The 55,883-nt window shown below is 72.9% G+C and carries 50 protein-coding genes, 2 tRNA genes and 1 pseudogene (1 of these 53 cut by a window edge); 21 read left to right on the forward strand and 32 right to left on the reverse strand.

Translation table 11 applies throughout. From position 1 onward, the window contains the following. Positions 1 to 322: 322 nt before the first annotated feature. Positions 323 to 1,558, forward strand: a complete 1,236-nt coding sequence (locus CP980_RS21335; RefSeq protein ID WP_099892121.1) for a M6 family metalloprotease domain-containing protein — start codon at positions 323 to 325, stop codon at positions 1,556 to 1,558. Between the two features lie 59 nt (positions 1,559 to 1,617). Here CP980_RS21335 and CP980_RS21340 read toward each other — a convergent pair. From CP980_RS21340 to CP980_RS21370, 7 genes and pseudogenes are all read right to left on the reverse strand, one after another. After that, a tRNA-Lys gene (locus CP980_RS21340) sits at positions 1,618 to 1,691 on the reverse strand. Continuing rightward, positions 1,682 to 2,261 (reverse strand): annotated as a pseudogene (locus CP980_RS21345) (bifunctional DNA primase/polymerase). Before CP980_RS21345 ends, CP980_RS21340 begins: the two are co-directional and overlap by 10 nt. 119 nt (positions 2,262 to 2,380) lie before the next feature. Continuing rightward, positions 2,381 to 2,731 carry a hypothetical protein gene (locus tag CP980_RS21350; RefSeq protein ID WP_132754976.1) on the reverse strand — a complete coding sequence of 117 codons (351 nt, stop codon included), beginning with the start codon at positions 2,729 to 2,731 and terminating at the stop codon, positions 2,381 to 2,383. 131 nt (positions 2,732 to 2,862) lie between these two features. Next, positions 2,863 to 4,209, reverse strand: coding sequence for an AAA domain-containing protein (locus CP980_RS21355; protein ID WP_150528836.1), 1,347 nt, complete (start codon positions 4,207 to 4,209; stop codon positions 2,863 to 2,865). Then, the gene (locus CP980_RS21360; RefSeq protein ID WP_150528837.1) at positions 4,206 to 5,768 is read right to left on the reverse strand and encodes a hypothetical protein; all 1,563 of its coding nucleotides are present in this window, start codon (positions 5,766 to 5,768) and stop codon (positions 4,206 to 4,208) included. Before CP980_RS21360 ends, CP980_RS21355 begins: the two co-directional genes overlap by 4 nt. Next, on the reverse strand, positions 5,756 to 6,901 hold the full coding sequence (locus CP980_RS21365; RefSeq protein WP_150528838.1) for a hypothetical protein: 1,146 nt from the start codon (positions 6,899 to 6,901) through the stop codon (positions 5,756 to 5,758). Before CP980_RS21365 ends, CP980_RS21360 begins: the two co-directional genes overlap by 13 nt. After that, positions 6,840 to 7,724: a phosphatase PAP2 family protein gene (locus tag CP980_RS21370; RefSeq protein ID WP_132754984.1), complete on the reverse strand. Its 885-nt coding sequence runs from the start codon at positions 7,722 to 7,724 to the stop codon at positions 6,840 to 6,842. The genes CP980_RS21365 and CP980_RS21370 overlap by 62 nt, the downstream gene beginning before the upstream one ends. A 116-nt stretch (positions 7,725 to 7,840) precedes the next feature. On the opposite strand from CP980_RS21370, the gene CP980_RS21375 reads away from it, so the two are divergent. Beyond that, positions 7,841 to 8,437 (forward strand): histidine phosphatase family protein, encoded by a 597-nt coding sequence (locus tag CP980_RS21375; protein ID WP_150528839.1) that lies wholly within the window; start codon positions 7,841 to 7,843, stop codon positions 8,435 to 8,437. Positions 8,438 to 8,589: 152 nt separating this feature from the next. Here CP980_RS21375 and CP980_RS21380 read toward each other — a convergent pair whose 3' ends face one another. Then, the gene (locus tag CP980_RS21380) at positions 8,590 to 9,885 is read right to left on the reverse strand and encodes an NsdA family TPR-like regulatory protein (RefSeq protein WP_150528840.1); all 1,296 of its coding nucleotides are present in this window, start codon (positions 9,883 to 9,885) and stop codon (positions 8,590 to 8,592) included. 274 nt (positions 9,886 to 10,159) lie between these two features. Between CP980_RS21380 and CP980_RS21385 the strand changes: the two genes are divergently transcribed. Both CP980_RS21385 and CP980_RS21390 read left to right on the forward strand, forming a co-directional pair. After that, the gene (locus CP980_RS21385; protein WP_373312891.1) at positions 10,160 to 10,660 is read left to right on the forward strand and encodes a hypothetical protein; all 501 of its coding nucleotides are present in this window, start codon (positions 10,160 to 10,162) and stop codon (positions 10,658 to 10,660) included. 69 nt (positions 10,661 to 10,729) lie between these two features. Continuing rightward, entirely contained in the window at positions 10,730 to 11,614 is an 885-nt protein-coding gene (locus tag CP980_RS21390; protein WP_150528841.1) for a spermidine synthase, read from the forward strand. Between the two features lie 6 nt (positions 11,615 to 11,620). On the opposite strand, the gene CP980_RS21395 is transcribed toward CP980_RS21390, so the two are convergent. After that, entirely contained in the window at positions 11,621 to 12,172 is a 552-nt protein-coding gene (locus CP980_RS21395; RefSeq protein WP_132754990.1) for a hypothetical protein, read from the reverse strand. Between the two features lie 79 nt (positions 12,173 to 12,251). On the opposite strand from CP980_RS21395, the gene CP980_RS21400 reads away from it, so the two are divergent. From CP980_RS21400 to CP980_RS21415, 4 genes are all read left to right on the forward strand, one after another. Beyond that, positions 12,252 to 12,941 (forward strand): response regulator transcription factor, encoded by a 690-nt coding sequence (locus CP980_RS21400; RefSeq protein WP_132754992.1) that lies wholly within the window; start codon positions 12,252 to 12,254, stop codon positions 12,939 to 12,941. Positions 12,942 to 12,966: 25 nt separating this feature from the next. Then, the gene (locus CP980_RS21405) at positions 12,967 to 14,358 is read left to right on the forward strand and encodes a sensor histidine kinase (RefSeq protein WP_150528842.1); all 1,392 of its coding nucleotides are present in this window, start codon (positions 12,967 to 12,969) and stop codon (positions 14,356 to 14,358) included. Positions 14,359 to 14,426: 68 nt separating this feature from the next. After that, entirely contained in the window at positions 14,427 to 15,101 is a 675-nt protein-coding gene (locus tag CP980_RS21410; RefSeq protein WP_150528843.1) for an NADPH-dependent F420 reductase, read from the forward strand. 102 nt (positions 15,102 to 15,203) lie between these two features. Further along, positions 15,204 to 15,500 (forward strand): DUF3303 family protein, encoded by a 297-nt coding sequence (locus CP980_RS21415; protein WP_150528844.1) that lies wholly within the window; start codon positions 15,204 to 15,206, stop codon positions 15,498 to 15,500. Between the two features lie 188 nt (positions 15,501 to 15,688). On the opposite strand, the gene CP980_RS21420 is transcribed toward CP980_RS21415, so the two are convergent. Beyond that, the gene (locus tag CP980_RS21420; RefSeq protein WP_132755000.1) at positions 15,689 to 16,195 is read right to left on the reverse strand and encodes a MarR family winged helix-turn-helix transcriptional regulator; all 507 of its coding nucleotides are present in this window, start codon (positions 16,193 to 16,195) and stop codon (positions 15,689 to 15,691) included. A gap of 118 nt (positions 16,196 to 16,313) precedes the next feature. Here CP980_RS21420 and CP980_RS21425 point away from each other — a divergent pair, with 118 nt between their 5' ends. Continuing rightward, on the forward strand, positions 16,314 to 17,153 hold the full coding sequence (locus CP980_RS21425; RefSeq protein ID WP_150528845.1) for an NAD(P)H-binding protein: 840 nt from the start codon (positions 16,314 to 16,316) through the stop codon (positions 17,151 to 17,153). A gap of 215 nt (positions 17,154 to 17,368) precedes the next feature. Beyond that, the gene (locus CP980_RS21430) at positions 17,369 to 18,394 is read left to right on the forward strand and encodes a LacI family DNA-binding transcriptional regulator (protein ID WP_150528846.1); all 1,026 of its coding nucleotides are present in this window, start codon (positions 17,369 to 17,371) and stop codon (positions 18,392 to 18,394) included. Positions 18,395 to 18,471: 77 nt separating this feature from the next. Here the strand turns inward: CP980_RS21430 and CP980_RS21435 are convergent. The 4 genes from CP980_RS21435 to CP980_RS21450 all read right to left on the reverse strand — a co-directional run bounded on the left by CP980_RS21435 (position 18,472) and on the right by CP980_RS21450 (position 21,214). After that, positions 18,472 to 18,544, reverse strand: a tRNA-His gene (locus tag CP980_RS21435). 106 nt (positions 18,545 to 18,650) lie between these two features. Continuing rightward, entirely contained in the window at positions 18,651 to 19,253 is a 603-nt protein-coding gene (gene orn / locus CP980_RS21440; protein ID WP_099892157.1) for an oligoribonuclease, read from the reverse strand. 93 nt (positions 19,254 to 19,346) lie between these two features. Continuing rightward, positions 19,347 to 20,519, reverse strand: coding sequence for a helix-turn-helix domain-containing protein (locus tag CP980_RS21445; protein WP_099892159.1), 1,173 nt, complete (start codon positions 20,517 to 20,519; stop codon positions 19,347 to 19,349). A gap of 374 nt (positions 20,520 to 20,893) precedes the next feature. After that, a complete protein-coding gene (locus CP980_RS21450) occupies positions 20,894 to 21,214 on the reverse strand; it encodes a hypothetical protein (RefSeq protein ID WP_165937235.1) in 321 nt (106 codons plus the stop codon). 498 nt (positions 21,215 to 21,712) lie between these two features. Between CP980_RS21450 and CP980_RS21455 the strand changes: the two genes are divergently transcribed. Continuing rightward, positions 21,713 to 22,243 carry a universal stress protein gene (locus CP980_RS21455; RefSeq protein ID WP_099892163.1) on the forward strand — a complete coding sequence of 177 codons (531 nt, stop codon included), beginning with the start codon at positions 21,713 to 21,715 and terminating at the stop codon, positions 22,241 to 22,243. A gap of 99 nt (positions 22,244 to 22,342) precedes the next feature. Beyond that, positions 22,343 to 22,912 (forward strand): GPR1/FUN34/YaaH family transporter, encoded by a 570-nt coding sequence (locus tag CP980_RS21460; RefSeq protein WP_150528847.1) that lies wholly within the window; start codon positions 22,343 to 22,345, stop codon positions 22,910 to 22,912. Between the two features lie 83 nt (positions 22,913 to 22,995). On the opposite strand, the gene glmS is transcribed toward CP980_RS21460, so the two are convergent. The 3 genes from glmS to CP980_RS21475 all read right to left on the reverse strand — a co-directional run bounded on the left by glmS (position 22,996) and on the right by CP980_RS21475 (position 26,191). Next, positions 22,996 to 24,813, reverse strand: coding sequence for a glutamine--fructose-6-phosphate transaminase (isomerizing) (gene glmS / locus CP980_RS21465; RefSeq protein ID WP_132755010.1), 1,818 nt, complete (start codon positions 24,811 to 24,813; stop codon positions 22,996 to 22,998). Positions 24,814 to 24,889: 76 nt separating this feature from the next. Beyond that, on the reverse strand, positions 24,890 to 25,165 hold the full coding sequence (locus CP980_RS21470; RefSeq protein WP_099892169.1) for a hypothetical protein: 276 nt from the start codon (positions 25,163 to 25,165) through the stop codon (positions 24,890 to 24,892). A gap of 120 nt (positions 25,166 to 25,285) precedes the next feature. Further along, entirely contained in the window at positions 25,286 to 26,191 is a 906-nt protein-coding gene (locus tag CP980_RS21475) for a DUF4429 domain-containing protein (protein ID WP_132755012.1), read from the reverse strand. 51 nt (positions 26,192 to 26,242) lie between these two features. On the opposite strand from CP980_RS21475, the gene CP980_RS21480 reads away from it, so the two are divergent. Beyond that, positions 26,243 to 27,823 (forward strand): beta-N-acetylhexosaminidase, encoded by a 1,581-nt coding sequence (locus CP980_RS21480; RefSeq protein WP_150528848.1) that lies wholly within the window; start codon positions 26,243 to 26,245, stop codon positions 27,821 to 27,823. Between the two features lie 82 nt (positions 27,824 to 27,905). On the opposite strand, the gene CP980_RS21485 is transcribed toward CP980_RS21480, so the two are convergent. The 6 genes from CP980_RS21485 to CP980_RS21510 form a co-directional block, all read right to left on the reverse strand. Further along, on the reverse strand, positions 27,906 to 29,696 hold the full coding sequence (locus CP980_RS21485) for an IucA/IucC family protein (RefSeq protein WP_150528849.1): 1,791 nt from the start codon (positions 29,694 to 29,696) through the stop codon (positions 27,906 to 27,908). Beyond that, entirely contained in the window at positions 29,693 to 30,280 is a 588-nt protein-coding gene (locus CP980_RS21490; RefSeq protein WP_150528850.1) for a GNAT family N-acetyltransferase, read from the reverse strand. Before CP980_RS21490 ends, CP980_RS21485 begins: the two co-directional genes overlap by 4 nt. After that, positions 30,277 to 31,578 carry a lysine N(6)-hydroxylase/L-ornithine N(5)-oxygenase family protein gene (locus CP980_RS21495; RefSeq protein WP_150528851.1) on the reverse strand — a complete coding sequence of 434 codons (1,302 nt, stop codon included), beginning with the start codon at positions 31,576 to 31,578 and terminating at the stop codon, positions 30,277 to 30,279. The genes CP980_RS21490 and CP980_RS21495 overlap by 4 nt, the downstream gene beginning before the upstream one ends. Continuing rightward, complete coding sequence (locus CP980_RS21500) at positions 31,562 to 33,043, reverse strand: pyridoxal phosphate-dependent decarboxylase family protein (protein ID WP_150528852.1); 1,482 nt, start codon at positions 33,041 to 33,043, stop codon at positions 31,562 to 31,564. The genes CP980_RS21495 and CP980_RS21500 overlap by 17 nt, the downstream gene beginning before the upstream one ends. A gap of 145 nt (positions 33,044 to 33,188) precedes the next feature. Continuing rightward, the gene (locus CP980_RS21505; protein ID WP_150528853.1) at positions 33,189 to 34,121 is read right to left on the reverse strand and encodes a siderophore-interacting protein; all 933 of its coding nucleotides are present in this window, start codon (positions 34,119 to 34,121) and stop codon (positions 33,189 to 33,191) included. A gap of 72 nt (positions 34,122 to 34,193) precedes the next feature. Then, a complete protein-coding gene (locus CP980_RS21510) occupies positions 34,194 to 35,234 on the reverse strand; it encodes an ABC transporter substrate-binding protein (protein WP_150528854.1) in 1,041 nt (346 codons plus the stop codon). A gap of 244 nt (positions 35,235 to 35,478) precedes the next feature. Between CP980_RS21510 and CP980_RS21515 the strand changes: the two genes are divergently transcribed. Both CP980_RS21515 and CP980_RS21520 read left to right on the forward strand, forming a co-directional pair. Further along, complete coding sequence (locus CP980_RS21515; RefSeq protein WP_167535864.1) at positions 35,479 to 37,266, forward strand: P-loop NTPase family protein; 1,788 nt, start codon at positions 35,479 to 35,481, stop codon at positions 37,264 to 37,266. Beyond that, the gene (locus CP980_RS21520; RefSeq protein ID WP_150528856.1) at positions 37,266 to 39,338 is read left to right on the forward strand and encodes a dynamin family protein; all 2,073 of its coding nucleotides are present in this window, start codon (positions 37,266 to 37,268) and stop codon (positions 39,336 to 39,338) included. Before CP980_RS21515 ends, CP980_RS21520 begins: the two co-directional genes overlap by 1 nt. A gap of 84 nt (positions 39,339 to 39,422) precedes the next feature. Here the strand turns inward: CP980_RS21520 and CP980_RS21525 are convergent, their stop codons facing one another. The 4 genes from CP980_RS21525 to CP980_RS21540 are packed head-to-tail and all read right to left on the reverse strand — an operon-like array spanning position 39,423 to position 45,193. Continuing rightward, on the reverse strand, positions 39,423 to 40,583 hold the full coding sequence (locus tag CP980_RS21525) for an acyl-CoA dehydrogenase family protein (RefSeq protein WP_053690426.1): 1,161 nt from the start codon (positions 40,581 to 40,583) through the stop codon (positions 39,423 to 39,425). An 8-nt stretch (positions 40,584 to 40,591) separates the two neighbouring features. Further along, positions 40,592 to 41,512: a hydroxymethylglutaryl-CoA lyase gene (locus CP980_RS21530; protein WP_132756045.1), complete on the reverse strand. Its 921-nt coding sequence runs from the start codon at positions 41,510 to 41,512 to the stop codon at positions 40,592 to 40,594. Between the two features lie 11 nt (positions 41,513 to 41,523). Beyond that, positions 41,524 to 43,560, reverse strand: a complete 2,037-nt coding sequence (locus CP980_RS21535) for an acetyl/propionyl/methylcrotonyl-CoA carboxylase subunit alpha (RefSeq protein ID WP_150528857.1) — start codon at positions 43,558 to 43,560, stop codon at positions 41,524 to 41,526. Positions 43,561 to 43,576: 16 nt separating this feature from the next. Continuing rightward, entirely contained in the window at positions 43,577 to 45,193 is a 1,617-nt protein-coding gene (locus CP980_RS21540) for a carboxyl transferase domain-containing protein (RefSeq protein ID WP_132755036.1), read from the reverse strand. Positions 45,194 to 45,292: 99 nt separating this feature from the next. Between CP980_RS21540 and CP980_RS21545 the strand changes: the two genes are divergently transcribed. Both CP980_RS21545 and CP980_RS21550 read left to right on the forward strand, forming a co-directional pair. Next, positions 45,293 to 45,871, forward strand: coding sequence for an SACE_7040 family transcriptional regulator (locus tag CP980_RS21545; RefSeq protein ID WP_030161614.1), 579 nt, complete (start codon positions 45,293 to 45,295; stop codon positions 45,869 to 45,871). Positions 45,872 to 45,927: 56 nt separating this feature from the next. After that, positions 45,928 to 46,734 carry a phosphatase gene (locus tag CP980_RS21550; RefSeq protein WP_132755038.1) on the forward strand — a complete coding sequence of 269 codons (807 nt, stop codon included), beginning with the start codon at positions 45,928 to 45,930 and terminating at the stop codon, positions 46,732 to 46,734. A 65-nt stretch (positions 46,735 to 46,799) separates the two neighbouring features. On the opposite strand, the gene CP980_RS21555 is transcribed toward CP980_RS21550, so the two are convergent. Beyond that, a complete protein-coding gene (locus CP980_RS21555; RefSeq protein ID WP_132755040.1) occupies positions 46,800 to 47,660 on the reverse strand; it encodes an SDR family NAD(P)-dependent oxidoreductase in 861 nt (286 codons plus the stop codon). A 77-nt stretch (positions 47,661 to 47,737) separates the two neighbouring features. Here CP980_RS21555 and CP980_RS21560 point away from each other — a divergent pair, with 77 nt between their 5' ends. Together CP980_RS21560 and CP980_RS21565 are read left to right on the forward strand one after the other, a co-directional pair. Continuing rightward, complete coding sequence (locus CP980_RS21560) at positions 47,738 to 48,199, forward strand: MarR family winged helix-turn-helix transcriptional regulator (RefSeq protein WP_132755042.1); 462 nt, start codon at positions 47,738 to 47,740, stop codon at positions 48,197 to 48,199. 66 nt (positions 48,200 to 48,265) lie between these two features. Continuing rightward, positions 48,266 to 49,132: a DUF4253 domain-containing protein gene (locus tag CP980_RS21565; RefSeq protein ID WP_229907064.1), complete on the forward strand. Its 867-nt coding sequence runs from the start codon at positions 48,266 to 48,268 to the stop codon at positions 49,130 to 49,132. An 11-nt stretch (positions 49,133 to 49,143) separates the two neighbouring features. Here CP980_RS21565 and tesB read toward each other — a convergent pair whose 3' ends face one another. The 4 genes from tesB to CP980_RS21585 all read right to left on the reverse strand — a co-directional run bounded on the left by tesB (position 49,144) and on the right by CP980_RS21585 (position 53,430). Beyond that, on the reverse strand, positions 49,144 to 50,022 hold the full coding sequence (gene tesB / locus CP980_RS21570; RefSeq protein WP_132755044.1) for an acyl-CoA thioesterase II: 879 nt from the start codon (positions 50,020 to 50,022) through the stop codon (positions 49,144 to 49,146). 18 nt (positions 50,023 to 50,040) lie between these two features. Beyond that, positions 50,041 to 51,198 (reverse strand): acyl-CoA dehydrogenase family protein, encoded by a 1,158-nt coding sequence (locus tag CP980_RS21575; protein WP_099892208.1) that lies wholly within the window; start codon positions 51,196 to 51,198, stop codon positions 50,041 to 50,043. 167 nt (positions 51,199 to 51,365) lie between these two features. After that, on the reverse strand, positions 51,366 to 51,689 hold the full coding sequence (locus tag CP980_RS21580) for a hypothetical protein (RefSeq protein WP_150528858.1): 324 nt from the start codon (positions 51,687 to 51,689) through the stop codon (positions 51,366 to 51,368). A gap of 133 nt (positions 51,690 to 51,822) precedes the next feature. After that, the gene (locus CP980_RS21585) at positions 51,823 to 53,430 is read right to left on the reverse strand and encodes a PucR family transcriptional regulator (RefSeq protein ID WP_150528859.1); all 1,608 of its coding nucleotides are present in this window, start codon (positions 53,428 to 53,430) and stop codon (positions 51,823 to 51,825) included. Positions 53,431 to 53,544: 114 nt separating this feature from the next. Here CP980_RS21585 and speB point away from each other — a divergent pair, with 114 nt between their 5' ends. Further along, on the forward strand, positions 53,545 to 54,513 hold the full coding sequence (gene speB, locus CP980_RS21590) for an agmatinase (protein ID WP_099892214.1): 969 nt from the start codon (positions 53,545 to 53,547) through the stop codon (positions 54,511 to 54,513). Between the two features lie 29 nt (positions 54,514 to 54,542). Next, positions 54,543 to 55,883: the 5' portion of a thiamine pyrophosphate-binding protein gene (locus CP980_RS21595; RefSeq protein WP_150528860.1), read on the forward strand. 345 nt of this gene lie beyond the right edge of the window; only the first 1,341 of its 1,686 coding nucleotides appear in the window; its start codon is at positions 54,543 to 54,545; its stop codon lies beyond the right edge, outside the window.

The raw sequence follows: 55,883 nt of genomic DNA on the forward strand, positions 1-55,883 counted from the left end.
GTGTCCGTGCAGGAAAGTGTGCCGATCATAGAGGCACCGTACGGCCCTATCCAGCGGCGTCGCCGTGCGGGGCACGGGACTTCGGCGTGCTGACGCCTCTTCGGGCAGATCCCGGGCGATCGTTTCTGCACAGCTCTGAGCAGCGGAAGTTCCCCGATGATCTCCGGTGATCGGTCGTGACGTTCTGTAGGCATGTGGGTGAACCCCCCGGGTCACCGGCTTGCCGTAGTGCTCACTCGTGTGGGGCAGCGGAACAGGGCATTAGTAAGACAATCCCCCCAAGGTGGAGCGAGATGGTACGAATCCACCACCGGAGGTCGATGTGCCGCGACAGCAGACACCCGGGGGAGTGGAACGCTCCCGCATGAGAAGCACGGCGGCGGCGCTCACCTCCTTGACGGCGCTCGCCGCCATGTCGCTCGTCGCAGGTCCCGCGGTCGCCGATCCGGGGGCGGGGCCGTGCGCCCTGACCCGCACCTCGGCGCACCACTCCCTGGGTCTCGACACCTGGAACCGCGCCTACCCCAAGCCGGAGCGCACCCTCCACGCGGTCATGGTCTTCCTCTCCTTCCCCGACCACCGGACCACCCTGACGACCGAGCAGCTGACGGGCGACTACTTCCCCGCGACCAGCGATTTCTTCGAGCGCGCCTCCTACGGGAGGTTCCGTCTGGAGCCGCACCCGCAGCAGCGGTGGATCCCGATGCCCAAGCCGTCGACGGCGTACGGGATACAGCGTGACTGGGCGGCCCAGGACCGGGCGGCCTACCTGCGGGACGCGGTCGCGGCCGCCGACCGCGAGGTGGACTTCTCGCAGTACGACGTCGTGTACTTCGTCGCCGACCCGGACGCGCCCGGGGTGGACTCGGACGCCACCAAGGTCGTCAACTTCGACCGGCCGATCCGGGCGGACGGGACGGACCTGCGGCGGATCGTGACCGTCTTCGAGCGGCACCCGCCGGACCGCAACGTCCTCGCGCACGAGACCGGGCACGTCTTCGACCTGCCCGACCTCTACCACCGGCCGAGCGACGGCAAGGGCGACTGGGACACGTACGTCGGCGACTGGGACGTCATGGGCAGCCAGTTCGGGATGGCGCCGGACCTCTTCGCCTGGAACAAGTGGAAGCTGGGCTGGCTGGACTCCTCCCAGGTGGACTGCGTGCAGTCCGGCTCCTCTCTGCACACCCTGCTGCCGCTGGCCCAGGCCCCGGCGCCGGGCGCCTCGGGCGGGACCCGGCTCGCGGTGATCCGTACGGGTACGGGCAGCGCGATCGCGGTCGAGGCGCGGGGCTCCGCCGGCAACGACGGGGACACCTGCACGGAGGGGGTCCTGGTCTACCGGGTGCGCAACGAGGCGGCGTCGGGCGGCGGGCCCATCGAGGTGCTCGACGGGCATCCGGACTCGGAGGCGTGCTGGGACCGCTCGGTGTACCCGCCGCTGGCGGACGCACCGCTGGAGGTGGGCGAGGCGTTCACGGTGCCGGGGGAGCGGATCAGGATCGAGGTGGCGGATCGCACCCCGTCGGGCGCGTACACGGTCAAGATCACGACGTAGTGCCGCGGCAGGGGAACACGAAGAAGGCCCCCACTCGCGTGGGGGCCTTCTTCCGTCTGTGCGCCGCCAGGGACTCGAACCCCGGACCCGCTGATTAAGAGTCAGCTGCTCTAACCAACTGAGCTAGCGGCGCTTGCTGACGAGGAAGACATTAGCAGGGAGATGGCCGGAAGGAAAAATCGATATCCGCAGCTCGGGCGGCGCGCAGGTACGCCCACAGGAGTGCCTCGGGTCCGGGCAGCCACGGGGAGCGGGTGTCGGGGGCGACGACCCAGCGGGAGGGCCCGGGGGTGGCGTCGAGCGGGGGCACGGTGACGGCGTCGCCGCGGCCGTGGCACAGCGGCGCGGGTACGGAGGCGCCCCATTCCTCCCAGGCGAGGAGCGCGGGGAGGCGGTGCGCGGTCCCGGTGGCGGCGAAGAGCAGCATCCGCCCGCGGTGCACGGCGACGGGCCCGGAGCCGGGGCCCTCGGCCCAGAGCAGGTCGAGCATGCGGCGGCCGACGACGAGCGGGACGTTGACGACGTCGAAGGCGGTCCCGCAGGGCAGCACGGCGGGGGCGGTGGCCCGGGCCTCCCAGCGCGCGAGGGTGCTGTGCGGGTGCGCCGACGCGGAGGCGAGCCAGGCGGCGCCTTGGGGGGTGACGTGGGTGGCGGTGCGTGCGTGCGGGGCGGGGCAGGCGGGGGCCGTCGTCAGCGTCGTCATACGTTCCGGTGTACCGGGGGTAGCGAGTTGGTTTCCAGGAGTTACGGAAAACCCGGACAGGACGGGGGATGGTGGGCTATGTTGCGCCCCGCATATGCCAGATGCGGCCCCGCAGGTTCCTACCGGGCGTCCGGGCCCGCTTCGCGCTGGAGGGACTCGCCGAACTCGATCATCTTGAGCGCGTAGTCCTCGGTCCAGTCCGCCTGCGCGGCGATCTCCGCCGGCGGCAGCCGGTCGAACCGGCGCGGATCGGCGAGCTGTGCGGCGGCCAGGGCCTGGAACTCCACCGCCCGCTCCTGCGCCGCCCGGAAGGCGAGCGTCAGCTCGGTGGCGCGGGTCAGCAGCTCCCGCGGGTCCTCGATCGACTCCAGGTCGAAGAAGTGCTCCGGGTCCGTGGCGGCCTCCGAGGGCTCGAAGAGCAGCGGCGCGGGCCGCGGCTTCCGCTCGGTCGTCCGCTCGGGCTCTGCCATGCGTGTCCTCCTGCTGCGCGTTCGGGATCCTTCCGGGCCACCCTCCATTGTCCAACGCCGCGCAAGAGCGCCGCCCCGGGCCTCGTCAGGGCTTCCAGGGCACGCGGTGTTCCGCGCCGCCCCGGGCCCCGTCAGGGCTTCCAGGGCACGCGGTGTTCCGCCAGGTGGGCCAGGACCGAGTGGTTGGCCTCCCAGCCGTCCGGGAACTTCACCGTCACGCCCAACTGGACCGGTTCCGTGGAGGGGTGTTCGTCCAGCAGCTCCGCTATCCCCGCCCGGGCCACCACCACGCAGGCGTGCCGGTGCCGCGAGGCCAGGACGCACAGACGGCCCGTCTCCAGGTGGAAGGCCGTCGCGTCCGGGCGGCCCGACAGCGGGTGCAGCACCACCGTGAGGTCGTACTCCCGCCCCTGGAGCCGGTTCGCGGTGTCCACCGTGACCCCGGTGACGCCCAGCTCCGCCAACGCGGCGCGGACCGCCGCCGCCTGGTCCCGGTGCGCCGTGCCGACCGCGATCCGGCCGGCGGTCAGCGCCGTGGGCACCTCGGACTGCTCGTCCGCCGTCACCGCGCCCCGGTCCAGCGCCCGCCGGACCACCAGGGCCACCGCCCGTACGGCCTCCGGGTCGGTCCGCGGCGTGTGCCGCGCGGGCAGCTCCAGCAGGCCCCAGCCCGACTCGGCGGCCTCGTCCAGCACCCGGTCCGGGCCCGAGCCGTCGCCGGCCACCCCGTACGACAGCCGCCGCTCGCCCGGGCCCGTACCGCTGCGGAACTGCGTGTACGGGTAGAACGCCCGCGACACCAGCGGCGCGGCCGAAGCCGGGAGCCGCCAGGACACCGGCAGCCGGTGCTGCGGCAGCTGCGGGTTGTGCGCCAGCAGGGTGCTGACGGCACTCGCCGAAGGGTCGTACGACAGCCCGGCCCACTGCTCGGCGCCGACCACGCTGAACGGGTCCAGCTGCCCCGGGTCGCCCACGAACAGCGCCCGGTCGAACAGCCCGGCCACGGCCAGCAGCGCGTCGGAGCGCATCTGGTACGCCTCGTCGACGATGGCGTGTTCCCAGGGCTCGGCGTCCTTCACGTACGCCCACTTCGCCGCCGTCGAGATGGTGACCGGCAGCTCCGCGAGGTCCTGCGGCTTGGCGGAGAGGGTGACCGAGGGCAGCTCGCGCAGCGCCGGATCGTAGGCGTCGCCCTCGCTGCTGTGCAGCCGGCCGACCTTCAGCTCCGGGTCCTTGTCGGCGAGGCGCAGCACCAGGTCGTCGACCTGCGCGTTGGTCTGCGCGACCACCATCAGCCGGCGCCCGGCCGCGGCCAGCTCCCGGGCGGCCCGCACCACGAGCGTGGACTTGCCGGCCCCGGGCGGCGAGTCGACGACCACGCCGCGCTCACTGCCGTGCAGGGTGTCGCGCAGGATGGCGGCGGTCGCCTCGGCGGCCGCGGCCCCCGGGTCGAATCGCTGCTTGGATGCGGTGCTCACAGGATGTCCTCGTCCGTCACGGCGTCGGGCAGGGGAGGGGCGGTCGCGGATCCGGGCGGGCCGCCGTGCGTCCACGGGGTCTTCTCCGGGTCCGGCAGCTTCGGGCCGCCGCGCGCGTCGTGCTCGAACAGCGTCCAGCAGACCCGGTCGCCCTTCTCCGGCACCGAGCCCGGCTCCGGCTCCCTGCCCCGGCCCATCTTGTCCAGCAGCCGCAGCACGAGCCGCCCGTCCTCCTCGAAGCGGACGAACTGCGCCGCCTGCGGGCGGCCCTCCAGCGAGCGGAACACCTTGCCGCCGCCCTCCGCGAGCTGGGGACGGTCCTCCGTGGCCACCGTCACCAGCGGGCGCGGACTCGGCCGCTTCGACTCCGTCCACTCCATCACGACTTCGGTGACCTCGCCCGCGAAGGCCTCGCCCGCCAGCCTCCGGCCCGCCATCACCAGCGGATCGTCCAGCGCCTCCTGGGCGTCGAGCCGCACCTGCTCGGTCTCGCGCGTCGCCAGCTTCTGCGCCGCCGTCACCGCGTCGTCGCGGCGCGGCTGCGGGGGCTCGCCCGCCCGGACCCGGTCGCGGTGGCCGGTGTACGACCAGCGGTCGCGGGTCCAGCGCTCCTCGGCCCGCTCCCCGGCCGGCAGCGCGCGCAGCAGCTCCAGCGACTGCCACACGGCCCGCCACGTGGGCCGCATCTGCTCCGCGACGAGCTCGCGGACGGCCGCCTCGGCGCGGCCCACGGCCTTCGGATCGCCCCCGGCGCGCGCCGCGTCGTAGCGGGCCATCGCCGGGGCCAGCAGCTTGTTGTCGAAGGCCGGGTCCGTGGCGGGCCCGGCGGGCGGCACCAGCAGCTGCCCTTCGCGGTCGCGGGCCAGCTCGGCGCGCAGGGCGGCCTCCGCGCCCGATTCGCCCTCCGGCGGGGCTATCCACGACAGCAGGGCGCCCAGGTGCTGGTCCTCCAGGTTGCTCTGGCCGGTGGCCCAGTGGCGGGCGAGCAGCTCCGTCGCCGACAGCAGCATCGAGGCCCCGGGGACGCGGGAGCGCTCGCCGAGGTGCGTGAACCAGCGGCCCAGCAGCGGTACCCGGGTGGGCGCCGGATACGGGTTCTCCGGATCCTCCTCGGCCGTCCGCCGGAACCGCATCGACCGCCCCAGCAGCCGTACGTACTCGATCCCGGCCCGGCTCGGCACGATCAGCTGCGGCGCGTCCAGGCAGAGCTCGGCGGCGACCTTGGTCTTGGCGCCGGTGTCCGGATCGGTCTCGGTCCGCTCCACGTACTCGACGTCGTCCGCGTATCCGTCCAGGTACGGCAGGATCACGTCGGCGAGGTCCGCCAGGAACGTCCAGCGCAGGTCCCGGTCGCGCGGCTGCGGGACGACCAGCAGCCGCGGCTCCGCGGGGTCCGTGCCGACCAGCGCCCCCAGCGGGGCCCCGGCCTCTCCCGCCGTGGTCAGGGGCACGAGGACCATCGGGCGCTCGCTCAGGTGCCGGTGGCGTACGGTCGCCAGCGGCCGGGCCCGGCCCGCCCGGACGGCCTCCAGTCGCGCGAGGGTGGTCAGCAGGGACATCCGGCCGCCTCCAGGGCCTCGGCGCGCAGCCGGGCGGCGTGGTGCAGCGAGGCCGCCGTCGGATCGTCGGGACCGCCGGAGCCGGCGGCGGCCGCGAGGGCTTCCCCGACGGTGGTGAGCGCGCCGAGCTCCCCCCGTACGGAGCGGCCCAGGGCGGTCACCGCGCCGGCGGCGCGGGCCCGCTCCCGGCAGTGGAAGGCCAGCTCGCAGGCGGCCAGGCATTCGGGGGCGTAGGCGGCGGAGACGGCCGCGACCGCCTCGGTGAGCTCCTCGGCGGTGCGCTCCGGATCGAAGCTGAGCCCCTCGGGCAGGGCCGCGGCCAGCTCCTCGACCCGGGTCAGCCGCTCCAGCTGGCGCCGGGTCACGGCCCGCTCCCGGCGGATGTCGACGGGCGCGGCGGCGGGCATGTTGGAGAAGTCCTTCGGGCAGACGAGGAGCGCGGTGTGCCCGACCACGGCGGAGGCCAGCTTCCCTGCGGTCTTCTCCAGGGCCAGCACGTACACGGCGGCCTGCCGCGCGGCGGCGCCCACCTTCGCGGCGTCGGCGGCCCCGTCGATCATCGGGAACGACTTGATCTCCACGACGGTCCAGCGGCCGTCGGGGTGCACCACGACGGCGTCGGGCTCCAGGTAGGCGGGGGAGCCCGCCACCTCCAGGGCCAGCATCGGATGGTCCAGCAGGGTCCACGTACCGGACGCGGCCGCGGCGGCGGTCGCCTCGCGCAGGGCGAGCGCGGTGCGGGCGGCGCGGCCTTCGGGGCCGGCGGCCGTCAGGTCGGGGACGTGCGCGCCCGGGCCGGGGGGCTCGGATCCGGCGCCGAGGTGCTCGTGCACGAGCCGCAGGAGTTCGGCGCCGCCGTCTCCCTTGACCCTCGCCTCGAAGGAGTTCCCGCGGATGATGGCGAACTGCGACTGGCCGAAGGCGGCGGGCGAGCCGAGGGCCGCGGCCAGGGCGGTCTTGTCCACTCCGGCGCCGTCGAGCAGGGCCCGTCTGCCGCATCCGGGGTTGGCGGCGAGCGCCGCCAACGCGCGGGCGTCGAGCGGGCGGGGCGGCACGGCGGGGCCGCGCAGGTCAGCGAGCCGCTGCCGCAGTGTCGTCGTCGGAGGCGGGCCGCTGGGCGGGTAGGAGCTCACGGGCGGAAGTGTCCCATCCGCCACTGACAATCGGGGCGGTACCGGGGAAACCGGCTGCCCGGGCTGCCGTCCGGGCCGCCCGCCGGGGCGCCCAGGGGGCCGCTCGCGGCGTGGACAGCCGGCGAGTGATCGCGTACCCGGCGGCCATCACGGCCGCCCCGGCGGCCGCGTCCAGGAAGTAGTGGTTGGCGGTGCCCATGACCACGAGCGCGGTGACGGCGGGATAGGCGACGCCGAGCGCGCGCAGCAGCGGGTGGCGCCCGTGCCGCCAGAGCAGCACCCCGCACCACAGGGCCCATCCGACGTGCAGGCTCGGCATGGCCGCGTACTGGTTGGTCAGGCCCCCGAGCCCGCGCGGGGCGCTGGCCTCGGCGCCCCACCAGCCGTAGGCGCTGTACTGGGCCATCGTGTCGCTGAACCCGTGCGCGGCGTCGAGCAGGCGCGGCGGGCAGGTGGGCATCAGGGTGAAGCCGACGAGTCCGAGGAGGGTGGAGACCACGAGCCAGGTGCGGGCGGAGCGGTAGTGCCGCGGCCGGCGCAGGTACAGCCAGACCAGCACGGCCGGGGTGACGAGGTAGTGCAGGGAGGCGTACATGAAGGCGGCGGGTATGCCGAGCAGCCCCTGCCGCGAGAACAGCCGGTTGAGCGGCCGTTCGAAATCGAGGCCCAGCAGTTCCTCGGTCCGCAGGAGGGAGAGGCCGTGGCCGACGGCGAGGTGCACGTCGCCCCGGGCGAGGAGTCTGCCACCGGTGTACGCGCCGTAGACGAGCCCCAGGAGCAGCAGTTCGGCCCACCACCGGGTGGGCTTCTGCCGATCAGTCATACGGGATAGGACGCTTGTGCGACTGGGTGGGTTGCCTGGTGTTCATGTGATGGATGATGGATGGACGACGCAACCGCCCAAAGTCGTACGAACCACTACTTACCGGGAGAGTTCCTATGGCCCCCCGCATCCTCCTGGCCCGGCACGGCCAGACGGCGTGGTCCCAGCTCGGCAAGCACACCGGACGCACGGACGTGCCGATGCTGGAGGAGGGCAGGCGCGGCGCGAAACTGCTCGGCGAGCGCCTCGCCCGCGCCCCCTGGAACGGCCTGCCCGGCGTGGAGGTCCGCACGAGCCCGCTGGTGCGCGCGAGCGAGAGCTGCGACCTGGCGGGCTTCGGCGCCCAGGCGGACCCGTGGCACGCGCTGATGGAGTGGGACTACGGCGACTACGAGGGCATGACCCCGGCCGAGATCCAGGCGATCCGTCCGGGCTGGCTGATCTGGCGCGACGGCGTGCCGGGCGGCGAGTCCGTGGCCGACGTCGCGGCCCGCGCGGACGAGGTCGTCACCTGGGCCCGTTCGGCGGAGCGCGACGTACTCGTCTTCGCCCACGGGCACATCCTGCGCACCCTGGCCGCCCGCTGGCTCGGCCTGGAGGCCTCCTTCGGCGCCCGCATCCGCCTGGAGCCCACGTCGCTGTCGGTCCTGGGCTGGGCGTACGGGGCCCCCGCCCTGGAGCGCTGGAACGACACGGGCCACCTGGACCTCTGACGCCCTCCGGGGCCGCGCCGAAGTCCCTTGTCGGGCCGGATGGTTGGGGGGGGATCGGCGCGGCTGCGGGGGCGACGGCACCCGGACCGCGCGGTCTTCGGGTACGTCGACGGCCGAAGCGGCCGAAGCGGCCGGACGCGGCGGCCGGGCGGTCAGACCGCGGCGTGGCGGGTCAGGAAGGCGTCCACGCGGGGGCTGCGCTGGTGCGGGACCAGGGCGCGGGCCGTGCCCGAGAGCATGGACCGGATCCGGGTGGACTGGACCTCGGCGAGCAGGTCCAGGACCCGGCCGCCCGCCCAGGCCGCCTCGTCGGGTGCGCCCGCGCGGGCCAGGTCGTCGGCCAGCTCGGCCGTGTAGAGGGCGACGTTGCGGGCGAAGTGCGGATCCTGGAGGTCGGCCGCGCGGCGGGCGTGCCGGGCCGCGCGGGCGTGCTCCCCGAGCGCCGCCCAGCACCGCGACTCCAGGGACTCCAGTTCGGCCTCGCCGAAGAAGGACATCCACTCCGGGTCGGCGGCCGCCGTACCCCGCGAGAACTCCGTGTGCGCCCGGGTCAGCGCCTCCTCGCAGGCCTTGCGGTCGGCCAGCCCCGCCCAGCCGCCCGCCTCGCGCAGGGCGAGCAGCGCCAGCAGCCGCGGGGAACCGAGGGAGCGGGCGGCGCGGCGGCCCGCCTGGGCCGCCCGTACGGACTCCCGCGGACGCCCGCAGTCCCGCGCCAGGAAGGCCATGTTGCTGAAGGCGTGCGCCTCCAGGCCGGCGTCCCCGGCGACCCGGGCCGTCGCGAGGGCCTCGGCGTAGTGCGAGCGGGCGTCGTCGAAGCGGCCCGAGTCGTGCGCCAGCCAGCCCACGGAGATGGCCAGTTCCCCGGCGCCCGCGTGCAGCCGGTCCTCGGTGGACTGCCGGGAGGCCCCCGCGTCCAGCAGCGCGTAGGCGGTGCGCAGGGGCTCGGCGGCCTTGCGGTACAGGGCGTCGGCCCCGTGCCGGTCGTCCAGCAGCCGGATCTGGCGTACGGCCTCCTCGACCGCGGCCGCCTCGGACTCCCCGGCCCGTGAGGGCAGCCGGCGGGCGTCGCCGAGCAGGGTGAGGCCCAGCGTCGCGGCCGCCACGGTAGCGGAGCCGCCCGCCATGAACGCGCGACGCAGCACGTCGCTCTCCTTGGGGGTGAAAGGTACGGAGCGCTGCGCGGACCGGCCGCGGACCGCCTCGCGCGGGGAGAAGCCGAGGTCGGCCAGGGTGCGGCCGGGGAACATGTGCAGGAAGACCCGCTCGTACGCGTAGTTGGGACAGCGGATCTCGCCGGATTCGACGCGCCCGATGTAGCGGGCGTCGCAGGAAACCGTTTCTCCGATCTCCTTCGCGGCCCGGCGCACCATGGCCGCGAACTCGGCCGGGGAGTTGCGGTCGCGCAGTCGCCGGAACGTCTGATTGGGTGAGTGGGGGAACGCCGCCATGGACGTGGCCTCTCTGGCAAGGGACGCACCGCCGGTTCCGCGGGATGGGGCAGGTCCGGCGCGCATGAACGTACCGCCAGAGGCGGGCGGCTGACGCGGTGTTTGGCTACAAAAGGGATATCTCACCCGCGATCCGCCATGAACTGCCATCCTTTGCAGCGTCTTGCCACCGCACCCGTTGACGTTTTCGCGCGTTGAGCCCGTGCGGGGTGTGAGGTGACTCCCGCCCCGCTCGTACGCGGATCGAGGAGGGGTTCCCTTGGTGGAGGGCGGCATGGAGAACACTGGAATGAACACCGCGCCCGTGTCTTCGGGCGCGACCCCCGTCCCGACCGCGACCGCCGTGGCGGTGGCGGTGGCCCCGGTCGCCCCGATGGTTCCGGCGGTCCCGGCGGCCCCGGTCGCCCCGCAGGCTCCGGCCGAGGCGCCGGACCTGGTGACCGTGCCCACCCGGCAGGGCCTGGAGGCCGTGGACATCATCCGCCGCGCCGCCAGCCGGGCCGGCGGGGTCGGCCCGGTGCTGCACGACGGGTCCGGCGACACCCTCGGCTTCCTCGTCCCGCCCGGCACCGCCGACGCCTGGGACATGCCGGGCAGCGCGTGCACCCAGACCAACGGACGCGGCATGCGCTTCGGCGACGCCTCGCCGACCGCCGGGGACACCGGCTGGCTGCTCCCCCCGGAAGCGGTCGGTCCGGTCACCGACCCGGAGGTGTTGCGCGCCGCGCTCGGCGAGGCCGCCCGCCTGATCGAAGCGGCGGACAACTGTCGCTGACGGCTGCCGCCGACCGCTGCCGCTGACCACTGCTGCTGACGACTGCCGCGGACCGGCGACAATGGGGTCGTGGCAGGCAAGGGCAGAGGCAGCGGCGGTGGCAGGCAGCGCGGGAGCGCGGGCTCCGGGGCGGTCGTCGGGCAGGTGGACGGCGGCACGGCGGAGCTGGCTCCCGACCGGGAGCGCGCGCGGGCCTGGACCCTGCTCATCGACGGAGCCCCGCAGTCACATGTGGACCTGGCCGATCCGGGGTACCTGGACTTCGCCTACCAGCGGCGCATCGGCCACCTCATCGACCTCGTCGCCCCCGCCCGCCAGCCCCTGAACGTGGTGCACCTGGGCGGCGGCGCCTTCACCCTCGCGCGCTACACGGCCGCCGCCCGGCCCCGCTCCACCCAGCAGGTCGTGGAGATCGACGCCGCGCTGGTGGCCTTCGTACGGGAACACCTGCCGCTGGACCCGCAGGCGCGGGTCCGGGTCCGGGCGGTGGACGCGCGGGCGGGCCTGGCCAAGGTCCCGGACGGGTGGGCCGACCTGGTGATCGCGGACGTGTTCAGCGGTGCGCGCACCCCGGCGCACCTGACGAGCGCCGAGTTCCTGGACGACGTACGCCGGGCCCTGGCGCCCGGGGGGTGGTACGTGGCCAACCTCGCGGACGGCCCACCGCTCGCGCACCTGAAGGGTCAGATCGCGACGGCCGCCTCGCGCTTCGGACACCTGGCGCTGGCCGCCGATCCGGTGGTGTGGCGGGCGAAGCGGTTCGGCAACGCGGTGCTGGTGGCCGCCGACCGGGAGTTGCCGGTCGCCGAGTTCACCCGCCGGGTCGCGAGCGATCCGCATCCCGGCCGGGTCGAGCACGGCCGCGCCCTCGCCGATTTCGCGGGCGGCGCGGCCCCGGTCGCGGACGCGTCGGCGGTGGCCTCCCCGGAGCCCCCGCCGTCGGTCTTCCGCTGAGACCCCCTAGCCCTCGTACGTCTCCACCATCGGCGGGTGGCCGTTCCAGGTGCAGAACACCGACATCTCCCGGCCCGCCTTCGTGAAGGTGACCCGGATCCAGTACGGCTGCTTCCACACCTGCATCTGCCAGCCGGCGTCCGGCGTCGCCGAAACCAGCTCGGCCGAGGACGTGCCGAGGTCGAAGACCACCCGGCCACCGGTGACGGGGTAGGCCTTCACCGTGCCCGGATCCCCGCCGCCGCCCCGCTGCCCGTCCGGGTCCGGGCTCGGCGGGGCCGCCTTCTGCGGGGGCTTCGCGGCGGAGGCGGCGGGCGAGGGCGAGGCCGAGGGGGAGGGGGACGCGGCGGACGGGGACGGGGCGTCCGCGGCCGGTCCGGTGGAGGGCGCCGCCGCGCGGTGCGTCGAGGAGGACAGCGGCTGCGTGGTGAGCGGCACCGCGAGCGGCGGATCGTAGGCCGTTCCGGACATGACCGTGTGCACGCCCCACCAGGACAGCGTCACCGCCGCCCCGGTCGCCAGCGTCCAGGCGAGTGCGTGAACAAGTCCTCGGTGCATCAGGGCACATACTGCACCACCCGCCCCGCAGGTGGTCCGACACCCCGCGGGGTCCCCCGAATGGACTACGGTGCGGGCCATGGCAAGTGTGCTCGTGGTCGAGGACGACCAGTTCGTACGTTCGGCGCTGATCAGGCACCTGACCGAGGCCTCGCACACCGTGCGCAGCGTCGGTACGGCCCTGGAGGCACTGCGCGAGGTCGCCCACCACCGGTTCGACGTGGTCATCCTCGACCTCGGTCTGCCCGACCTCGACGGGTCGGAGGCGCTGAAGATGCTGCGCGGCATCACCGACGTACCGGTGATCATCGCCACCGCGCGCGACGACGAGGCGGAGATCGTCCGGCTCCTCAACGACGGCGCCGACGACTACCTGACCAAGCCCTTCTCCGTGGAGCACCTCTCCGCCCGGATGTCCGCCGTCCTGCGCCGCGCCCGCGCGGCCTCCGGGGCCGAACCGCCCTCGCGCGTGCTGCGGGTGGGCGGGCTGGCCATCGACCCGCTGCGGCGCCAGGCCGAGCTGGACGGGGCCGTACTGGACCTCACGCGGCGGGAGTTCGACCTGCTGGCCTTCCTCGCCGGGCGGCCCGGGGTGGTCGTGGCCCGGCGCGAGCTGCTCGCCGAGGTCTGGCAGCAGTCCTACGGGGACGACCAGACCATCGACGTGCACCTGTCCTGGCTGCGCCGCAAACTGGGCGAAACGGCCGCGCGCCCGCGGTACCTGCACACCCTGCGGGGGGTCGGCGTCAAGCTGGAGCCGCCGCTGTGAGCGCGCCGGGCACGGTGAGCGCGCGATGAGGTGGGCGCTGGTCAAGGTGTGCCTTGCGGTCACGGCCATGGTGGTCGTGGCCTTCGCGGTACCGCTCGGGCTCGTCGTCCAGGAGATGGCCAGCGACCGGGCCTTCTCCAACGCCGAGCGCCAGGCCGCCACCATCGGGCCGACCCTCTCCATCACCACCGAGCCCGGGCAGCTGAGCAAGGCCGTGGAGTCGACGCAGATGGGCGCGGCCCGGCGGATGGCGGTCCACGTGCCCCCGGTCGGCGGCAGCGCGCCGGTGGAGATCGGTACCACGCGGGCCGGGGTGCACGCCGTGGAGGAGACCCGGCGGCTGGGGCGGGCGATGACGGTCCGGCTGGCCGGGGGCGGCTCGGCGCTGCTCCAGCCGACCGCCCTGGGGTCGGGGGACATCGCGGTCGTGGAGGTCTTCGTACCGGAGAGCGAGGTCAGCAACGGCGTCGCGACGGCCTGGGTCGTCCTCGCGGGCGTCGGCCTGGCGCTGATCGTGGGTTCGGTGGCGGTCGCCGACCGGCTCGGAGCCCGGCTGGTGCGCCCCGCCGAGCGGCTCGCGGACGCGGCGCACCAGCTGGGCGAGGGCCGGCTGGGGGCGCGGGTGCCGGAGGACGGGCCGAAGGAACTCCGCTCGGCGGCCGTCGCGTTCAACTCGATGGCGGACCAGGTGGTGGAACTCCTCGCCAACGAGCGGGAGCTGGCCGCCGACCTCTCGCACCGGCTGCGGACGCCGCTGACGGTGCTGCGGCTGAACGCGGCCTCGCTGGGCGACGGGCCGGCCGCGGAGCAGACCCGGGCGGCGGTGGAGCAGCTGGAGCGGGAGGTCGACACGATCATCCGTACCGCCCGCGAGCAGCGCGCCCCGGCGTCCGGCGCGGCCGGCGGCGGGGGCGGAGCGGGCTGCGACGCCTCGGAGGTGATCCGCGACCGGATGGCTTTCTGGTCGGCGCTGGCGGAGGACGAGGGCCGCGAGGTGCGGCTCGCGGGCGTCGACCGTACGGTACGGCTCCCGGTGGCCCGGCCGGAGCTCGCGGCCGCCCTCGACGCCCTGCTCGGCAACGTGTTCCGGCACACCCCGGAGGGCACGCCGTTCGCGGTGGACGTCCACGACGCGGGGGACGCGGTCATCGTGCTCGTCTCGGACGCGGGCCCGGGCATCGCCGATCCGGACGCGGCGCTGCGGCGCGGCAACGACGGCGGGCGGGACGGTTCGACGGGGCTCGGGCTGGACATCGTGCGCCGGGTCGCGGAATCGACGGGCGGCGACGTGCGGATCGGGCGCTCGATGCTCGGAGGGACCGAGGTCAGGGTGTGGATCGCCCTGGACGACCGGGCGCGGGGTGGGGCGGGGGGCGTACGGACGCGTCGGGTGAGCCGGCGCAAGCGGCGCGGCTGACGCGTACCGTACCGGGTTGTTGGTTGTTGGTCGTCCCTTCTCCCTTCCCCAACGGAATGGAACCGGTCATGCGTTACGCAGTCCTCGGCACCGGCATCGTCGGCCGTACGGTGGCCGCCCGCCTCGTCTCCCTCGGCCACGAGGTGGTCATCGGCACCCGGGATCCCGGGGCCACCTCGGCCCGTACCGAGTACGCCGAATGGCAGCAGGCCCACCCGCAGGTCGCCCTCGCCCCCTTCGCCGACGCCGCCCGGCACGGCGAGGTCCTGGTCAACGCCACCGGGGGGCAGGTCAGCGTCGCCGCCCTGACGGAGGCGGACGCCGAGCACCTGGACGGCAAGGTGCTGATCGACATCGCCAACCCCCTGGACTTCTCACGGGGGTTCCCGCCCACCCTCGACCCGGTGGACGACGACAGCCTGGGGGAGCTGCTCCAGCGGACGTTCCCGGCGCTGCGCGTGGTCAAGACGCTGAACACGATGAACTGCCAGGTCATGGTCGAACCGGCGCGGGTGCCGGGCGAGCACTCCGTGTTCCTGTCGGGGGAGGACGCCGACGCCAAGAAGTCCGTGCGCGAACTGCTGTACTCCTTCGGCTGGCCGGAGGCGAGCGTCCTCGACCTCGGCGGGATCGAGTCGGCCCGCGGTACGGAGATGCTCCTGCCCATCTGGCTCCGGCTGATGGGCACGCTCGGCCACACGGACTTCAACTTCCACATCCAGGGCGCGTCGGCGGGCGACTGAGGGCCCTGCGGGGGGCGCGGCCGGGTCGGGGCCGGATGGGCGAGGCGATGTTGCCGGTCCCGGCGGCCCGGCCGAGCGTGGGCCTGACGGAAGGAGTCAGGCATGAGAGTCATGCTCCGGGCCCATATCGACACGCAGGCCGCCAATGAGGCCACCAGGGCCGGCGTCCTGCCCCAGGCCATGAAGAAGCTCATGGACAAGGTCAAGCCGGAAGCCGCGTACTTCGGCCCCTCCGAGGGCGTCCGGAGCTGCTGGATCGTCTTCGACATGCAGGACAGCTGGGAGATGCCGGCGCTGCTCGAAGGACTCTTCACGGAGCTGAACGCCGAGATCGAGATCAGTCCGGTCATGAACGCGGAGGACCTGGCGAGGGGGCTCTCGCAGATGCAGGGCGGGTAGCGGCCGGAACGCGGTGCGCGCCCGGCGTGTGCGCGCACCCGTGTCCGTGCGCGTACCCGTGTCTGTGCCCGTGTCTGTGCCCGCACGTCCGCTCTGTGTCCGTGCGTCCGCGGCCGCACGGGCGCGGGCCTGGGCGGCGGCCGCCACCGCGAGCGTGCGGGGGCGGCCGCCGGCGTCTGTACGGGGGCTCAGCCGCCGGAGTTGAGGCGCTGGGCCTGGGCCCGGCCGACCTCGGCGGCGCGGTGCAGGTAGTCGGCGATGACGGCGAGTTCGGAGTCGGAGTAGCTCTCCAGGACCGCGCCGAAGGCCCGGCCGGGGGTGTCCCAGGCCTCGCCGATCCGCCGGCGGGCCTCGGGGGCGAGGGCGACGAGGGAGCGGCGCCGGTCGTGGGGGTCGGCGAGCCGCTCGACGATACCGGCCTTGACCAGCCGGTCGACGAGGCGGGTGGCGGAGCCGGAGGTCAGGCCGGTGAGGCGGGCGATGTCACCGGTGCTGACGGGCCCGGGCTCCATGTCGAGGAGTCCGACGCACTGCATGTCGGTGGGGTGCAGGCCGACGTGGTCGGCCATCGCCTGGTTGAAGAGCGAGTAGTCGGCGTAGTGCCGCTGGCTCTCGGTGACGATCCGCGCGAGCAGCTCGGCTCGGCTCCACTCATCGCGGGCGGCGTCACTCGAACGAGGGGAATCGGTTGACATCGGCTTCTCCATGCCTGAAATTTATCTGTGTGGCGCAGAGTATTCGTGATGCAGAATCTGCGCCGCGTATTCATTCTAGCGTGGACACCGTCCGCCCGAACAGAAAGCAGGACCCGCCATGTCGATCCTCGTCACCGGTGCCCGTGGCTCCGTCGCCCGCGGTCTCGTCTCCCTCCTCGCCGCCCGCGGAGTCCCTCACCGCCTCGCCTCCCGCGAGCCGGACACACCCGGTACCGTCCGCTGCGACCTCGGCGATCCCTCGACCTTCGCGGGCGCCCTGGCCGGAGTCCGGTCCGTCTTCCTCTACGCCGAGGCCTCCGCAGCCGGAGCCTTCGTCAAGGAGGCTTCCGCCGCCGGAGTCGAGCACGTCGTGCTCCTGTCCTCCTCCTCGGTGCTCGCCCCCGGCGCCGCCGACAGCCCGCTGGCCGCCTCCCATCTCGCCGTCGAGGAAGCCCTGCTGGCCTCCCCGCTGCGCACCACCCTGCTGCGCCCCGGGTCCTTCGCGAGCAACACCCTCGGCTGGGCCTGGGCGCTGAAGTCCGGCCGCCCGGTCCACCTGCCCTACCCGGGCTCCCACTGCGACCCGGTCCACGAGGCCGACCTCGCCGAGGCCGCGTTCGCCGTCCTCACCGACCCGGCCCTCGCCGGCCGCGCGTACCACCTGACGGGTCCGCACTCGCTGACGTTCGCGACCCAACTCGCGATACTGGGCCGGGTCCTGGGATCCCCCATACCGTTCGAGACCGTCTCCGCCGAGCAGTGGAAGGCCGAGGTCGAGGGGTACATACCCGGCCCCTATGCCGACGAGCTCCTCGACTACTGGGCCGCCCGTGACGGGCTCCCGGTCGAGACCACCGACGCCGTGGAGCAGCTCACCGGCCACCCGGCCCGCTCCTTCGAAACCTGGGCCCAGGACCACGCGGAGGCCTTCCGCGCCGAGGGGGCGCCCGCACAGTAGCGCCGTCCGTCCGCGGTGCAGACGGGACTTTGCGGCCACCCCCTAGGGTGTCGGGTTTACGCGGGCCTAAGCCGCCGCTGAACCGCCTCCGGCGGAGCGTGCCGGGCCCGGCCCGACCGGCCGGGGCGGCAGCGTCGGGGAGCTGCGCGGCCGGGCCTTCTCGGGCAGCGCTCCTCCCGCTGCCCGAGGGGTAGATTCGGCAGTGGGAGGCAGCCATGAGCGGGCACGGGCGCAGGGGGGGACGGCCGACGCTGGAGGAGGTCGCCGCACGCGCCGGGGTCGGGCGGGGCACGGTCTCCCGGGTGGTCAACGGGGCCTCCGGGGTCAGCGAGCGCACCAGGGCCGCCGTCGAGGCCGCCGTCGAGGAGCTCGGGTACGTACCCAACCGCGCCGCCCGGGCGCTGGCCTCCAACCGGGCCGACGCCGTCGCCCTCGTCGTCCCCGAGCCGCAGTCCCGCTTCTTCGCCGAGCCGTACTTCTCCGACATGGTCCGCGGGGTCGGGGCGGCCCTCGCCGAGACCGACGTCCAGCTGGTCCTCACCCTCGCCGGGAGCGACCGCGAGCGCCGCCGGCTCGCCCGGTACCTGGCCGCGCACCGCGTCGACGGGGTCCTGCTCGTCGGGGTCCACGCCGAGGACCCGCTGCCCGAGCTGCTGGCCGGGCTCGGGATCCCGGCGGTGGTCAGCGGCCGCCGCTCGGCCGCCGAGCCGCTGCCCTACGTGGACTGCGACAACCTGGCGGGCGCCGCCGGGGCGGTGGGCCACCTCCTCGACCGGGGCAGGCGCGCGGTGGCCACCGTCACCGGGCCGCTCGACGTCTACGGGGCCCGGTGCCGGCTCGACGGCTACCGGGAGGCGCTGACGGCCGCCGGACTCCCCGTCGACGGGGCGCTGATCGCGCACGGGGACTTCACCGAGGAGGGCGGCCGCCGGGCGGTGCGCGAGCTGCTGGAGCGCCGCCCGGACCTCGACGCGGTCTTCGCCGCCTCCGACGTGACGGCGCTCGGCGCCCGCCGCGAGCTGCGCGCCGCCGGCCGCCTCATACCCGGCGACGTGGCCCTGGTCGGCTTCGACGACTCGGTGGCGGCCCGGCACATGGAGCCGCCGCTGACCAGCGTCCGCCAGCCGGTCGAGGAGATGGGCCGGACCATGGCGCACATCCTGCTGGCCCGGATGGCGGGGGAGCCGGGGGACGAGGCCGTGGTGCTGCCGACCGAGCTGGTCGTACGGGAGTCCTCGTAGACGTTCCCGCAGGTGTTCGCGTCGGCGCACAACGCAAAGGGCCCCGGCCGCTTTCGCGTACCGGGGCCCTCTCGCAGGGTGAGTGACGGGACTTGAACCCGCGGCCACCTGGACCACAACCAGGTGCTCTACCAGCTGAGCTACACCCACCATGTCCGGTCGGAAAACCGACCGGCCGAAGAAAAGGGTACAGGGTCCGGGAGGGTGCTCGCGCCCCCCTTTCCCCCGTCCGTTCTCCGGGGGCTCCCGCCGGGTCCTATTCGGCGGACAGGGTGTGCTTGGCGGCGATCGCCCGGGCGGTGTCCGAGTCGGGCCCGGGCTGCGGGACGAAGACCGCCTCCCGGTAGTACCGGAGCTCGGCGATGGACTCCTTGATGTCCGCGAGCGCCCGGTGGTTGCCGTTCTTCGGCGGGCTGTTGAAGTACGCCCGCGGGTACCAGCGGCGCGCCAGCTCCTTGACCGAGGACACGTCCACGATCCGGTAGTGCAGGTGGGCCTCCAGCGCGGGCATGTCGCGCAGCAGGAATCCGCGGTCGGTGCCGACCGAGTTCCCGCAGAGCGGCGCCTTGCGGGGCTCCTTCACGTGTTCCCGTACGTACGCCAGGACCTGCGCCTCGGCGTCCGCGAGGGTGATCCCTTCGGCCAGCTCGTCGAGCAGTCCGGAGGCGGTGTGCATCTCGCGCACCACGTCGGGCATGGTCTCCAGGGCCGCGTCCGGCGGGCGGATCACGAGGTCCACGCCTTCGCCGAGCACGTTGAGCTCCGAGTCGGTGACCAGTGCGGCCACCTCGATAAGTGCGTCGTCCGTCAACGAGAGCCCGGTCATCTCGCAGTCGATCCACACCATGCGATCGTTCATGCGGCCCAGCTTATGCGGATAACGCGGAAGGTCCCCCGCTTCGGTGGCGACCGATGCGGGGGACCTTCCGTGAGGCAGTGCCCGTGGCGGGGGCTACGCGTGCTCGCGCAGGACCCGATTGGGGGCGTACAGCTCGGTCACCGTCGGGCCGGCCGCGGCCAGGGCCGCCGCCGCCCGCTGGGGCTGCGGGGTGCGCTGGTGCGGTACGGGGCTCCCGGACATCTCGGTGACCGTGGACACGTCGGCCTGCGGCCGGCGCGCCCGGTAGGCCGAGCGGTAGGCGGCCGGGGAGGACCCCAGCTGGCGCCGGAAGTGCCCGCGCAGCGCGACCGGCGAGCGGAATCCGCAGCGCCCGGCGACCTCGTCGACCGAGTAGTCGGAGGTCTCCAGCAGCCGCTGGGCCTGGAGCACCCGCTGGGTGATCAGCCACTGGAGCGGCGCGCTGCCGGTGAGCGAGCGGAACCGCCGGTCGAAGGTGCGCCGGCTCATGTACGCGCGGGCGGCGAGCGTCTCCACGTCGAACTGCTCGTGGAGGTGCTCCAGGGCCCAGGCCACGACCTCCGCCAGCGGGTCGGCGCCGATCTCCTCCGGCAGCGACCGGTCGAGGTAGCGCTCCTGGCCGCCCGTGCGCCGCGGCGGGACGACGAGCCGGCGGGCCAGTGCCCCGGCCGCCTCACTGCCGTGGTCCGTGCGCACGATGTGCAGGCACAGGTCGATTCCGGCCGCGGTGCCCGCGGACGTGAGCACGTCGCCGTCGTCGACGAACAGCTCGCGCGGATCGACATGGACGGACGGGTACCGCTTGGCCAGCGTCGGCGCGTACATCCAGTGCGTCGTCGCGGGCCGGCCGTCCAGCAGACCGGCGGCGGCGAGCACGAAGGCTCCCGTGCACAGTCCGACGATCCGGGCGCCCTCCTCGTGCGCCAGACGCAGTGCGTCGAGCGCCTCCGGCGGCGGCGGTGAAGTGATCGAGCGCCAGGCGGGAACGACGACCGTGCCTGCCCGGGCGATCGCCTCCAACCCGTACGGCGCCGTGAGCTCGAGTCCGCCGGTGGTCCGCAGCGGACCGTCCTCCCCGGCGCAGACGAGCAGTCGATAGCGTGGAACTCCCGCGTCCTGCCGGTCGATGCCGAACACGGAAAGTGGAATGGAGCTCTCGAAGATCGGGCCGCCGCTGAACAGCAGCACCGCGACGATCTCCCTGCGGCGACGCCCCGCGAGCTTCCTGCCGGCGTCAGCGACGACGGCGGTGGAATCCTGGCTCATGGCTAAGCCCCCCTTGGGTGTCGCGACTCCTTGGTCTGGTCGCACCTGCACGTTTCCCCTCGGCCTTGCACGTGGATCCCCCGCCGTAAATACATGATCGAATCTACTGCGTCCCGTGGTGTCGGCGTGACAAGTTCAGCACGCAGCGCTATGTCGACTTGGCAACTTGGCGAAAAGCATTCGATCAGGAAGCCTTCCACTCCGCTACCGGAGTGGGAAGCTCGCCCTCCAGCCATGGCCAGTACCCGTAGGGTCTCGGAGCCCCCTCGGCTCTGTCGTCGCTGGTGGTAGGGGGGTTGAGGGGGCATTCCGGCAAGACCGGCACCCTTCCGGGAAGTTGGCTGAAAACATGCGGGTGTGGGTGTGCGAATCAGTCAGTCCTCTGGGGAGATTCCACCGGACGTGTGGCAGCCGCGGCCCCCGGACCCGCTCCCGGTGCGCGCACGCCGGCGGCGCCCGCCCGGTGGCAGCCGGTCCTCGGCGAGCACCAGGGCGGCCCGCTGCGCCTTCTCCGAGTAGCGCAGCATCGCCCGGCACACCGCCGTGACCGCGACCAGCCCGAGCGTGGCGACGGCCGCCCCGCCGAAGGAGGTCCCGTACACGACGAGCACCACGGGCACGAGCAGGCAGCTGAAGGCGGCCCAGCGCACCACGTCACCCGCGGGGTCGTCATGGGGGCGTCTCGCCGAGTGCACGGACGGGTGAACGGGCGCGGGCGTGAAGTGCGGTGTCGTGTCGGTCGGTCGGGCGGGGCGGGCGGACCGGAGGGTCCGGGTGGACTGGGTCGGCTGAGCGGGCTGGACGGGGTGAACCGGATGGCCGGGCACGGCGTGCTCCCTGCGGGCTCTTCCTGGGCGGTCGGACGCCTGTCCAACGGCGCGCGGCGCGGCTCGGTCACTGCGCGCACGGGTGGCGCAGGCGCGGCCGGTGCGGCAACTCGTCACTGGCTGTAGGGGACAGCGGCCATTGCCAAGGAGCCCCGTCTCCGGCATGCTCCCTGGGACGCTCTCCAAGGGTGGCAAGCCCTGTGCAGGACAGGAGTGTCGCCGTACCCTGGTGGGTAAGGGCTTGGGAAGATGCTTCCCGGACAGAGCTCCGTCACCCAGAGTCGTCGTTTTTTCAATCGTTGCTTCCGCCCATCGCCGCTCCGTCGCCTTGTCCCTTCCCCCGAGGACCTCTTCGCCGAGACATCCATGGCCGGTCACGAACTTCCCGAACCCGCGGACCGCAAGCGCAAACCGCTCGCCGACCACACGTCGAGCGACCTGCGTGCGGCGGAACAGACACGTCACCCCTGCGACCCGGCCTTCCGGCACGGGGTCGTGGTGGGTTTCGACGGCTCCACGTCCAGTGAGCGCGCCCTGGCGTACGCGATCGGGATGGCCCGCCGCTCCGGCTCCGGCCTGATCATCGTGCACGTGGCCAACCGGCTGCCCACCACCGTCTGGGCCGGCTGCGAGCCGCCCGTCTTCGTGGACGTACCGGACCACCGCACCGAGGTGCTCGGGCTGGAGCTCGCCTGCGCCGACTACCTCACCGAGGTGCCGTGGATCCTGGTGGAGCGGGGCGGGGACATCTGCCACGAGCTGGAGGAGGTCGGCCGGGAGTACTCGGCGGACGCCATCGTGGTCGGTTCCACGCACGGGATCGTGGGCCGGATCTTCGGCTCCGTGGCGGGCCGGCTGGCCAAGCGCGCGCAGCGACCGGTTGTTGTCATTCCGTAACCCGCTGTACGTCGCTCGTGCGGTTGTGAACCCCCATGTAAAGGGTAGATAAATGCTGCTGGGACGCAGCAAACAACTGCAGATCGAAGGGAGCCCGCCGTGGACAATGGTGTCTCTGCGGGAAGCACGGCCTCGACTTCGACCCTCGGGAACATAGCCCTGGGTCTCACCCTTCTCGCATTCGGTATCGGCCACACCGCCATCGTCAGCGGAGTGTCCGTCGCCAACTCCGTGTCACTCGCGACCTACGTCGGCGGTCTCGCCCTGTTCGTCCTCGGAGTCCTCGAATTCCGTGGTGGGAACGGCTTCAACGGCACGGCGTTCGCGGGCCTCGGCGCCTTCTGGTTCACCTGGGCCACGGGGGCGGACGGAAAGGTTTCGGCACATGCGGCCGGACTCTTCCTGGTCCTCTTCGCCCTGCTCGCGCTGACCCTCACCCTGAGCGCCGCGAGCGGACTGTTCGGCCAGGGCGCGTACGCCCTGCTCACCCTCTCCCTGCTGCTCCTCGCGGTCGGCTCCTTCGCCGACATCGGCGGGCTCGCCAAGGTCGCCGGCTGGGTGGCCGCGCTCTGCGGGCTGATGTTCTGGTACGGCGCCACCGCGGCGCTGGCCCACTGGCCCACCGCGCTGGGCAAGTCCTCCGGCCGCGGCGCGGTCGCCACGGGCTGAGGCCCCCCGCGGAAGCGGACGTACGGGAACGGCCCCCGGGGAATCCCCCGGGGGCCGTTCTGCCGCCTGGTGAGCGGGTGCGACTACTCGACCGTGACGGACTTCGCCAGGTTGCGCGGCTTGTCGATGTCCCGGCCCAGGGCCAGGGCCGTGTGGTACGCCAGCAGCTGGAGCGGGATGCCCATCAGGATCGGGTCCAGCTCGTCCTCGTTCTTGGGCACGAGGATCGTGTGGTCGGCCTTCTCCTGCTCGCGGTGGGCGACCGCGAGGATCCGGCCGCTGCGGGCCTTGATCTCCTCCAGCGCCGCGCGGTTCTTCTCCAGCAGGTCGTCGTCCGGCACGATCGCGACCGTCGGCATCGCTGGCTCGATGAGCGCGAGCGGGCCGTGCTTGAGCTCGGAGGCCGGGTAGGCCTCGGCGTGGATGTAGGAGATCTCCTTGAGCTTGAGGGAGGCCTCCAGGGCCACCGGGTAACCGCGGACCCGGCCGATGAACATCATCGACTTGGCCTCGGCGTACTCGGCCGCCAGCTTCTTGATGTCCTCCTCGCCTTCGAGGATCTCCTGGATCTGCGCGGGCAGCTTGCGCAGGCCCTCGATGATCCGCTTGCCGTCGGTGACCGACAGGTCGCGGATGCGGCCCAGGTGCACGGCGAGCAGCGCGAAGGCCACGACCGTGTTGGTGAAGCACTTGGTGGAGACGACGCAGACCTCGGGGCCGGCGTGCACGTACACGCCGCCGTCGGCCTCGCGGGCGATCGCGGAGCCCACCACGTTGACGACGCCGAGGACGCGGGCGCCCTTGCGCTTGAGCTCCTGCACCGCGGCCAGCACGTCGTACGTCTCACCGGACTGGGAGACGGCGATGTACAGGGTGTCGGGGTCCACGACCGGGTTGCGGTAGCGGAACTCCGAGGCCGGCTCGGCGTCCGCGGGGATGCGGGCCATGCTCTCGATGAGGCCGGCGCCGATCAGGCCCGCGTGGTACGAGGTGCCGCAGCCCAGGATCTTGACCCGGCGGATGCCGCGCGCCTCGCGCGGGTCCAGGTTCAGGCCGCCCAGGTGCACGGTGTTGAAGCGGTCGTCGATCCGGCCGCGCAGGACGCGGTCGACCGCGTCGGGCTGCTCGGAGATCTCCTTGTGCATGTAGGTGTCGTGGCCGCCCATGTCGTACGAGGCGGCCTCCCACTCCACGGTCTCCGGGGTGGCGGTGGTCTTCGTACCGCTGGTGGTGTAGGTGCGGAAGTCGTCGGCCTTGAGGGTGGCCATCTCGCCGTCGCCCAGGGTCACGACCTGGCGGGTGTGGGCGATCAGCGCGGCCACGTCGGAGGCGACGAGCATCTCCTTCTCGCCGATGCCGAGGATGACGGGCGAGCCGTTGCGGGCCACGACGATGCGGTCGGCGAAGTCGGCGTGCATGACGGCGATGCCGTAGGTGCCCTCGATCGCCTTGACGGCCTCGCGGACCTTCTCCTCCAGGGTGTCGGCCTGGGAGCGGGCGACGAGGTGGACGATGACCTCGGTGTCGGTCTCCGAGACGAAGACGACGCCCTCGGCCTCCAGCTTGGTGCGGAGCTCGGCGGCGTTGTCGACGATGCCGTTGTGGACGACCGCGACCTTGCCCTCGGGGTCCAGGTGCGGGTGCGAGTTGACGTCGCTCGGCGCGCCGTGGGTGGCCCAGCGGGTGTGGGCGATGCCGGTGGTGCCCGCGAAGCGCTTGGGCACGCGGGACTCCAGCTCGCGGACCCGGCCCTTGGCCTTGACCACCTTGAGCGCGGGGGACTTCGGGCTGTTGACGACGATGCCCGCGGAGTCGTATCCGCGGTACTCCAGTCGCTGCAGGCCTTCCAGCAGCAGCGGTGCCACGTCACGCTTGCCGATGTAACCCACGATTCCGCACATAAAGTCTTGCCCCTCCTGAAGTTCGGTTGCCCTTGCCGCTGTTGTCGCCGCGCCTGTCCGTCGGCGGCCCTGTCGCTCAGCCGTAGACGATGCGGCGCAGCTGCCGGACCGAGAGTTCCGGCGGCGCCACGGCGCGGTGCGGCAGCTCGGCCGCGATCCGCTCGAAGATCTCCGCGTTGACCGCCCCGCCGGACTGGAGCTCACGGTGGCGGCGGCGCACGAATTCCTCGGTCGTCTCGTCGAAGTACGCGAGTACGTCGAGCACCACCCGGGCGGCCTCGCCGCGCTGCAGCGCGGTGCTGCGCACCAGGTGGTCGACGAGATCGTCATGAGACGGGCGGCGGTCGAGCACCCGTAGATACTGACTGGCCACGGCCGGGAACGCAAAGATCCTGCCCGATTCCGGGCAGGATCCTCCTGGTCCAGACCAGCGGAATGCGTAAATCCGGTCAGCGAAAGCGGGAGGTAAGGGTCAGAAACGTCTCAAAACGGCCTGCTTGGCCGCGGCGAACTCCTCGGCCGTGAGGATGCCGCCCTGGTGCAGATCGCCGAGCTCGCGCAGCCGGCGCAGCAGGGCGTCGTGGTCCTCCGGGGCCGCCGGCTCCGCCGCCGAGGCCGCCAGCTCCGGCACCGGCGCCTTGGACAGGGCCGGGGCGGACTCGGCGGGCGCCGCGGCGCCCCGGGGATGGGGCATCCGTACCGCCACGGCCGCCGCGACCAGCGCCATCAACGGGTCCTTCTTGAAGCCGAACAGCTCCACCGTGTGCGGGTCGTACTTGGGCGCGGGCGCTGCCGGGGCGCCGGCCAGGGTGAACCTGATCCATCCGTTCTCCAGGCCCTTCGAGGGGGACCACTCCACCGCCCGCAGGTCAGCGACCCGGAACTCGCGGGGCCCGCCGGAGCTCTTGGCCTCCTCCGTCGTCCAGTTCCAGTCCAGCGCGACCCGGTCCCCGTCGAAGGCCACCGTCCCGTCCCCGGCGGCCACCGAGATCGGCACGGCCGGCCCCGGCAGCAGGTAGGCGTCCGCCGGCCCGGGGTCCACCTGGTCCAGCAGGAGCGCGCTCCGGACCTCGTCCACGAAGTACTCCGCCACCCCGGTCCGGTCCGCGTCCACCGTCAGCCGGTACGGATCGGAGGCCTCCGGCAGCCGCCCGCCCGTCACCTGGAGCAGCGGGTCCGCGCCGTCACGCAGCTTCAGCCTCAACCGGCCGGTCCTGCGGCCCGGTTCGTGACTGATCCCGGCGAGCGCGTGCAACGGGACGACCACCTCGCCCAGCGTCTGGCGCAGCAGCCCCACCCCCTTGTCGCGGCCGGGCACGATCCGCACCGCGTCCCCGTCGAAGGTCCATGTGCCGTCCTTCTGGATGATTTCCGCCATCCGCCGATTCTCGCACCGGCCCCGGCAGGCCCGTTGTCCTATACCTGCTCTATGAGAGTCCTGCGACGCACGCTCGGCACGCTCCTGGTCCTCGGCGCGGCCGTCTCCTGCGCCTCGTCCCCCGCCGCCGACGCCAGACCCGGGGACGGCCGCCCGGCCGCCCTCGCCCCCTACGCTCAGCTCCTGCCGGCGCCCGCCTCCGCCCGGGCCGAAGGTCCCGGGTACGCGGTGGGCGCGGGCACGGTCATCCGTACCGGCCCGGGCGGCGAGGAGGTCCGGCGCGTCGGCGAGCTCCTCGCGGAGCAGCTCAGGGGCTCCAGCGGGCTCCCGCTGCCCGTGGTCGACGGGGCCGAAGGCGACGGGATCCGCCTGCGCCTCGACGAGCGGGCCGAGGGGACCGGCGCCGAGGGGTACCGGCTGGAGTCCGCTCCGGGCGGGGTCACGCTGACCGCCCGGACCCCCGCGGGGCTCTTCCACGCGGGCCAGACGCTGCGCCAGCTGCTGCCGCCGGCCGGTCCGGGCACGGTGCCCGGCGGGGAGATCTCCGACGCCCCCCGCTTCGCCTACCGGGGGGCCATGCTGGACATCGCCCGCCACCACTTCACGTCCGAGCAGGTCAAGCGGTACGTGGACCAGCTCGCCCAGTACAAGGTCAACACGCTGCACCTGCACCTGACCGACGACCAGGGCTGGCGGATCGCGATCGACTCCTGGCCGCGGCTGGCGCAGTACGGCGGCGGCAGCGAGGTCGGCGGCGGCCCGGGCGGGTACTGGACGAAGGACCAGTACCGGGACCTGGTGGCGTACGCGGGCGAGCGGTACGTCGACGTGGTCCCGGAGATCGACATGCCGGGGCACGTGAACGCGGCCCAGGCCTCCTACGCCGAGCTGAACTGCGACGGGAAGGCGCGCGAGCGCTACACCGGGACCAAGGTCGGCTTCAGCTCGCTGTGCGTCGGCGAGGAGCGGACGTACGCGTTCGTGGACGACGTGCTCGGCGAGCTGGCCGAGCTGACGCCGGGCCGCTACCTGCACATCGGCGGGGACGAGGCGCACTCGACGCCGGCGGCGGACTACGCGGCGTTCATGGACCGGGCCCAGCAGATCGTCGGGCGCCACGGCAAGACGGTGGTGGCCTGGCACCAGCTGGCCACGGCCCGCCCGGCGCCGGGGGCGGTCCTCCAGTACTGGGGTCACGACAGGACGGCGGCCGCCGAGAAGGCGGCGGTGGCCGCGGCGGCGAAGGCGGGCCACCGGCTGATCCTCTCGCCCGCGGACCGGCTGTACCTGGACATGAAGTACGACCTGACGACCAAGCCGGGGCTGGCGTGGGCCGGGCTCGTCCCGGTGCGCAGGGCCTACGACTGGGACCCGGCGACGTACCTGGCCGCGGCCGGGGTGCCGGAGTCCGCGGTCCTCGGCGTCGAGGCGCCGCTGTGGACGGAGACGATCGCGACCCGGGCGGACCTGGAGTTCATGGCGTTCCCGCGGGTACTGGGCCTCGCGGAACTCGGCTGGAGCCGGGGTCCGCGCGACTGGAGCGAGTACGGCCGCCGGGTCGCGGCGCAGGGCCCGCGGCTGGACGCCCAGGACATCACGTACTACCGGGCGCCGGACGTCCCCTGGACGTAGCCCGCGTCCGGCCGCAGAAGCGAGGACGCCGAGGCGGGTGCGCTGCCGAGGGACCGTATCGGCAGCGCACCCGCCCCTTTGATCACCGTCGCGATGCGTAAGGCGCGACGGGGTTCTTGAGGGTGCCGACGAGCTGGAGGGCGGCCGCCGGGTCGGCGAGGTCCACCATCTGCTTGTTGTTGCGCAACTGGAGCCGGTTCAGGCAGGACAGCTGGAACTCCTCGGCGAACAGGTCGTAGCGCTCGAAGCGCTCCGCGAGCTGCGGCATCGACTCCTGGTAGTCGTGGCCGCACTCCGCGACCGCCCGCCAGAAGGTCTCCTCCTCGCAGATGCCCTCCGCCGCCAGGATCGAGCCCAGGAAGCGGAAGAAGCAGTCGAAGACGTCCGTGAAGATCGACAGGAGCTTCATGTCCTCCGGGATGTCGGCCCTGACGCGCTCGACGGCCGGCGGGAGCACCGCGTCGGGGTCCATGACCACGATCTCCTCGGCGATGTCCTTGAAGATCGCCCGCTTCACCACACCGTTCTCGATGACGAGGATGGTGTTCTCGCCGTGCGGCATGTACGCGAGGTCGTACTGGTAGAAGCAGTGCAGCAGCGGCAGGAGGTAGGCCCTCAGGTACGGCTTCAGCCACTGCGACGGGGTCAGGCCCGACTCCTCGATCAGCGCGCCGACGAAGGACTTGCCCTCGGAGTCGACGTGCAGCAGCGAGGCCATGGTCGCCAGGCGCTCGCCGTCCTCCAGCGATTCCACCGGGGACTCGCGCCACAGGGCGGCCAGCATCTTGCGGTACGGCGAGTAGCGGTCGGTGGCGCGCTCGTACTGGCGGTGGTGGTAGCCGATCGCCGCGCGCTCGCGGATGATCGAGAAGTCCACCGACCGCAGGACCTCGTCGCCCTCGATCAGCTGGTGCAGCCAGTCGTTGATCTCCGGGGTGGCCTCCATGTAGGCCGCGGACAGGCCGCGCATGAAGCCCATGTTGAGGACCGAGATGGCGGTCTTCACGTAGTGCTTCGTCGGCGTCGTGGTGTTGAAGAACGTACGGATCGACTGCTGGGCCAGGTAGGCGTCCTCGCCCTCGCCGAGCAGCACGAGGCGGCGGTTGGCGATCTCGGCGGCGAAGGTGACCGTGGTCTTGTTCCACCACTGCCAGGGGTGGACCGGCAGGAAGTGGTACTGCGCCGGGTCCAGGCCCAGGGCCGACAGCTTGGCCTCGAACCCCGCGACGGCGGCTTCGCCGAGCTCGGCGCGCATGAACGCGTCGTGGTCCAGGCCCGCGCCCGCCGTGAAGGTGGAGACGTCCTTGCGGGCGGCCACCCACACCAGGTGGACGGGGCTCGCCGTCTCAGGGGCGTACGAGAGGTACTCGTGCACGCCGAAGCCGAGCCGGCCGTTGTTGGCGACGAAGCAGGGGTGGCCCTCGGTCATGCCCGTCTCGATGTCCTGGAAGGAGGACTTCGCGAGGACGGCGGCGGGGACCTGCGGCTTCGTGTACTTGAAGCCCGAGCCCGCCAGGGTGGAGGAGATCTCCTCCAGGTAGACCGGCAGGACCTCCGGGCTCAGGCCCAGCGCCTCGCGCATCTCGATGTGGAAGTCGAGGGCGTCCAGCGGGAGCTCGGCGCCGTCCCGCAGGCGGGTGACCGAGGCCTCGTCTACCGCCCAGTGGTCCAGGGCGTGGCGGGCCGCGGTGAAGCGGTACTCGACGGAGCCGTCGTCGCTGAGGACGGTGTACGTGGACCCTGAGCCGTCGACCGGCTCCGGGGTCAGCAGGCGCTCGTGCGAGAACTCCGCCAGGGCCTTGCGGACCAGGGCGCGGTTCGCGCGGGCCCACAGCTCGGGGGACAGGTGCGAGATCGCGTCGGCGAGGCTCATATGGACTCTCCCGTCAGGCCGGTGGCCGCCTCGAACTGCGCGCGGGTGCAGAAGCTCAGCAGGGCCGTCTTCTCCGGCTTCTGCACCGGGCCGTCGGGGACGAAGCCGACCGCCTCGTTCAGGGCGTGCACCGCCGTGTTCTCCACGTCCGGCTCGACGACCACGCGCTCGGTCTCCGGGTCGGCGAACAGCGCGGCCATCACCGTCGTGATCACGGCGCGGGTGAACCCGTGCAGCGGCCGCTCGCTCGGCGCGACGAGGAAGTGCATGCCGACGTCGCCGGGCTGAGCTTCGTACAGGCCCACCAGCTCCAGTTGGGCCGGGTCGTACCTCTCCATCAGGAAGGCCGGGCGGCCCTCGTGGAGGCCGATGAAGGCGTCGTGGTGCTCGTGGGCGGCGATGCGCATGTACTCGCGCTCGACCTCCGGCAGCGAGGCGTCCTGCATCATCCAGAACGAGGCCTTGGGGTGCGTGACCCAGCCGTGGAGCAGCTCCGCGTCGGCGAACGGGTCCAGCGGGCGGATCGCGAAGGTGCCGAGGACGGCGTCGGTGCGGGTGTAGACGGTTTCTGCGGTGGTGCTCATGCGTGGCTGCCTTCCGGGGCGGCGAACTGCTGGAACGCGATGGACTTCTCGACCTTGTAGTACTCGCGGCCGAGGAGCTCTCCGACGATGTACGCGTTGCGGTACGCGGCCATGCCCAGGTCGGGCGAGGTGATGGAGTGGTTGTGCACCGTGCCGTTCTGCAGGAAGACCCCGCGGCCGGTCACGTCGATGCTGTAGTTGCGGGCCGCGTCCGGTCGGCCGTGGCCGTCGAAGACGAGGCGCTCGCGCACCGGGTTCAGGAACTCCGGCAGCGTGTACTTGTACCCCGTCGCGAGGACCAGGCCCTCGGTGGCGAGGGAGAAGTCGCGCTCCTGCTCCTCCTGGCGCAGCCCCAGGGTGTAGGTGCCCGTGGTGGTGTCGTACGCCGCCGAGTTCAGCGAGGTGTTGGTCAGCAGGGTGGTCGGGACGGGGCCCGGCGAGGTGACCTTCTTCTGGTAGAGCAGGTCGAAGATGGCGTTGATGAGCTCGCCGTCGATGCCCTTGAACAGGTTCTTCTGCTGGGTCTCCAGCCGGTAGCGGGTCTCCTCGGGGAGCGCGTGGAAGTAGTCCACGTACTCCGGGGAGGTCATCTCCAGCGTCAGCTTCGTGTACTCCAGCGGGAAGAACCGCGGGGAGCGGGTCACCCAGTTGAGCTGGTAGCCGTGCACGTCGATCTCGGAGAGGAGGTCGTAGTAGATCTCCGCCGCGCTCTGGCCGGAACCGATGAGGGTGATCGACTTCTTCTGCTGGAGCTCCGCCTTGTTCTGCACGTACGCGGAGTTGTGCGTGAAGTCGCCGCCCAGACCGGCGCAGGCCGGCGGGACGTGCGGCGGAGTGCCGGTGCCCAGGACCAGGCGGCGTGCGCGGTGGGTCTCGCCGCGGTCGGTGTGTACCTCGTACACCTCGGCCCGCTCGTCGTACGTGACCTCGGTGACGGAGGTGGAGTACTGCACGTTGGTGAGGCGGTCTGCGGCCCAGCGGCAGTAGTCGTTGTACTCGGTCCGCAGCGGGTAGAAGTTCTCCCGGATGTAGAAGGAGTACAGCCGGTCCTTGTCCTTCAGGTAGTTCAGGAAGGAGAAGGGCGAGGTCGGGTCGGCGAGGGTGACCAGGTCCGACATGAACGGCGTCTGCAGGTGCGCGCCGTCCAGGAACATCCCGGCGTGCCACTCGAAGTGCGGCTTCGACTCGATGAAGAGACCGTCGAGCTCGTCGATCGGCGCGGTCAGGCAGGCGAGTCCCAGGTTGAAGGGACCGAGGCCGATGCCGATGAAGTCGTGGGGCTCAGAGGTGGACGGCAAGGGATTCTCCCAGGAACTGCTCGGCGTGTGCGGCGAGGAGGTCGAGGACGGCCGCGATGTCGGCCGTCGTGGTCTGCGGGTTGAGGAGGGTGAACTTCAGGTACTGGTCCCCGTCCACCTTGGTGCCGGCGACGACGGCCTCACCGGAGGCGAACAGAGCCTTGCGGGCGTGCAGGTTGGCCTCGTCGACGAGGTCCGCACGGACCTCGCCCTCGGGCACGTAGCGGAAGACCAGGGTGGAGATCTGCGGGCGGACGACCACCTCGAAGCGCGGGTCGGCGTCGATGACCTCCCAGCCCGCGGCGGCCAGGTCGATGACCTCGTCGAAGAGCGATCCGAGGCCGTCGGCGCCCATGGTGCGCAGGGTCATCCAGAGCTTGAGCGCGTCGAAGCGGCGCGTGGTCTGGATGGACTTGTCGACCTGGTTGGGGATCCGCTCCTCCGCCATCCGGCGGGGGTTGAGGTAGTCGGCGTGGTACGTCGCGTGCTTGAGGGTGTCGCGGTCGCGCACCAGCATGGCGCTGGAACTGACCGGCTGGAAGAACGACTTGTGGTAGTCGACGGTGACGGAGTTCGCGTGCTCGATGCCGTCGAGCAGGTGCCGGCGGGTGGGGGAGACCAGCAGTCCGCAGCCGTACGCGGCGTCCACGTGCATCCACGTGGAGTGCTCGGCGGCCAGGCGGGCGATCTCGGGGAGCGGGTCGATGGACCCGAAGTCGGTGGTGCCGGCGGTGGCGACGACGGCCATGGGGAACAGGCCCTCGCGGACGCAGCTCTCCAGCTCCAGGGCGAGCACGGAGGTGTCCATGCGGCGGTTGCGGTCGACCGGGACGGCGATGACGGCCTCGTAGCCGAGCCCGAGCATGGCGGCCGACTTCTTGACGCTGAAGTGGCTGGCCTCGGAGGTGAAGATGCGCAGCTTCGGCAGGACTTCGGACTTGGCGAGGGGGCGCTCGCTGCGCTGCATGACCGTGCGGCAGGCCTCGTCGCGGGCCAGGAGCAGGGAGTGGAAGTTGGACTGGCTGCCGCCGGAGGTGAAGATGCCGTCCGCGTCCGGGCCGAGGCCGATGCGCCCGGCGGTCCAGTCGATCAGGCGGCGCTCGATGAGCGTGCCGCCGATGGACTGGTCCCAGGTGTCCAGGGAGGAGTTGACGGCCGACAGGACGGCCTCGCCGAGGACGGCGGGGATGACGACCGGGCAGTTGAGGTGGCCCAGGTAGCGCGGGTGGTGGAAGTACACCGCGTCGCGCAGGTAGACCTCCTCCAGCTCGTCGAGGACGGCGGCCGGGTCGTCGAGGGGCCGGTCGAGGTCGATCGCGTTGATGACCGGGGCGAGTTCGTCCACCGAGATGCCGGTGTGGGGCCGCTCGGTGGTCGCGAGTTTCGCGGCGACGCGCTCGACGCCTTCCGTGACGGAACGCCGGTACAGGTCAGCGGTCGTCTCATTCAGCAGATGCGAGCGCATCAACGTTCCTCCGGGCGGGGGAGAGGGGGGCGGGGAAGATGTCCCTTAGGTTAGCCTAACCTAAGTGCCCCGCAAAATGGAGACGGGCCCCGGCCAAAAGCCGGGGCCCGTCTTTCAACTGGCAAGTGAATAGGGGTAGTTGGCGCTACAGCGCGGAGGTGGGGTCCTCGCTGGCCGCCTGTCCCGAGTACGCCTCGGCGAGGAGTTCCTCCTCGCTCGCACCGAGGCGCCAATAGCCGGTGAAACGCACCGCGCGCCGGTCGATGGAACGTTCCTGCACCACATGCCTGCGGACCGCCCGAACGGTGCCCGCCTCGCCCGCGAGCCAGACGTACGGAGCTTCGGCGTCAGGGAGTTGCGCAGCTCGGAGCGTTTCCACCACGCGCTCGGTACGCTCCTTGCCCGCGCCGCCCTCCCGCACGATCCAGTGGATCTCGGCGTCGGCGGAGGTCGGCAGGTCGAGCCGGTCGTCGGCGTGCGGGACCTCGAACCAGGCCGAGACCCGCACGTCGGAGCCGAGGCGTTCCAGGATCGCGGCGGCGGCCGGGAGCGCCGTCTCGTCCGCGTACATCAGCAGCGCGTCGGTGGCGGCCGGTGGCTGGAACCGTACGGACTTGTTCTCCGCGACGGCCGGGCCGATCGCCATGATGCGGCGGCCGGTGACGGCCCGTCCGGCCCAGTACGAGGCGGGGGAGGAGTCCCCGTGCAGGACGAAGTCGATGTCGACCTCGTCCGCACCCTCGGCCGTACGTCGCTGTTCGCGGACGGTGTAGGAGCGCATCACCGGCCGGTCGGCGTCGGGCATCGCGCGCCAGGCACCGAACCAGGTGTCCTCATCGGTGGACGGGAGCACGGTGTGCTCCTCGTGCGCGGGCGGCAGGAAGAGCGAGAGGCTCTGGTCGTAGCCGCCCGAGCGGAAGCCCGCGAGGGACTCCCCGCCGAACGTGACCCGCAGGAACGAGTGCCCGAGCCGGCGGGTGCGCAGCACTTCGAGCGCGAAGAACCGGAAGTGGGCGGCGGCCGGGACGGCTTCGGAGGCCGTCGCTGCGGATGCGGATGCGGATGCGGTGGCGGTCATGCGGAGAGTCCCCCCTGGGAGCGGAAGCGGCGCCCGGTCGGGCGCCCGGAGGCCGGTGGGGCCTGCCGAGGGTCAGCTGACCTTCTTGGCGCCCTGGATGGCCTTGGCCAGGTCTTCCAGGATCTTGGCGCACTTGTCGTACGAGTAGATCGGCTCGGTCACGCGCGGGGCGACCTGGCCGGCCTTGACGGCGGGCATCTCGGCCCAGGTCGGCTTGGCCTTCAGCTCCTCCGGCTGGAGGGTGCCGGTGCGGTTGTCGAGGAGGACCAGGTCGGCCTTGTACTTGCCGGCGTTCTCCCAGCTCAGGCTCTCGAAGAAGTTGCCCTCGCCCAGCTTGTCCGGGGTGATGAACTCGACGCCCAGGGACTTGAAGTACTTCAGGTCGGCCGAGGTGTCGGGGGAGGAGGCGTAGAAGAGGTCGGCGGAGCCGGAGCCGACGAGGACCTTGATGCCCGGGTTGGCCTTGACGGCCTCGCGGACCTTGGCGGCGGCGGCGTCGAAGCGGGCCTTGCCGTCGGCGGCGGACTTGGCGTTCATGTCGGCGCCGAGGGACTTGGCGAGGTCCGCGGTGCGCTCCAGGGCCTTGTCCATGGAGACGTCGCCGCCGACGCCGATGGCGGCGGCCGGGGCCAGCTTCAGGATCTTGTCCTTGGAGGCCTCGGGCACGTACCAGTAGGTGCCGTCCCAGGTGTTGGTGACGAGCAGCTCGGGCTGGAGGGAGGCGTACTTCTCGACGTTGAACTCGTCGTAGACGTTGCCGAGGACCTCGACCTTGGAGATGTCCATCGAGCCGGCCTGGACGTCGGGCTTGCCGTCGGCGGTCTTGGTCGGGCCGAAGACGCCCTTGACCTGGATGCCGTAGTCGTACAGCGCGGCGGCGGTGCCGGTGAACGCGACGATGTTCTTCGGCTTCGCCTTGAGACTGACGTCCTTGCCGAGGTCGTCCTTGAAGGTCCAGGGGCCCGAGGCGGCGGCGCCCTTGTCCTTGTCGCCCGCCTCGCCCTTCGCCGAGTCGGAGCCGCCGCATGCGGTGAGCGCCGCGACGAGGCCGAGAGCGCCGCCGGCGGCGATGAGACCGCGGCGGGAGAGGTAGGAGGTACGGGACTTGGGCATGTCTATGTCCGCTTTCGTGCGTGCCGGGCGGCCACTGGGCCGTTCGGAGGGAAGGTTAGCCTAACCTTGGCCAAAAACGGTAAGGGGGCCCTAAGTTTTTCCGGGGCGCCTTCTCCCGCGCCCCTCCCGTCGCCCCTTCCCCACACGTACGAGGCGCCCATCGCGCCGAACCGGGGGCGCCGGGCTCCGTCCGTTGGCATCATGGCCCTGCCGGGAGTACCTGACGGGGTGGGGTGGCGGCGCTGTGGCCGGTACGGAGGAGCAGGAGCAGGAGCAGGAACACGAGCGGGAGCTGCGCCAGGCCGAACTCGCCGAACAGGTGGCCCTGCTGGCGGACCGGGCCGGGGCTGACTCCGCCGCCTCCCTGATCCGCCGCACCGCCCGCCGCGCGGAATCCCCGAGGGCCCGGATCTGCGTCATCGGCGGCAGCAACGTCGGGAAGTCCCGGCTCGTCAACGAACTGGTCGGCGCGGCGTGCGTACCGGTGTCCGTGCACCCGACGGGCGGGCCGCCCGTACTCGTACGCCCCTACACCGCCGGGTCCGGCGGACCGGCGGGATCCGGCCATGCCACCGGACCGGGCGAGACCCCCGCCCCCGGGGACCCCGAACCGGCGGGCCTGCGTACCGTACGCGTGGAGGTGCCCTCCGGGTCCTGGGCGGCCCGTACCGGGGTGGAGCTCGTCGACACCCCCGGCTGGGAGGGATGGTCCGGAGTACGGCAGCCGGACACCGCGGCCCTCGCCCGGATCGTCGGCGACTGCGACGTGGTGGTCGTCGCCACGGAGGCCCGCCGCGCGATGCTCGCCACCGAACAGGCCCGGATCAAGGCGCTCGCCGCCGCCCCGCACAGCCCGCCGCTCGCCGTCGTCGTCACCAAGCCGGCCGAGGTCGAGGACGAGGCGCCCGACATCCTGCGCCGCGTCAGCCACCTCGTCTCGGTCCTGGCCCCCGAGGCGCTGGTACTGACCGGCCCGGTCCCGGCCCCCGGCGCCGGGGAGCCCGACGGCATCGACCCGCTCCGCGCCGTACTGGGCCACCTCGCCGGGATCCGGCTGCGCCGCGCGCTGCGCACCTTCCGCCGGCTGCACCTCCTCGCGGCCACCTGCGCCCTCGTGGACGAAGCCGCCGGACGGGCGCTGGCCGACGTGCACCGGCCCGACCCCGTCCGGACGCGGGCCGCCCAGATCTGGCACACCGCCCACGAGAGCGCCCGGTTCCACTGGATCGTGCTCAGCGCCGACGCCGGGGACTGGCGCGCCACCCTCGTCCAGACGATCGCCGCCGAGGCGCGCGGGCGCCGCGCCGCCACGGCGCGCGAACTCGCCGCGCGCTTCTCCGCCATGCTGGAGACGCCGGAGGAGCAGCACTTCATACGCCTCCACGCGATCCCGTACACCGCCGAGGCCCTCCAGCACTTCGAGGCCTGGATCACCGAAGCCGTCGACCGGGCCCTCGAAGAGGACGTCCGCCGGCTGCGCGCCGCCCTGCTCCGCAACAGGCCCGGCGAGGAACTGTTCCAGGGCCTGGCCGCCCCCGGCGCCGGGCGGGTCGTACCGGCCGCGGCCCTGCCCCCGGTCGCCGAGGAGGCCGCGGCCGCCGAATCGCGCAACGCCACCGGCTGGGACGCCTCCTGGCTGCCGGAGTTCGTCGGCACCGCCATCGAGAGCGTGCTGACGCCCATGTCCGCCGAGGTCGTCGGCCAGATCGCGGGAGCCGCCGGTACGGCGCTGGTGACGGAAGCCCTCGAACACGGCCAGGCCGAGCGCCGCGAGCGCGTCATCGACGACCTGGAACGGATCGTCGAGGCGGCCTTCACGGAGCAGGTGGCACGGACCGAGGCGCGCATCGGCCAGGTCTACGACCGCCTCCTCGGCCAGGCACAGGAACGCGACGAGCAGTGGTGGCGGCTGCACACCACCGCCGTCGCCGCCCAGCCGGAATCCCTCGACCACTGGCGTTCACTGCGGAGCACGGCGCGGACGCTGAGCCGCGCCGTGCACGCCCACCTCTCTCCCCTGGAAGGGGCCTGATGGCGCAAGAGAACCGGCGGTCGACGGCCGGCCAGGAATCACCGGCCCCGCAGTTCCGCGGCTGGAGCGAGAACATCGGAACACTGCGGTCGTACTACCAGCGCCTCCAGCAGGTGGCCGGCGAGGCCGCGGCCGTCATCGCCCCGCAGGGAAGCCCGGGCGGGGCGCTGGACCTCGGCATCAACGGGGCGGTCTTCGAGCGCGAGACCTTCCGGATCATGGTGCTCGGCGAGTTCAGCAGCGGTAAGAGCACCCTGATCAACGCCCTGCTCGGCAAGCGGCTGCTGCCCACCAAGGCCAATCCGGCCACCGCCTTCACCACGGTCCTGCGCTGGGGCGAGACCGAGCGGGCCTGGCTCTACCGGGACGGGGACCGGCGCAGCGGCGAGACGGCCGTCACCACGGAGGAGTTCAAGCGGGAGGTCGCCCTCCAGATCGACGCGAAGGGCGCGCCCCGCACCCCGTCCTTCGCACTGGCCATCGTCGAGCAGCCGCTGGAGCTGCTGCGCAGGTCCGTCGAGATCGTCGACTCGGCAGGGATCAACGAGAGTTCCGACCGCGAGCTGGTGACCCTGCGCTACCTGGAGGAGGTGGACGCCGTCCTCTTCGTCACGGACGCGGGACGGCCGTTCACCCTCCACGAGACCGAGAACTATCTCTCCCGGGTCAGGAAGCTGGGCCACCGCGACATCTTCTTCGTGGTGAACCAGTTCGACCGCATCGAGGAGGAGGAGCGGGCGGAGGTGATGAGCCGCTGCCGCAACTCGGTCGCCGAGTTCACCGGGGAATCCGGCGGCGCCACCCCCAACGTCTTCTTCATCAGCGCCCTCCAGGCCCTGCGCGCGCGGACCGACGGCAACGAGGAGGCCCTGAAGGCCTCGGGGATCGGGCAGTTGGAGTCCGCCCTGGAGGTCTTCTGCATGCGCGACGCGGCCCGGGTGAAGTTCGTCCGGCTCGCCGAGTTCCTGCGCCACAACGCCGTCAACCTGCGCGTGCGCCTGCACGACGAGGGCGCGGTCCTGATGAAGTCGACCGCGGAGCTGCGCGAACTCCTCGACCGCAGCCAGTCCACCCAGGACCAGCTGCGCGCCAGCGCCGACGCGATCCGCGACATCGTCAGCACCAAGATCCTCGGCATCGAGAACGAACTGCAGCTGAGGTTCGCCGCGTTCCTGACGGACATCAGCCGCGAGATCGGCGGATGGCACGTCACGACCGGCCCCGGGCGCCTGACCCGGGCCGTGCGCTCCTTCACCAAGGGAGGCCGCGTCGCCGCCCAGCACGAGCTGATGGACGCGTACACGGTCCAGCTCCAGGAACACATGCAGGTCTTCTGCGCCCAGGAGCTCGACCAGGTCATCGAGGAGCGGCAGGGGGACCTGGTGCGCCAGCTCGAACCGCTGATCCGGGCGCACGCCGACCTCCTCGACAAGCTGCGCGCGGAACTCACCGGCTCACAGTCCGAACGGGACCAGAACTACCTGATCTACACGCTGGCCATCGCGGCGGGCAAGGGCAAGGCGGGCCGCGACGGGCGCCGCCACAGCGACGACGTACCGCTGATGTTCCGCCCCAGCTCGCTCATGGCGCTCGGCGCGGGCGGCGGCGCGGTGGTCGCCGGCGGGGCGACGGCAGCCGCGGCGGCCGGACTGATCAGCCTGGGCCTGGCCGTTCCGCCGGTCGGCGTGGCGGTGGCCATCGGCGCGGCGATCGGACCGCTGCTGGCCTCGGGTGCGGTCTTCTTCGCCGACGGCAAGCTGCAGACGCGAGCGGCGGAGGAGTTCGCCGTCCACGTGAAGGACTCGGCGGCCCAGACCGCCCGCCAGTACGCGGGCAGCCGCGCCGCGGACCTGCGCGAGATGTGGGGCGGCATCAGCGGCACGCTCCACGTCCAGCTCCAGGACCTCATCGGCATCGTCCAGCGCAACATCGAGGAGTCCCGGCAGGACGAGCAGGCCAAGGCGGGCATGCGGGACCAGCTCTACGCCTTCGAACAGCGGATCACCGACGTCGAGCAGCACATCGCGACCTTCCTCCAGCCCTTCGTCTCCGAGGCGGAGCGCGAACAGTAGCCGCGCACGGGAACGGAAACGGAGACGGGAACGGGGACGACCGCCGGACCGATCACGGCCCGGCGGTCGTCCCCGTACGGCTCACTACCCGGCGAAGCCCAGCTCGCGGGCGATGAGCATGCGCTGCACCTCGCTCGTGCCCTCGCCGATCTCCAGGATCTTGGAGTCGCGCCACATGCGCGCCACCGGGTACTCGTTCATGAACCCGTAGCCGCCGTGGATCTGCGTGGCGTCGCGCGCGTTGTCGACGGCGACCGTGGAGGAGTACAGCTTCGCGATCGCCGCCTCCTTCTTGAACGGCTCCCCGGCGACCAGGCGGGAGGCGGCGTCGCGCCAGCCGATCCGCGCCATGTGGGCGCGCATCTCCATGTCGGCCAGCTTGAACTGGATGGCCTGGTTGTCGCCGATGGGCCGGCCGAAGGCCTTGCGCTCCTTCGCGTACTTCACCGACTCGTCCACGCAGCCCTGCGCCAGGCCGGTGGCGAGCGCCGAGATCGCGATGCGGCCCTCGTCGAGGATGCGCAGGAACTGCGCGTAGCCGCGGCCCTCCTGGCCGACCAGGTTGGCCAGCGGCACCCGTACGTTGTCGAAGGCCAGCTCACGCGTGTCCGAGGAGTTCCAGCCGACCTTGGAGTACGGCGCGGCCACGGTGAAGCCCGGGGTGCCGGACGGCACGATGATCGAGGAGATCTCCGGGCGGCCGTCCGCCTTGCGGCCCGTCACGGCCGTGACGGTGACCAGGCCGGTGATGTCCGTACCCGAGTTGGTGATGAAGCACTTGGAGCCGTTGATCACCCACTCGTCGCCGTCCTTGACGGCGGTGGTGCGGGTGCCGCCGGCGTCGGAGCCGCCGTCCGGCTCGGTCAGGCCGAAGGCGCCGAGGATCTCGCCCGAGCACATCTTCGGCAGCCACTGCCGCTTCTGCTCCTCGGTGCCGAAGAGGTGGAGGGGCATGGCGCCGAGCGAGACGCCCGCCTCCAGGGTGATCGCGACCGAGGAGTCGACGCGGGCCAGCTCCTCCAGGGCGATGCCGAGGGCGAGGTAGTCACCGCCCATGCCGCCGTACTCCTCCGGGAAGGGCAGGCCGAACAGGCCCATGCGGCCCATCTCGCGGACGATCTCGTACGGGAATTCGTGCCGCTCGTACAGATCGCCGATCTTGGGGGCGACCACGTCGTGGGCGAACGCCTCGACGGTACGGCGGAGTTCCTCGTGCTCGGGGGTGAGCCGGTGGTCGAGGGCCATGGTTCTCGTTACTCCTTGTGGGAGAGGGCGCGGACGGTACGGGAAGGGCTCGGTCGGCCCAGTTGTTCGGCCATCCACACGCTCGTGGCGGTGAGGGCGGCCAGATCGACCCCGGTCTCGATGCCGAGGCCGTCGAGCATCCACACCAGGTCCTCGGTGGCGAGGTTGCCGGTGGCGCTCTTCGCGTACGGGCATCCGCCGAGGCCGCCCGCCGAGGCGTCGACGGTGGTGACCCCGTGCTGGAGCGCGGCGAGGGTGTTGGACAGGGCCTGGCCGTAGGTGTCGTGGAAGTGCACGCCGATCCGGTCGGTCGGCACGCCCTCCTCGTTGAGTTCGCTGAGGAGGGTCTGGACGTGGCCCGGGGTGGCCACGCCGATGGTGTCGCCGAGGCTCAGCTCGTCGCAGCCGAGGTCCAGCAGGGCCTTGGCCACGCGGACCACCTGGTGGACCGGGACCGGCCCCTCCCACGGGTCGCCGAAGCACATGGAGAGGTAGCCGCGCACGTGCGCCCTGCCCTCCTTGGCGCGGGCCACCACCGGCTCGAACATGGCGAGGGACTCGGCGACGGTCCGGTTGAGGTTGCGGGAGGCGAAGGTCTCGGTGGCCGAGCCGAAGACGGCGATACGGGTGGCCCCGAGGCCGAGCGCGCGGTCGAGGCCGCGCTCGTTGGGGACGAGGACGGGCAGGTGCACCCCGGTGAGGTCGCCCAGCTCGGGGAAGAGCTGCTCGGCGTCGGCCAGCTGGGGCACCCACTTGGGGTGGACGAAGCTGGTGGCCTCGACGGTGGTGAGGCCGGCGGCGGCGAGCCGGTGGATGAACTCGGCCTTGACGGCGGTGGGTACCGCCGTTTTCTCGTTCTGCAGCCCGTCGCGGGCGCCGACCTCGTGGATGCGGACGCGGGCCGGCAGCCCGGGGGCCGGCACGGTCATGGGCAGCCCGTTCACGGCGTCTCCTCCTTGGCTTCCCCGTCCTCGTCCGGGGTGACGACGGCCAGGACCTGGTCCATGGCGACGGTGGTACCGGGGGATACGTCCAGCTCGGTGACCGTGCCGGAGTGCGGGGCGGAGATGACGTGCTCCATCTTCATGGCCTCGACGACGAGCAGGCTCTGCCCGGCCACGACCTGGTCCCCGACGGCCACCTTGACGACGGTGACGGTGCCGGGCATGGGGGCGGCGAGGGTGTCGGCGCCGGCGTGCCCGGCGCCGGTGAGGGCGGCGATGACGGGGTCGTGGTCCTGGACGTGCCAGGAGTCCGCGTCGCGCCCGAGCCAGATGCCCTCCGCAGAAGCGGCGTGGCTGAACCGGTGGGTGACCCCGTCGAGTTCGACGGTGACGTGGTCCGGGGTGCGGCTGACGATCCGTCCGCGGGCCGGTACCCCGGTGGCGTCGGAGACGACCAGCTCGGACTCCGCGCCCCGGCTGCGGGTGCGGACCTGGACCGGGTCCTGCCCCGGGAGACGGAAGTGGTGCACCGTCCAGGCCGGCGTACCGCCGAGGCGCCAGCCGTCGGCGGCCGAGAACGGGTCCGCCCAGCCCGGGTTCCGCGGGCCGCCGCCAGGGGCGGGGTGCGGGAGGGCCAGCAGGGCCGCGGCCGCGTACACCTCGTCCGGGACGCCCTCCGGGAGGAGGGAGGGGAGGTCGCGCTCGACGAGGCCGGTGTCCAGATCGCCCGACACCACGTCCGGGTGGGCCAGCAGCCTGCGCAGGAAGCCGGCGTTGGTCTGCACGCCCAGGATCACGGTGTCGGCGAGGGCGCCCCGCAGCATGCGCAGGGCCGTCGCCCGGTCGGGGCCGTGGACGATGACCTTCGACAGCATCGGGTCGTACGTGGAGCCCGTGTCGACTCCCGCCACCAGCCCGGAGTCCGTCCGTACGGAGCCGCCCGACGGCTCGGAGAGCGCCAGCACGGTGCCGCCCGACGGCAGGAACCCGCGCGCCGGGTCCTCGGCGCAGACGCGGGCCTCGATGGCGTGCCCGGTCAGCGCCACGTCCGACTGCGAGAAGGCCAGCGGCGCGCCCGCCGCCACCCGCAGCTGCTGCTCCACCAGGTCCAGGCCCGTGACCAGCTCCGTCACCGGGTGCTCCACCTGGAGACGGGTGTTCATCTCCATGAAGTAGTACGAGGACGGGTCCCCGCCGGGGACGATGAACTCCACCGTCCCCGCGCCGACGTACCCGCACGAGCGGGCCGCCTCCACGGCCGCCGCGCCCATCGAGGCCCGCAGCTCCGGCGTGAGCAGGACCGACGGGGCCTCCTCGATCACCTTCTGGTGGCGCCGCTGGAGCGAGCACTCGCGCTCGCCCAGGTGCACCACGTTGCCGTGCGCGTCCGCCAGCACCTGGATCTCGATGTGCCGCGGCCGGTCCACCCACCGCTCCACGAGCAGCGTGTCGTCACCGAACGAGGACCGCGCCTCGCGGCGGGCCGCCGCGATCTCCTCGCCCAGCAGCCCGGCGTCGCGGACCAGCCGCATGCCCTTGCCGCCGCCGCCCGCCGAGGGCTTCAGCAGCACCGGCATGCCGATCTCCTCGGCAGCCGCCACCAGTTCGGCGTCCGACAGGCCGCTGCCGGAGGAGCCGGGGACCACGGGCACGCCCGCCGCCTTCACCGTCTCCTTGGCCCGGATCTTGTCGCCCATCAGGGAGATCGCCGAGGCCGGCGGCCCGATGAAGGCCAGTCCCGCCTCCGCGCACGCCTGCGCGAAGGCCGCGTTCTCGGCGAGGAACCCGTACCCGGGGTGGACCGCCTCGGCCCCCGTCCGCCGCGCGGCGTCGAGCAGCCGCTCCACCGACAGGTAGCTCATCGAGGCCGCCGCCGGGCCGATCCGGACGGCCGTGTCGGCCTCCCGTACGTGCCGCGCGTCCGCGTCCGCGTCGCTGAAGACGGCCACGGACCGCACGCCGAGCTCCCGCAGGGTGCGGATGACCCGTACCGCGATCTCGCCGCGGTTCGCGACCAGAACAGTGCTGAACATCGAAGAGGTCCTCACGTCACATACGGAAGATGCCGAAAGCGGAGTCGCTCAGGGGAGCGTTCGCGCAAGCCGTCAGGGCGAGCCCCAGCACCTGCCGGGTCTCCATCGGGTCGATGACCCCGTCGTCCCACAGCCGCGCCGTGGCGTAGTAGGCGTTGCCCTGTTCCTCGTACTGGGCCCGGACCGGGGCCTTGAAGGCCTCCTCGTCCTCCGCCGGCCATTCCTGGCCCGCGCCCTCGATCTGGTCCCGCTTGACGGTCGCCAGTACGGACGCGGCCTGCTCGCCGCCCATCACGGAGATCTTGGCGTTGGGCCACATCCACAGGAAGCGCGGCGAGTACGCCCGCCCGCACATCGAGTAGTTGCCGGCTCCGTACGAGCCGCCGACGACCACCGTCAGCTTCGGGACCCGCGCGCACGCCACGGCCGTGACCATCTTGGCGCCGTGCTTGGCGATGCCGCCGGCCTCGTAGTCGCGGCCGACCATGAAGCCCGAGATGTTCTGGAGGAACAGGAGCGGGATCCCGCGCTGGTCGCACAGCTCGATGAAGTGCGCGCCCTTCTGGGCGGATTCGGCGAACAGGATGCCGTTGTTGGCGATGATCCCGACCGGGTGGCCGTGGATCCGGGCGAAGCCGGTGACCAGCGTCTGGCCGAACTCGGACTTGAACTCCTGGAAGCGGGAGCCGTCCACGATCCGGGCGATGATCTCGCGGGCGTCGTACGGGGTGCGCGAGTCCACCGGGACCGCTCCGTACAGCCCGTACGGGTCCACCTTGGGCTCTTCCGGCGCCTCGACCGACCAGGGCAGGGCCCCGCGCTCGGGCAGGGTCGCCACGATGTTCCGTACGATCCGCAGCGCGTGCGCGTCGTCCTCCGCGAGGTGGTCGGTGACCCCGGAGATGCGGGAGTGGACCTCGCCGCCGCCGAGCTCCTCGGCCGTGACCACCTCGCCGGTGGCGGCCTTCACCAGCGGCGGGCCGCCGAGGAAGATCGTGCCCTGGCCGCGGACGATGACGGCCTCGTCGCTCATCGCGGGGACGTACGCGCCGCCCGCGGTGCAGGAGCCGAGGACGGCGGCGATCTGCGGGATGCCGGCGCCGGACATGCGCGCCTGGTTGTAGAAGATGCGGCCGAAGTGCTCCCGGTCGGGGAAGACCTCGTCCTGCATGGGGAGGAAGGCGCCGCCCGAGTCGACCAGGTAGAGGCAGGGGAGACGGTTCTCCAGGGCCACTTCCTGCGCGCGCAGGTGCTTCTTGACGGTCATCGGGTAGTACGTGCCGCCCTTGACGGTGGCGTCGTTCGCGACGATCACGCACTCGCGGCCGCTGACCCGCCCGATGCCCGCGATGACCCCGGCGGCCGGGGCCGCGCCCCCGTACATGCCCTCGGCGGCCAGCGGGGCCAGCTCCAGGAAGGGCGATCCGGGGTCGAGGAGGGCGTCCACGCGGTCGCGGGGGAGCAGCTTCCCGCGGGCGGTGTGGCGGGCGCGGGCCTTCTCGCCGCCGCCGAGCCGGGCCGCGTCGAGCCGGGCGCGCAGCCCCTCGGTGAGCTCGCGGTGGGCGGCCTCGTTGGTCCGCCAGGCCTCGGACGCCGGGTCCGCGGCGCTCGTCAGCACTGGTGCCTGCTGCATCGGTCGAGCTCCCTTGCTCGGTGCACGCTGTTAATGAGCGTTAACGCATGTACAGCTTAGGTTAACGAGCGCTAACGGCCCTGTCTAGAATGGATTCCCATGAGCACCAGAGCCGCCGCCCCGACCCGTCGCGAGCAGATCCTCAGCGAGGCCGCCCGCCTCTTCGCCGCGCGCGGATTCCACGGCGTCGGCGTGGACGAGATAGGGGCCGCGGTCGGTATCAGCGGCCCCGGCCTCTACCGCCACTTCGCCGGCAAGGACGCCATGCTGGCCGAGCTGCTCGTCGGGATCAGCGAGCGGCTCCTGACGGGCGGGCGCCACCGCGTGGCCGAGGCCGCGGGCGACCCGGACGGCGTACTGGCCTCCCTCATCGACGGGCACATCGACTTCGCCCTCGACGACCGGGCGCTGATCACCCTGCACGACCGGGAGCTGGACCGGCTGCGCGAGGCCGACCGCAAGCTGGTGCGCCAGCTCCAGCGGCAGTACGTCGAGCTGTGGGTGGAGGTCGTACGGGAACTGCACCCGGAGGTCGGCGAGGCCGAGGTGCGGGTGTCCGTGCACGCCGTCTTCGGCCTGCTCAACTCCACCCCGCACCTGGCGGCGCTCGGCCGGGAGGCGACGGAATCGCTCCTGCGGCGGCTCGCGCACGGGGCGTTCGGGGCGCTGTCGGGGTGAGGCGACGCGTCCGATGGTCGGAATGGCACCGCCTGCGGGGGCCCGGCGGCGGCAGAATGGGCCGCATGCCGAAGCCGATAGAGACGCACGTACCGAACCGCGCCGAGCTCGTCGACCACCTGGTCCGCACCCGGATCTCGGGCCAGGTCGCGACGCCCCGCGAGAACAACCTGTCGCACTACCGCAAGCTGGCCAACGGCGACCGGCACTACTGGCTGGGCCTGGAACTGGGCGACCGCTGGACGGACGAGCAGGACGTGCTCGCCGTGATGGCCGAGCGGGTCGGCGTCGTCGACGACGCCACGCACCGCTTCGGCCAGGACACGATCGACCCGGAGCTGACCGTCGCGGGCCTGGACCGGATGGCGGCGCGGCTGCGCAAGGCCGCCCTGGACCGGCAGAGCGTGCTCCTCGCCACGGGGCACCCGGGCGGGCTGCTCGACGTGCACCGGGCGACGGCGGCGGCGCTGCGCGCGGCGGGCTGCGAGATCGTGGTGATCCCGGCGGGGCTGGTGGCGGACGAGGGCTCGGTGTGGCAGTTCGCGGACGTCGCCGTGCTGGAGCGGGGCGCCACGCTGTGGCACACCCACTCCCCGGAGCCGATGGCCGCGATCCTGGACGGTCTGGCGGCTTCGGGCCGCCCCCAGCCGGACCTGGTCGTCGCCGACCACGGCTGGGCGGGGTGCGCGGCGCAGCGCGGGCTGGACGCGGTGGGGTACGCGGACTGCAACGACCCCGCGCTCTTCCTCGGTGAGGCGGAGGGCACCCTCCAGGTGGCGGTCCCCCTCGACGACCACGTCCGCGACCCGCGCTTCTACGACCCGATGGTCGCGTACCTGCTGTCGGCGGCGGGCCTGCTGTAGCGGGCCCGGCGGGGCCTCGCCCAGGCCCCGCCGACGCGGTCGGCGGCCGGCCAGGGGGTGTCCGGCTAGCCGAGCCAGTTCGTCATTTCGGTCTGGACGGCGGAGCCGTCGAGGTCGGCGAGCTTCATGCCCACGAAGGTGCGGGCCCAGTCCGAGGTCTGGATCCGGAACGGCATCTTCTCGGCGGTCAGCGCGTCGACGACCGGCGCCGCCGCCTGCTCCGGGGTCTGCGCGGTGTCGCTGCCGAAGGACTGCATGGCGTGGTCGATGTAGCCCTGCAGGGACGGGGCGTACGGACCCGCCTGCGCGAGCAGCGCCGGCAGGTCGAGCCCGACGTTGTTCACGAACTCGCTGGAGACGGCGCCCGGCTCGATGACGGACACCTGGACGCCCATGGCCGCGGCGACCGGGGCCAGGGACTCCATGAAGCCCTCGACGGCGAACTTGGCGGCGCAGTAGGACTCGTTGAACGGCTGGCCGACCACGCCGCCGACGCTCGTCACGGTGATGACCCGGCCGCCCGAGGCGCGCAGGTGGGGGAGCGCGGCCCGGGTGAGCTCGGCGACGCCGAAGAAGTTGACCTCCATGACGCCGCGCAGCTTCTCCATGTCGTGCTGCTCGATCGTGCCCACGAAGCCGGCGCCCGCGTTGTTCACGACCGCGTCGAGGTGGCCGTGCTCGGCGACCACCTCGGCCACGCACGCGGCCACGGAGTCCGCGTCCGTCACGTCGAGCCGCTTGACCTGGACCAGATCGGAGACGCCGGCCTCGGCGGCGGCCTTGGTCAGGGCGTCGGCGCGCGAGGTGTCCCGCATCGTGGCGACGGTGTGCCAGCCCGCCCGGGCGGTGGCGACCGCGGCGGCCAGGCCGATGCCGGAGGAGGTGCCGGTGATCAGGACGGTCTTGGCGGCGGTGCTGGTGCTCATGAGGACTCCTTAGGTTTGTGCGTGCACACACACATTAACGATGTGTGCGTGTGCACGCAACCCGGTATCCTTCACGTATGGCGCACACGCATCTCAACCTGGACGGCCTCACCCCCCGCGACCACGCCTTCTACGGCCTGGTCTGGGCCGGAACCACCCTGACCGCCCGGGTCGACCAAGCCCTCACGCGCCGGCACGACCTGCCGCTCTCATGGTTCGAGGTGATGCTGTGGCTCAGCGTGCAGCAGGAGCCGGTCGCCCCCTCCGAGCTGGGCGCCAAGACCCTGCTCAGCCGCAGCCAGGTCTCGCGCGTGGCCGATTCGCTCCGGGCCCGCGGCCTGATCGAGCGGGTCCCGTCGCCGACGGACGCCCGCTCCGTGGGCATCGCCCTGACCGAGGCGGGCCGCCGCGCCTTCGCGGAGGCCGACGCCACCCGCCGCGAGGCCCTCGCCGAGGTCTTCGACGACCGCCTCGACGACGCGGACATAGCCGCGCTGGAAGCGATCTGGGCCAAGCTCAAGGCCAAGCCCGAGGCGTAGCCTTCGCGGCGTCACCGGCCCTTCCGCCGAAGGGCGTTGTCAGTGGCCGCGGCTACCGTCGAAGGCGTGACGAAACCGCCGAAGAACCAGAACGCGCTGTCCTCGCTGGCCGAGGACCCGCAAGGCCGCGCCCTGGGGCTGGACCTGCCGCCCGGCACGATCATCGACGGGCCCGCCGGGCGGACCCCGCCGCGCTCCCGGGCGCGGCGCGAGCCGCTGCTGTGGGTCTCCGACGAGCCGGTCGGCGTCGGCGCGCTGGCCGCCTGCCGCGCCCGCCTCGCCCCGGCCGGCTCCGGCCTCCAAGCGGTGCTCCTCCACGAGCGGCGCGGCCTGGAGCGCTGGTGGACCCGTGAGGAGCTCTACCCCGCTTCGATGTCCGACCCCGACGACCACCACGTCGAGCCGGTGCTGCGCGCGTTCTGGGGCGGGGTCGTCCCCGATCCCGAGGAGGGGGAGGGCCCCGACGGCGCGGGGCTCATAGCCCCCTTCGGCCGCGACTGGCCGGGCCTGGCGGAGCACCGGGTCCCGCAGGAGGATCCGGAGGAGGCCGCCCTCGCGCTCGCGGACGAGCTGGTCCGCGACGGGGTCCTGCCGGCCCCGCGGCTCGCGCTGGTACCCGCCGGCCGGGGAGCCGACGTACCGACCGCGATGGGCTGGCAGGGAGCGGCGAACCACGAGAACGACACGGCCCTGCTCACCACGGTCCTGCGCTCGTGGGAGGAGCGGTTCGGCGCCCGGGTAGTCGCGCTCGGCTTCGACGAGATCCACCTGTCCGTGGCCGCCCCGCCCCCGACGAGGGTCACGGCCCTGCCGGTGGCCGCCGAGCACTTCGCCTTCTGCCCCGACAACGTCTGGCAGGGCTCCGGGAGCGTGCGCGCCTACGCGGACGAGGCGGTGACCGGCGTCGGCCACTGGGCGTTCTGGTGGGACTGACGGAGCGGGCGTTACGCGCGGGGGACGCGTACGACGCCCTCCTGGATGACCGTCACGGCCAGGCGCCCGTCCTGGGTCCAGATCCGGGCCTGCCCGAGCCCGCGCCCGGCCGCGGCCGAGGGGGACTCCTGGTCGTACAGCAGCCATTCGTCGGCGCGGAACGGCCGGTGGAACCACATCGCGTGGTCCAGCGAGGCGCCCACCACGTCGCCGACCGCCCAGCCGCCCCGGCCGTGCGCGAGCAGCACCGAGTCGAGCAGGGTCATGTCCGAGACGTACGTGGCCAGGCAGGTGTGCAGGAGCGCGTCGTCGCTCTCCAGCTTCCCGGCCGTACGGAACCACACCTGCGAGCGCGGCTCGACCGGCTTGCCGACGCTGCCCCAGGGCGGGACGGTGGCGTACCGCAGGTCCACGGCGCCGCGCGCCTCGATCAGCCGTTCCACCGTGCCCGGGTCGCGGAAGATCTCCCGGTACGCGGGCAGCGCCTCGGCGGCCGTCGGCAGGGTCTCGGGATCGGGCGCGTGCGGCATCGCGCTCTGGTGGTCGAGGCCCTCCTCGTACGTCTGGAAGGACGCGGAGAGGTGGAAGATCGGCTGGCCGTGCTGGACGGCCACGACCCGGCGGGTGGTGAAGGAGCGCCCGTCGCGGATCCGGTCGACCGCGTAGACGATCGGCGCGCCCGGGTCCCCGGCGCGCAGGAAGTACGAGTGCAGCGAGTGCGCGGTGCGGTCCTCGGGCACGGTCCGCCCGGCCGCGACCATGGCCTGGGCCGCGACCTGGCCGCCGAAGACGCGCGGTACCAGCGCCGAACGGCTGGTACCGCGGAAGATGTTCTCCTCGATCTGCTCCAGGTCGAGCAGATCGAGGAGCGTCGTCAGTGCCTCGTTCATGGAGTGAGGGCCAGGGCCTTACAGCCCCATCGCCTTGGCGATGATGGACTTCATGATCTCGCTGGTGCCGCCGTAGATGCGGTTGACGCGGTTGTCGGCGTACAGGCGCGCGATCGGGTACTCGTTCATGTAGCCGTAGCCGCCGTGCAGCTGGAGGCAGCGGTCGATCACGCGGTGCGCGACCTCGGTGCAGAACAGCTTCGCGGAGGCGGCCTCGGCGGGGGTCAGCTCGCCGGCGTCCAGGGCCTCCAGGGCGCGGTCCGCGACGGCCTGGGCGGCGTCCACCTCGGCCTGGCAGGCGGCCAGTTCGAACTTGGTGTTCTGGAAGTGCGCGACCGGCTTGCCGAAGACCGTGCGGTCGGTGACGTACTGCTGGGCGAACCGGACGGCCGCGGCGGCCTGGGCGTACGCGCCGAACGCGATGCCCCAGCGCTCGGAGGCCAGGTTGTGGCCGAGGTAGTAGAAGCCCTTGCCCTCCTCGCCGAGCAGGTCCTCGACGGGGACCTTGACGTCGACGAACGCCAGCTCGGCGGTGTCGGAGGTGCGCAGGCCCAGCTTGTCCAGCTTGCGGCCGATCGAGTAGCCCTCGGACTTGGTGTCCACGGCGAAGAGGGAGATGCCGAAGCGGCGGTCGTCCTCGCGCGGGGCGGCGGTGCGGGCGCAGACGATCACGCGGTCGGCGTGCACGCCGCCGGTGATGAAGGTCTTGGCGCCGTTGAGGACGTAGTGCGTGCCGTCCTCGGAGAGCTTGGCGGTGGTCTTCATGCCCGCGACGTCGGAGCCGGTGCCCGGCTCGGTCATCGCGAGGGCCCACATCTCCTCACCGGAGACGAACTTCGGCAGGTACCGCTTCTTCTGCTCGTCGTCGGCCAGCATCTTGATGTAGGGGAGCGCGAGCAGCACGTGGACGCCGGAGCCGCCGAAGTTCACGCCCGCGCGGGCGGTCTCCTCGTACAGGACGGCCTCGAACTTGTGGGTGTCCAGGCCCGCGCCGCCGAACTCCTCGGGGACGTTGATGCCGAAGATGCCCAGCTCGCCGAGCTTGTAGTAGAAGTCGCGCGGAGCCTGGCCGGCGGCGAACCACTCGTCGTAGACGGGGACGACCTCGGCCTCTATGAAGGCGCGGATGGTCTCGCGGAACGCTTCGTGGTCCTCGTTGAAAACGGTACGGCGCACAGCCGCCTCCTCGATCCTGTCGCCCGTCGCGCTGTCGCGCCGTGTCTAAGCGCTTGCTCAGACCACTAAGTTACCGGTGGGTCGGGTGGGCTGTCCAGAGTCGCGGAGGGGGACCGGGTGTGATGTCCGGCGCCGGCCGGGGGCGGACCGCCGGCCGGCGCCGACGCTCACTTGCCGAGGACCTTGCCGGTCCACTGGCCGGCGGCGCCGTGCATCAGCGCCTCGTGGCCGAGGACCTGCGTACCGGGCAGCGCGGCCATGCCGATGTCGCCGGCCGGGGCCGCGCCGTTGTGGGAGCCGACCGTGTTGTCGCGGCCGGCGTTGAACACGTCGTCGCCGGCCACCTGGGACAGGTCGCCGAAGACGATCGAGTACGTGTTGTCGATCGGCGCGTACACGGTGAAGGTGTCGTCTGCGGACGCGGTGGACGCGCCGGCCAGGATGACGCCGCCGGCGGCGAGAGCGGTCAGGGCGAGGCGGATCGATCGCACGAGGGCACTGCCTTTCGAGGTGGGGGTTCGCAAGCAGTGCGAACGTAGGCCGCCGCGCGCCGCGAGGCGGCGAGCCCCCCACGGGAAGCCCCGAGTCCATCCGTACGGCGCAGCCGTCCCTGGTCCGGTGCGGTCAGTCCCGCGGGGCCCGGCTCAGCGCGAACCACAGCTCCATCCGGGTGTCCGGGTCGTCGAGGTCGCGGCCCAGGAGGGCCGCGGCGCGGGCGATGCGCTGGCGGACGGTGTTGCGGTGCACGCCGAGGGCGGCGGCGCTGCGGTCCCAGCTGCCGTGGTGGGCCAGCCAGGCGCGCAGGGTCTCGCGCAGGGCGGGGGAGAGCGGGCCGAGCAGGGCCGCGGCGTGGGCGCGGGCCTCGGCATCGCCGACGAGCCCCGCGAGACCGGGTTCGGTGTGCCGCACCAGCGGGGTACGGGCCGCCTCGGCGCGGTCCAGGGCCCGGCGGGCCTGCGCGTCGGCGCCGGCCAGCGCGCCGGGCCCGGCCGGGGCGCTCACCCCGAGCCGCCACCCGGGCTGCGGCGACGGCTCCCGGTCGGTGAGCAGCCGTGGCGTCGGACCGTCCGGGTCCAGCAGTACGGTGCCCAGCGCGGCGGCGAGGGCCTGCGGATCCCCGGTGCCGGCGGCCCGTACGGCGTACCAGGGCCCGGGGCCGAGGGCCTCGGCCGGGGAGCCGCCGAGCAGCAGGCGGGTGAGCACGGCGGCTTCGGTCCCGGCGGGCCGTTCCGCGGTGAGCAGGGTCAGCAGGACGGCGGCCACCGACGCGATCGTGTGGTCGCCGGGCGCCCGCTCGGCCGTGGCCACGCCCAGGGCCCGGCTCCCGCCGAGGGCGTAGGCGGCGAGCTGGACCCCGCCCGCGGTGGCGGTGGCCGTGGCGGCGGCGCCCGGGGCCACCCGGCCGGCCAGCGCGGCCAGTGCGGCCACCGCCTCTTCGCCGGGCGCGGCCCCGGCGGAGACGGACACCCGCCCCACCGCCCCATCCCCGGCCCGCCCAGCGCCCTCGGCAGCCTCTGTGGCCCTGGTGCCCCCCGCGGCCCCAGCGCTCCCCGCCCCGGCAGCCCCTGCGGCCACCCCGGTGGCCCCGGTGGCCCCGGCCGGGCTCGGGGGGGTCAGGACGGCGGCCCAGCCGTTCAGGCTCGACGCCAGGCGGCGCAGTACCGCCGGGACCGGGTCGGGCCGGGCGGCCGCCGCGGCCAGGGCCTGCTGGGCCTCGGTGACCCGGCGCAGCTCGCGGGTCCGCGCTTCGGCCATGAGCCGCCACACGGCCCGGGCGACGGCCGTGAACCGGGTCGGCGGCGGCACTTCCAGCAGCGGCAGCCCGTGCCGGGCGCAGGCCCGGGCGAGCTCCGGGGGCACCTGCGCGTGCAGGGGCGCCACCCCGAACCCGAGCGCGGCCACCCCCGATCCGACCAGCCGCCGCACGTACGCGTCGGCGGCGTCGGGGTCGGCGGCGTCGGAGCGGCCCGTGCCGGCAGCCGACCCCGATCCCGATCCCGACCCCGATCCCGACCCCGATCCCGCCTCCGCCAGCCCCGCCCCCGCCGTGAGCAGGAGCTCGCCGCCGAGCAGGTAGGGCGACGGGTCCGCCATCTCCGAGGCGTGCACCCCGTGCACCTCCGCCCCCTCCGGCCCGGCGACCAGCCGCAGCTCCAGCGCCCGGTCGGCGAGCAGGGCGCCGAGCCCGACCGCAGGCGTGGGCGGGCCGTCGGACCCGGCAGGCTTCGGCATGGATGCTCCGTACAGTTCGAGGGCGCTCGGTGGATGAAACGTACACTTCGCGCCCCGCGGACGCCCGCTTACGCTCGAAGGACCGCATGTAGGACCTCCAGAAGGGCACCCCCCATGAGCACCGAGCAGACGCCGCGCGGACCGGTCGACTCCTCCCGCATCCCGCGCTACGCGGGCCCCGCGACCTTCGCCCGGCTGCCCCGCCTGGACGAGGTCGGCTCGGCGGACGTCGCCGTCGTCGGCGTCCCCTTCGACTCGGGTGTCTCGTACCGCCCCGGCGCCCGCTTCGGCGGCAACGCCATCCGCGAGGCCTCGCGCCTGCTGCGCCCGTACAACCCGGCGCAGGACGCCTCCCCGTTCGCGCTCGCGCAGGTGGCGGACGCCGGCGACATCGCGGTGAACCCCTTCAACATCAACGAGGCCGTCGAGACGGTCGAGGCGGCCGCCGACGAGCTCCTCGGCGCCGGCTCCCGCCTGATGACCCTCGGTGGCGACCACACCATCGCCCTCCCGCTGCTGCGCTCCGTCGCGAAGAAGCACGGCCCGGTGGCCCTGCTCCACTTCGACGCGCACCTGGACACCTGGGACACGTACTTCGGCGCCGAGTACACCCACGGCACCCCGTTCCGCCGCGCCGTGGAGGAGGGCATCCTCGACACCGAGGCGCTCTCGCACGTCGGCACGCGCGGCCCGCTGTACGGCAAGCAGGACCTCGACGACGACGCCAAGATGGGCTTCGGCATCGTGACCTCGGCCGACGTCTACCGGCGCGGCGCCGACGAGGTCGCGGACCAGCTGCGCCAGCGCATCGGCGACCGTCCGCTCTACATCTCGATCGACATCGACGTGCTGGACCCGGCGCACGCGCCCGGCACCGGCACGCCGGAGGCGGGCGGCATGACCTCCCGCGAGCTGCTGGAGATCATCCGCGGCCTGTCCTCCTGCAACCTGGTCTCGGCGGACGTGGTCGAGGTAGCCCCGGCGTACGATCACGCCGAGATCACCTCGGTCGCGGCCTCGCACACCGCGTACGAGCTGACGACCATCATGAGCCGCCAGATCGCCGCCGCGAAGAAGGCGTAGCAGGACCCGAGAAGGGCGAGTAAGCGCACGTGACGCACGACCACGACCTGGTACTCCGTCCCACCGACGCACAGCGGGCGGCCGCCCTCGCGCCGCCGCCCGGGCGGACGGGCGGGGACCTGGTCGTGGAGACGCTCCGCGGCCTCGGCGCGACCACCGTCTTCGGTCTGCCGGGGCAGCACGCGCTCGCCCTCTTCGACGCGGTCGGCCGCTCCGACCTGCGGCTGATCGGGCTGCGTACGGAGAACAACGCGGCCTTCGCCGCCGACGCGTACGGCCGCATCACGGGCGAGGCGGTCCCGCTGCTGCTGTCGACCGGCCCGGGCGCGCTGATGGCCCTGCCGGCCCTGGCCGAGGCGGCCGCCGCCTCGGCGCCCGTCCTCGCCATCTCCTCGCAGGTCCCGGTGGCGGGCCTGGGCGGCGGGCGGCGCGGGCACCTGCACGAGCTGCGGGACCAGTCGGCGTCGTTCCGGGACGTGGTGAAGTCGGTCCACACGGCCCGCACGCCCTCGCAGATCCCCTCCGTGATCGCGGAGGCCTGGGAATCGGCGCTGACGGCCCCGCACGGCCCGGTCTGGGTGGAGATCCCGGAGGACGTGCTGCGCGCGGAAACGGTGATCCCGCAGGTCACGGCCGTGGACGCGAGCCCGCACGAACTGGCCCCGCGCCCCGAGCTCACCGCGCTCGCGGGGCACTGGCTGGAGCGTGCCGCGCGCCCCGTGATCATCGCGGGCGGCGGGGTGGTCCGCTCGGACGCCGCGGGGAAGCTGCGGCAGCTCGCGGAGCGGCTCAACGCCCCCGTGGTCACCACGTTCGGCGGCAAGGGCGCCTTCCCGTGGACCCACCCGCTGTCCCTCCAGTCCTGGCTGGAGGACCGCCACATGACGGACTTCCTGGAGGACGCGGACGTCCTGCTGGTGGTCGGCTCGGGCCTGGGCGAACTGTCCTCGAACTACCACACGTTCCTCCCGACGGGCCGGGTCGTCCAGATCGAGGCGGACCTCGGCAAGCTGGAGTCCAACCACGCGGCCCTCGGGATCCACGCGGACGCCCGCCTGGCCCTCCAGGCCCTCCTGGAGACGGTCGCGGAACGCGAGGACCCCGGAGCGCCGGAGCGGGTCCGCCTGCTCCTCTCGGAGATCGAGGACCGCCTGTCGACCCAGGGCGTCTCGCTGGAGCGCGGCCTCCTCACGTCGATCCGCGCGGCGCTCCCCGCCCGCTCCCCGTCCTTCTGGGACATGACGATCCTGTCGTACTGGGCCTGGTCGGCGTTCGACGCGAAGCACCCCAACACGATGCACTCGGCGCAGGGCGCGGGCGGCCTCGGCTACGCCTTCCCGGCGGCCCTCGGCGCCTGCGTCGCGGAACCG

This window comes from Streptomyces vinaceus, assembly GCF_008704935.1.
Classification (GTDB): Bacteria; Actinomycetota; Actinomycetes; order Streptomycetales; family Streptomycetaceae; genus Streptomyces; species Streptomyces vinaceus.

Coding starts and splice junctions, on each gene's coding strand:
- CP980_RS21350 (WP_132754976.1), bottom strand. CDS start 2,731: ATGGCAGAGCCCGAGCGGACGACCGAGCGGAAGCCGCGGCCCGCGCCG.
- CP980_RS21360 (WP_150528837.1), bottom strand. CDS start 5,768: ATGTCCCTGCTGACCACCCTCGCGCGACTGGAGGCCGTCCGGGCGGGC.
- CP980_RS21370 (WP_132754984.1), bottom strand. CDS start 7,724: ATGACTGATCGGCAGAAGCCCACCCGGTGGTGGGCCGAACTGCTGCTC.
- CP980_RS21375 (WP_150528839.1), top strand. CDS start 7,841: ATGGCCCCCCGCATCCTCCTGGCCCGGCACGGCCAGACGGCGTGGTCC.
- CP980_RS21380 (WP_150528840.1), bottom strand. CDS start 9,885: ATGGCGGCGTTCCCCCACTCACCCAATCAGACGTTCCGGCGACTGCGC.
- CP980_RS21385 (WP_373312891.1), top strand. CDS start 10,160: ATGGAGAACACTGGAATGAACACCGCGCCCGTGTCTTCGGGCGCGACC.
- CP980_RS21395 (WP_132754990.1), bottom strand. CDS start 12,172: ATGCACCGAGGACTTGTTCACGCACTCGCCTGGACGCTGGCGACCGGG.
- CP980_RS21400 (WP_132754992.1), top strand. CDS start 12,252: ATGGCAAGTGTGCTCGTGGTCGAGGACGACCAGTTCGTACGTTCGGCG.
- CP980_RS21405 (WP_150528842.1), top strand. CDS start 12,967: ATGAGGTGGGCGCTGGTCAAGGTGTGCCTTGCGGTCACGGCCATGGTG.
- CP980_RS21410 (WP_150528843.1), top strand. CDS start 14,427: ATGCGTTACGCAGTCCTCGGCACCGGCATCGTCGGCCGTACGGTGGCC.
- CP980_RS21415 (WP_150528844.1), top strand. CDS start 15,204: ATGAGAGTCATGCTCCGGGCCCATATCGACACGCAGGCCGCCAATGAG.
- CP980_RS21420 (WP_132755000.1), bottom strand. CDS start 16,195: ATGTCAACCGATTCCCCTCGTTCGAGTGACGCCGCCCGCGATGAGTGG.
- CP980_RS21425 (WP_150528845.1), top strand. CDS start 16,314: ATGTCGATCCTCGTCACCGGTGCCCGTGGCTCCGTCGCCCGCGGTCTC.
- CP980_RS21430 (WP_150528846.1), top strand. CDS start 17,369: ATGAGCGGGCACGGGCGCAGGGGGGGACGGCCGACGCTGGAGGAGGTC.
- orn (WP_099892157.1), bottom strand. CDS start 19,253: ATGAACGATCGCATGGTGTGGATCGACTGCGAGATGACCGGGCTCTCG.
- CP980_RS21445 (WP_099892159.1), bottom strand. CDS start 20,519: ATGAGCCAGGATTCCACCGCCGTCGTCGCTGACGCCGGCAGGAAGCTC.
- CP980_RS21455 (WP_099892163.1), top strand. CDS start 21,713: ATGGCCGGTCACGAACTTCCCGAACCCGCGGACCGCAAGCGCAAACCG.
- glmS (WP_132755010.1), bottom strand. CDS start 24,813: ATGTGCGGAATCGTGGGTTACATCGGCAAGCGTGACGTGGCACCGCTG.
- CP980_RS21475 (WP_132755012.1), bottom strand. CDS start 26,191: ATGGCGGAAATCATCCAGAAGGACGGCACATGGACCTTCGACGGGGAC.
- CP980_RS21480 (WP_150528848.1), top strand. CDS start 26,243: ATGAGAGTCCTGCGACGCACGCTCGGCACGCTCCTGGTCCTCGGCGCG.
- CP980_RS21485 (WP_150528849.1), bottom strand. CDS start 29,696: ATGAGCCTCGCCGACGCGATCTCGCACCTGTCCCCCGAGCTGTGGGCC.
- CP980_RS21490 (WP_150528850.1), bottom strand. CDS start 30,280: ATGAGCACCACCGCAGAAACCGTCTACACCCGCACCGACGCCGTCCTC.
- CP980_RS21500 (WP_150528852.1), bottom strand. CDS start 33,043: ATGCGCTCGCATCTGCTGAATGAGACGACCGCTGACCTGTACCGGCGT.
- CP980_RS21505 (WP_150528853.1), bottom strand. CDS start 34,121: ATGACCGCCACCGCATCCGCATCCGCATCCGCAGCGACGGCCTCCGAA.
- CP980_RS21510 (WP_150528854.1), bottom strand. CDS start 35,234: ATGCCCAAGTCCCGTACCTCCTACCTCTCCCGCCGCGGTCTCATCGCC.
- CP980_RS21520 (WP_150528856.1), top strand. CDS start 37,266: ATGGCGCAAGAGAACCGGCGGTCGACGGCCGGCCAGGAATCACCGGCC.
- CP980_RS21525 (WP_053690426.1), bottom strand. CDS start 40,583: ATGGCCCTCGACCACCGGCTCACCCCCGAGCACGAGGAACTCCGCCGT.
- CP980_RS21530 (WP_132756045.1), bottom strand. CDS start 41,512: ATGACCGTGCCGGCCCCCGGGCTGCCGGCCCGCGTCCGCATCCACGAG.
- CP980_RS21535 (WP_150528857.1), bottom strand. CDS start 43,560: ATGTTCAGCACTGTTCTGGTCGCGAACCGCGGCGAGATCGCGGTACGG.
- CP980_RS21540 (WP_132755036.1), bottom strand. CDS start 45,193: ATGCAGCAGGCACCAGTGCTGACGAGCGCCGCGGACCCGGCGTCCGAG.
- CP980_RS21545 (WP_030161614.1), top strand. CDS start 45,293: ATGAGCACCAGAGCCGCCGCCCCGACCCGTCGCGAGCAGATCCTCAGC.
- CP980_RS21550 (WP_132755038.1), top strand. CDS start 45,928: ATGGGCCGCATGCCGAAGCCGATAGAGACGCACGTACCGAACCGCGCC.
- CP980_RS21555 (WP_132755040.1), bottom strand. CDS start 47,660: ATGAGCACCAGCACCGCCGCCAAGACCGTCCTGATCACCGGCACCTCC.
- CP980_RS21560 (WP_132755042.1), top strand. CDS start 47,738: ATGGCGCACACGCATCTCAACCTGGACGGCCTCACCCCCCGCGACCAC.
- tesB (WP_132755044.1), bottom strand. CDS start 50,022: ATGAACGAGGCACTGACGACGCTCCTCGATCTGCTCGACCTGGAGCAG.
- CP980_RS21585 (WP_150528859.1), bottom strand. CDS start 53,430: ATGCCGAAGCCTGCCGGGTCCGACGGCCCGCCCACGCCTGCGGTCGGG.
- speB (WP_099892214.1), top strand. CDS start 53,545: ATGAGCACCGAGCAGACGCCGCGCGGACCGGTCGACTCCTCCCGCATC.